This window comes from Thermaerobacillus caldiproteolyticus, assembly GCF_013761245.1.
GTDB lineage: Bacteria > Bacillota > Bacilli > Bacillales > Anoxybacillaceae > Thermaerobacillus > Thermaerobacillus caldiproteolyticus.
Map to the genome: position 1 here is coordinate 114,299 of NZ_JACDUT010000007.1, position 57,671 is coordinate 171,969.

Sequence of the window (57,671 nt, forward strand, 5' to 3'; positions counted from 1 at the left end):
TAACATCCAAAAATCAGAAGCAGGTTTTCAAGTAGAAACAGAAAACCAATCTTTTGAAGCCAAACACGTCATCTTAGCAACCGGCGTAGCGACCGATCTCGCTGAAAAAATTGGCGTGAAAACAAAACAAGGTACAGAACCGCGCATTAAAGCGGTCATCGACGTCGATGCCGCTGGACGCACTAATATCGAAGGAATCTGGGCAGCCGGTACAGTCGCTGGCGTAAGTGTACATACGATTATCACAGCCGGCGATGGCGCGAAAGTAGCGATTAACGTTATCAGCGAGCTCAACGGCGAACGGTATGTCGACCATGACGTGTTAAAATCGTAAACAATCAAAAAGAGGCTGTCCCTAAGAGTAGGTCTTTAGGGCAGCCTTAAAAACGGACATCTTTTCAGTTAAGAACGTTCTCATGTTTAGTACTTTGAAGACTTCATATTTAAAAGGTCAGATTTTTTCCATAACGGTCCATTATTAAGTAAAACAGAACTTGGCACAAATAAAAAAGACACCGTTTGAACAGTATTTGGACGGTGATTTGATCTATAATAAATCCAGCTAAGACAAAGCAGTGATAGAAACGTTTTATATATGTCAAAACATCGATCTGTGTTGATATACGGGATTTAAAAAATGCCCGAGACTACTCATTGGACGATTTTTTGTTCTTTACCAATACCTGGGATACGTATTTTTGACGCTTTCATCATTTAGCAAATCTTATGCTTTCCCGTAAATGACTATTTCGCCACGATCAATAACACATGCATGATCGGCAATTTGAAGAGCTGCTCGAACGTTTTGTTCAATGAAAAGAATGGTCGTTCCAAATTGATCACACATTTGTTTTAATAATTTCATCATATCTTTCACAATGAACAGAGCAAGTCCTAAAGATAATTCATCCATCATCATTCATTTTTGGTTTTCCAATGGCTAACATCTGCTGTTCTCCACCACTTAGCAATCCTCCTGGCCTGTTAAGCATTGTTTTTAACTTGGGAAGCAACTCTATACTTTCTTACAATCTTTATCAATACTTTTTGTATCGATGATACGCACCTAGCAATATACTATCCTTTACAGACAAATCATCAAAAATTGGCTGGCGCTCAGGAACAAGGCAAATTCCTTTTTTAACAATCTGTTCAACATTTCCATATGGAATAGACTCATTTTCAATATGATTTCTCCTTCTTTAGGAGTATATCCACCTGCTATGCAGCACCATTCGGTCCAACAATAGCAAAGATTTCCCCTTTTAATACATGCAAATCACCGTGATACGTATGGAGGTTATGAATTTTTAATATCTATACAGCCTCCTCTTCCCCTAAGTAAGCTTTAATGACATCTAGATTATTTGCAATTTCTTTAGGACTGCCTTCCGCGTTTTTTATAACAATTTTATCAGCGATAGACATAACGGTTTCCATATCATGTTTGACAAATAAAAAGGTGATGCTGTTGTTTTGCATCTCCAATAAAACATCCATTAGTTTTTTAGATTCTTGCGGGTTTCGTCCTGCCATAGGTTCTATATAAACCCACGACCCGCTGGAGTACTTTTTCTGGCATGTGTTATAATCTTTCAAATCCTCGAGATCACTGTGCTAGAAATTGAAGATTCGTCAGTCAAAGCCAAAGCGGCTAGTATTTTTGAAAAAAATCGGTATCTGTCGAAAAGTGCTTCCCATTTTCTTGGCCATGTTAAGGATCAGAATTCATTAGTTACATTAAGTAAAGACAAAAGAAAATGCTGATATAGAACCTCTAAAACAGGCAGTGTAACTCAAGTTTTTTATAGGAGATTGGGTTACTTCAAAGAAGAATTCATAATTACCATTGTAAAATCCTCCAAAAACAAGATGATTTTATCCGTAATTATGTCGCCCATCGTAATACAAAACTGATCACAAATTCCGATCACTTCACACTTCAGGTTTTCAACATATTGAAAGATCAAGGCAGACTTACACTGTTTACGTTTTTTAAGTTTTGTTATTAATTTGATATATTTATTTAATTATAATTATTATAAAAAAGTATTGACTTTTTATTGATAAATGTTATTATTTAAGTTAATTAATCCTATAAAAATGTGGCGAGGTGGTTTTGTTATGACAAAGAAACTTACTACTAGTTGGGGTGCTCCAGTTGGTGATAACCAAAACTCGATAACAGCCGGTTCCCCTGGTCCCACTTTAATTCAAGATGTTCACCTTCTTGAAAAATTGGCACACTTCAACAGAGAGCGTATTCCAGAACGCGTCGTACACGCAAAAGGAGCAGGCGCACACGGATATTTTGAAGTAACCAATGACATGTCCAAATATACAAAAGCAAAAGTTTTCAATGGTGTTGGTAAGCGTACACCGGTATTTGTCCGCTTCTCTACGGTAGCCGGTGAATTGGGGTCTGCCGATACAGTTCGTGACCCGCGTGGATTTGCAGTGAAATTCTATACAGAAGAAGGAAACTACGACATCGTTGGGAACAATACGCCGATTTTCTTCATTCGCGATGCCATTAAATTCCCTGATTTTATCCATACACAAAAAAGAGATCCAAGGACTCACTTAAAAAATCCAACGGCCGTATGGGATTTCTGGTCTTTATCCCCTGAATCGCTACACCAAGTAACCTATTTATTCGGCGACCGTGGCATCCCTGCTACTTATCGGCATATGAACGGCTACGGAAGCCATACATTCAAATGGGTTAACGCTGAAGGCGAAGCTGTATGGGTAAAATATCACTTTAAAACAGATCAAGGCGTGAAAAACATGGACCCAGAGCTCGCGGCAAAAATTGCTGGTGAAAATCCAGACTATCATACAGAAGATTTATTTAATGCAATTGAAAACGGCGATTATCCATCATGGACACTCTACGTACAAATCATGCCTTTAGAAGATGCTTATACGTATCGTTTCGATCCGTTTGATGTGACAAAAGTATGGTCACATAAAGACTATCCATTAATTGAAGTAGGTCGCATGGTATTGAATCGAAACCCAGAAAACTATTTTGCTGAAGTAGAACAAGCAACATTCTCCCCTGGAACCCTAGTGCCTGGTATTGAGCCATCTCCAGATAAAATGCTGCAAGCGCGTCTATTTGCCTACGCAGATGCGCATCGCTATCGTGTTGGCGTAAACCATAACCTACTACCAATCAACCGTCCAAGAGTAGAAGTGAATAACTATCAACGTGACGGCTTTATGCGTTTTGACAATAACGGTGGAGGTTCTGTATACTACGAACCAAACAGCTTCGGCGGACCAACAGAAGTTCCTGAACATAAAACAACGCCATTCCCAGTATCTGGTGTAGCGGAAAGCGTACCATATGATCGGGATGACCACTATACTCAAGCAGGTGACTTATATCGTCTTATGAGTGAAGAAGAGCGAGAGCGTTTAATTAAAAATATCGTTGAGTCTATGAAACAAGTAACAAAAGAAGAAATCAAACTTCGTCAAATTCGTCATTTCTATAAAGCAGATCCGGAGTATGGAAGACGTGTAGCAGAAGGACTTGGTCTAACAGTTCCGTCGGAAGATTTAACAACCAATTCTTAAAAAATGAGCAATGAGAAGGTATCCGTTTTTTATAACGGATACCTTTTTTAAACACTCTCCTAAAGACAAGATGATTTCTTTGGAATCAGCAGGATTGTTGGACGGTAACCGAAGGTACATTTCTGGCATCTGTACGTAGTTTCTACACGTTCAGGATGTGATGCCATCTTAGCTGGAACCAGTGCTGCTATTTTATCGTAAACAGTACTGGGACAACAAAAGTATGACAAAACGAACGAACATGGAAGATACAAATCCAAATTTAGCGAAAGCAAACGGTCAAATTCGGGGCAAAACATGTAAACGTCCAAATCTTTCCTCAGAAAAACATCCCCTTTCCCATTAGCTAGTAAAAGGATGAATAATTACAAAAGAAAAAGCTATGCTCCTCCTTTTAGGAACACAGCTTCTTTTGGAGTTATGAAATTAATGGTGATGTCCCGCAGGGTGATGAGGTTGTCCGTTCTCTGAAGCGTTTTCTTCGATTTGCTGCAATTGTTCATTGAATACGTTTCCTACCGCAAATCGCTTTTTAGGCATTACCCATTCATCGCCCATTTTTACATGAGCCTGTACATAGTAAATCCCGTCTTTATCAAATGTTTTCTTTATGCTATATACCCCATTTTTCCCATGATGGGCATTAATAGTTTGACTATGTTCTCTATCATTGCCATTCCATATTTCTAAGCGGACTTCTTCCGCATTTTCAACTGGCTTATCTCCTTGTTTGACTTGGACTTTTAATGCACTCTCTTGATTATATAGAAATTTCTTTTGGTACTTGAATATCAACTGTTATTCGCTCGTTTAGCTTTGGCATCGTTTGTGCGTTCGCTGTACATCCCGCCAAAAGCCCTGCTAATAACATAATCAATAAGCCTAGTCCTCTTCTCCCCATTAAAATTCCTCCTTACATTGTCAACCATTCATTCAAAGGTTTAATTCGAGGAATTACTAATTTATCTAATAACAGGACGGCAATAATCGAGATGCCGACTAACGGCATGATGCATCCCATGACGAACATCATCACCGTAACCGCTCTCATCACTTTCTTGTCTTGTGCCTTTGCAGGAGCACCTAGTTTACCTTGCGGCTTGCGTTTACGCCACATAACAAAAGAGCTAACTGCAATCAAAATTAAGCCGAGACATGCAATAAGATTTATCATTTGATTCACTAATCCGAATAAACGGCCTTCATGCAGCGCAATTCCAATTGTGATTGCTTTAGCCATGATGCCATAATCACTAAAGCGAACATCGCTTAGGACTTGTCCTGTATATTGATCAACATGCAACGTAGCATTATCTTTTGGGCTCGTCTTTGACGTTGCGATCGTAAACACGCCTGTTGGTCCTTGTGGCATCGATATCGTAAATGGCTTTATAATGTGTTCCTTCTCAGCAATCTTGTCAACGTCATCAATAGACAACGGAACATAACCGTTAATTTTCGAGGCTGGGACTGGTAAATTTTCTGCCGCCCAAGGCACATCTTGTGCAACCTCTTTCGTAACTGTGACAGATTCTGGCTTTGGTCCAAAGCTAAAGGAAAAAGGAGGATATCCTGTCTTCGTGGATGTCGCTAACCAGTTAATCCCTTCACCCATTACTCCTGTCCATGGAAGGCCGGTGAGAATCAAAAGCAAAATGCCTCCGGTTAGCCAAAATCCTAAGACAGCATGCATGTCACGCCAAAATGGCCGTCCTTTTTTTCGAAGGCGCGGAAAAAATGTTCCCCAAATGGAACTCTTATTTCTTGGCCACCAAATATACAATCCAGTTAATAATAAAATCAAGGCCCAGCAAGCGGCAAGCTCTACAATCCGATTGGCTACGGTTCCCCCAATAAGCAATTCACTGTGGATTTTTTTGAAAATCTCCATTATATCTTCGCTTGCATTTAATTTCCCGACAATTTTCCCCGTATACGGATTGACATAAACGGTGAACATATTGCCGTTCTCGATCATTCCCACTTGGACAGTGCGGTTACGGTCTTTTTCTAACGTTACCGAAATCATCGCTGCCTTTGGATACTTTTTCTGAACGTTCGCCGCCATTTTCGAAAGCGGAAGCGGTTTCTCTTTGGTTTCTTGTACATAATATAAATTTTTATATAATATGGATTCTATTTGCGGTTTAAACAAATACACTGCACCGCTAAAGGCAAGAATAATGAGAAAAGGCGCAAAAATAATGCCCGCATAAAAATGCCAGCGCCATATTGTTTGATAGAAGGACAGTCCTGTTTTCTTTTTTCGTTCTTGCTCCCCATTTGGCACGTAATGCCTAACTACATTTTCCATGTTTTCCCCCTCACTTGATTCAAACTAAGTAACGAACAAGGACAGTATATCTAGGAAATGTGATGAAAGATTGAGAGAAATCAAAAATGTGTTTGAAACCCTTTCATTTTCTTAAATTGTTCCATGCGGCAATGAGAAGCATAGAAGACAATTATTTTTTCATGATCATTCACCATAACAGTTCTATTCTCACAGACTTTTGTTCCATTTTTACAGAAATAGTTATAAAGCGCTTCTTTATTTCAGAGAATGAGGTGTTGTAAAAAATGAAATTTTTTATGTCAGTGGTAACAAGTAATCTGAATTAATGGCATACGATAAATAAAACTTACTTTACATATCGGTTTTTATTTATTAAAGTTCATCATATTTATTAAGGGGGATCTTTGATGAATATTTATTTAGTTATTTTAAACATTGCAGTGTTGCTTCTGTTCACAGGGATATTAGCTTATATGCAAAAGAAGCGTATCTCGTTTTCAAAACAGGTGTTTGCTGCCCTTGGAATCGGGATTGTATTTGGGCTCGTGCTGCAATGGGCGTACAGGGCAAATTCAGCCATTGTTCAGCAATCAGCACAATGGTTTGATATCATCGGAACCGGCTATGTAAAACTATTACAAATGATTGTAATGCCGTTAGTATTCATTTCAATTGTTACATCGTTTACAAAATTAACCATTTCAAATAACTTAGGAAAAATCGCTACGCTCATTATTGGATTATTGCTAGGAACAACGGCAATTGCCGCTTCCATCGGCATTGCGGCAGCACTCGGTTTTCAATTAGAGACCGTTCAAATTCATTCCGGCAGCGCAGAAACAGCCCGTGGGCAGGAAATCGAACAAAAATATACACAAATTCAAGATCAAACCTTTCCACAAAAAATCGTTGAATTACTCCCAGCGAATCCATTTTTAGATTTGACAGGGCAGCGCAGCGCGTCTACGATTGCCGTTGTTATTTTTGCCGCGTTCATCGGCATTGCCTATTTAGGAGTAAGAAGAAAACAGCCTGAACAGGCGGAGATGTTCAAAAAAATAGTAGATGCTATTTACGCGATTATTATGCGCATAGTTACACTAGTGCTCCGCTTAACACCTTACGGAATTTTGGCCATCATGTCCCGGACCATTGCGACAAGTGATCTCGGTGCGATTGTCAAACTTGGAAAATTCGTCATCGCTTCGTATGTTGCTCTTATTATCATGTTCATTGTTCATTTAATTATTTTGGCAATCGCCGGATTAAATCCGATTACTTACGTAAAAAAAGCATTGCCGGTATTATCCTTTGCGTTTACATCCCGTTCAAGCGCAGGCACGCTGCCATTGAACATCAAGGCACAAACGACTGCTCTCGGTGTTCCTGAAGGAATTGCCAACTTTTCCGGCTCCTTCGGACTATCCATCGGACAAAATGGCTGCGCAGGCATATATCCGGCTATGCTTGCAGTCATGATCGCTCCCACAGTAGGAATAAATCCAATGTCACCGTCCTTTATTTTGACACTCATTCTCATCGTCACCATCAGCTCGTTTGGTGTGGCAAGCGTCGGTGGGGGCGCTACGTTCGCGTCAATCTTAGTACTATCCACGATGAACTTGCCAGTCGCGTTGGCAGGGTTGCTCATCTCTGTAGAGCCGCTGATTGACATGGGAAGAACTGCCTTGAACGTAAGCGGAAGCATGACAGCTGGTGTCATCACTAGTCGTGCCATTGGGGAACTAGATTCGAGTATCTATAATGGCAAAATACAAAAATTAGAAGCGTAATCCTCATCTCTTTACACTTGCTTCTCCATTTCCAGAGAGGGGCAAATAAAGATAAAAAAGTTGCTCTTTCAGCCTAGCCCGCTGTAGAAGCAACTTTTTTGCTATAAATTTTTCTGTTTTCTTCCCACAAAATTATCCTGTTTCTCCATTGTTATTTTATATACAGCAGCCACACGTTCCTTTCCCTCGCTTCACCTCCGACTAAAAGCGGACAGAGCTGTCGGCTTCTTCCATTGTCTTCTGTATCCCTTGGCCCTATCCCGTCCAATGCCGGTTGCCATTGGACAGATGGAACACTGGCGAGAAGATCGTTCCATTGCTTCTTAAAATATTGCAGCGTTTGGGTAATAATCGGTGCTTTTACCACTTGGCGGTACACCGCTTGAAAGACAGACATCATTTTATCATAGCAGAGAACATGTTTCGTTTGCGAGACCAACTTCGAAACATCTGCTGCGGTTTCTGCCGCTTTTGCTCCTTTCACCGCCACTTTTCCGGCAATGCCTGCCCCTTTGGCTGGAGGAATGACGGTCAACAATAACATTCCTCCCGCAAGCAGGCGGTCTCCTGCCGAAATCCGTTCTCCGGTGATCGGGTCATATTCTCCAAGCAATCGCTGCAAGTCATACCAGCCAAGAAGCTCTAAACCGAATTCTTTCATGTTGTCGGCAAGCGTTTGGTCTGCCTGTCTGATTGCCGCTGCCGTCCGATACAACAGTTCCTCCGCTTCATTCAGCTTTTCTTCATATCACTGGAGCCAATGAAGGAGTTCGTCTGTAAGCTCATGGATGACAGCAGAGCCGATGCCGGGAATCTTCATGGCTAGAGAGGGAAGTTCCCAGGAAAGAGAGGTTCGTGCACGCTGGCAGGCGTCTTCTGCATCGGGGACATGCTTCGCTACCGTTTCCAATTCTTCCGGCTTGACTCGAATCGTAGTCATTATAGCTCCTCTATCCTTTCGCTGTATTCGGGCGATTTCCCTGCTGATTTCATGAAGAAGCTCGTCTGCGGTCGCATCAATACATGCTTCAATTTGCCGCAAGTCCCCGTATACCCATTCATACGCTTCCCTCGCCTCTCCCTGCCAATGCAGAACATACTCGTCATTTGCGCGATAAAATGCGCGAGTACCATGTTGAAATTCCTCGATCGCCTCTTCGACCTGCCCCTGATAGGACTGCAGGCAATGAATCATCGCCTCGTAGGCCCTGCGTTTCAATTCTTTTTCGATCGACTCCAATAAAGACGACACCTTGATTTCCTCCCCCCCATTTACACACTATTCAAATGGTAACATAAGTAAAATAAGGATAAATCACGATATGTTCCTGTTTTTCCAGATGACAAACAGGATTTTTTTCTTATTCATCCATTCTTCCATACTAAACATATAGAACATTCCTTTGCAGATAGCGGGTTTATTAAACAAACTTTTTCATGCATGGAACGATTACCGTAAAGATGACGATAAGAAATCCTAAAATGAAAAAGCCAAACAGCCATGGCAAAAGCGATGATGATGTTCGTTCCGTCTTATCCCATTGTTGACGAGACGGAACCGATTGTGTTTGCTGAATATATGCTAACAAGAAAAAATAGCTGCATAAACAAGGGCTTTTCTCTCTGTTTAACGTGTTCGTTTTCTTGCATAATAATGGGTATTTTTCAATGAGTAGCTTGTCTCAATTTCACTTTACTTTATAAAACCTTTATTTAAACAACAATTCGTTTTAAATAAAGAAAACCTTGAAGGCATATAGCCTATCAAGGTCTTTGTTTTAAATCAAGTTACCTCCATCTCCAATTTATTTCCCCGTCTTCATACACAGCCGGCAAATAAATTCCTCTTTTATTTTGATGATCATCCACAATAAACCAATTATCATCTTTCAACCATTCTTCATTATATTCACTTTCTTTAAAATCGTTTTCTTCACTCGTAAGAGCCTTAAAAAACTCTTTAAATTTTACTATATTTTGATTAGGTATAAGTTTACCATACATCCACATGCCTTCAGTGTTGATATCTTGTATTTCACCTAGACATTCATCTTGGAAATATAAAAACATAATATACTCACTCCTTAGGAGAAATTTTTATGAATTTGCTAGGTATTTCTCCTCTTATCAAATATTCATTGTCTCTTGTGGTCCAAGTTAACACTCTATTTTTCCAAAAATCAGAAACAGAACTATCTCTCTCAATTAATTTCCGAATCTGCTTTGGAGATAAAATGGCCACATTTTTAACTTCTCCTGATCTAATCGCTTTTCTCAAAGCAGAACTATCTAATTCATTGTTAGAAAAGTATATGACGAACTTCACATTCATCAATGAGGCTGAATCTTCAAGTCAACGGTATATAATCCGGAAATTCTATCATAAAATGCCTCAAAAGAGAGTTCATATCTCCTTTGAGGCTTCATATTCCTCATATCGCCAGCTTCTTTTATCCTTGACTAATACCAGCAATCCCCTTGAACCAAGTTGTTCAAGGGGATTGTTTATTGGTCAATGCATCAAAGGTCTGCTTTACTCACTATAACAAAATTACTCTACCGTAACACTAGGAGGGGATATTGATAGGATTTCAATCACATCATTCGGTGTTAAAAATACATAGTGTTCTACCTCTTCTGACTCGTATATACCACAACTTTCTTTATGAAACCAATTCAAGTATTCTGAGTTTTTTACTTTAAATAAAGACCAATCGCTATAAAAAGCTGTACCATAATGCTGATCTAAATAATTTAGCATTTCTAATAATGAACCTTCATCAGTATTTCTATACGATAATACTCCCTCTTCAAATTTCACTACCACTTTTCTTTCGCCATTTTCATCGCTAAATTCTAAAATCACACCATCTTTGCCATCTAAAAACATATCATTATAAATGGTTGAAGGTATATCTTCTAGCGGTACCCATCTTTCCCATTGTTCCATAAAACTTTCCTCCATGGTTGTTTTCTAGTAACGAAACTTTATTTTCTTCTTGCCGTCTTGAATTTCAAGTGTAGGACGGCCATCACTGCTTTTGGTTCTAACAATAACCTTTCTCCCATCCTGTAAAACACCGACTTTGAGGTCAGGAGTATTCTTCATAATTTTAGGGTTGAGTGAGTGAAAGTCATTTACTGCCTGATTAAATCCACCTGATAACTCATACTGAGTAGTTCTTCCTTTTGTTTCCCTTCCAGGCTTAGCATCTTTAATTAAATCTTCAACTGTTTTACCTGTACCCTTACCTACCTCATCTCCTGTTCTGCCGACAATATTCATCGTCGTTCCTTTTGCTTCCCTCTCAGCCCCGCTCATCCACATGCGGGGCGCGGGGCCGACTCCTGCCAAGGCTGGCTGCGGCCCCCGCAGGACAGAGCCAACATTTTCAAGAAAGTTCTTCCATTGCTTTTTGAACGACCGGATTGTTTCGGTGATTGGTCCTTTGATGACTTGGTGATAGATCGTTTGGAAGAACGATTTGACTTTATCATAATGGAGGACGTTTTTCGTTTGCGAGATCAATTTCGAAACATCTGCTGCTGTTTCTGCCGCTTTCGCTCCTTTCACCGCCGCTTTTCCGGCAATGCCTGCCCCTTTGGCTGGAGGAATGACGGTCAACAATAACATTCCTCCCGCAAACAGGCGATCTCCAAATGAAAGACGTTCCCCTGTCACCGGGTCATATTCCCCAAACACCCGCTGCAAGTCATACCAGCCACTAAGTTCCAGACCAAATTCTTTCATGTTATCGGCAAGCGTTTGGTCTGCCTGTCTGATTGCCGCTGCCGTCCGACACAGCAGTTCCTCCGCTTTATTCAGCTTTTCTTCATATCGCTGGAGCCAATGAAGGAGTTCGTCTGTAAGCTCATGGATGACAGCAGAGCCGATGCCGGGAATCTTCATGGCTAGAGAGGGAAGTTCCCAGGAAAGAGAGGTTCGTGCACGCTGGCAGGCGTCTTCTGCATCGGGGACATGCTTCGCTACCGTTTCCAATTCTTCCGGCTTGACTCGAATCGTCGTCATTGCAGCTCCTCTATCTTTCGACGAATTTGGGCGATTTCCCTGCTGATTTCATGAAGAAGCTCGTCTGCGGTCGTATAAATACGTGTCTCGATTTGCCGCAAGTCCCCGTATACCCATTCATACGCTTCCCTCGCCTCTCCCTGCCAATGCGGAACATACTCGTCATTTGCGCGATAAAATGAACGAGCGCCATGTTGAAATTCCTCCATCGCTTCTTTGACCTGCCCCTGATAAGATTGCAAACAATCGATCATCATCTCATAGGCCCAACGTCTCAATTCTTTTTCAGCCGATTCCAATAAAGACTCCACCTTGATCCCTCCCCCATATACACGCTATTTAAATGGCAACACAAGGATAAATCATGATATATTCCTATTTTTCCAGATGACAAATAGAGACTTTTTTCTTATCTATGATTCTGCGATGTGAAACATGCCGCAAATAATCCGTTTACGAAACAAATTTTTTCATACGCGGAACGATTACCGTGAAGATGACGATAAGAAATCCTAAAATGAAAAAGCCAAACAGCCATGGCAGAAACGATGATGATGTCCGTTCCGCCTCATCCATTGGTTGACGAGACGGAATCGATTGCTCTTCAACGAAAGAAAACAATCCTAGTTTCTCCGCTTTAGCAGCAATCGTATTCGTTTCTTTTTCTTCCGATAAAAACAACTGTGCTTTTGTTTGTTCGAAGAAAGAAGAGGCCGGTCCTTGAAATGTCAGCGATGTTTGCGTTTCCGGTAAATCTCCCTTTTCATCGAGCAGCGACTCTTCATGAAGGTAATCGGTGCGTAATTCGATGTCCTGCCGTTGATATTGATTTGGTTCAATTTCCGGCCACTCGTCCGACTCCGCGTAAACCGTCACTCCCATCGTAGCCAATACAGAGCAGAGGAAGAGGAAAAAGAACATCACAAGACGTCCTCTACCCTTCATATGTTTCCGCCTCCTTCTGCAGAGCTTCTAGACGCTGCTTCAAAAACGGAACTGCGGACATGAGCAATGTGACAACTCCTAACGTAATGACAGCTGGATAAAATGCTTGCTGGTCTCCATATTGAATCGACATATATGTTTCTGATATCGGATGGTCAAAGCTAAAGTTTGGCAATACTAAGTCAAGTAATGGAGTAATGAAAAACAGGATTAAGCCGACTCCGAGCACCCAGCCGGTAAACGGTCCGACGAAAAAGGCCAAGCGAACAATGGCGGAACAGAAAAATAATAAGACAATGGTAAAAATGCTCCACTTGAGCGCCTGTATGTCTTGCATCGGATAAATTCGCAATCCATATGTGCTGATGATGAAACCAACAAGCAGGTTCATCATGATCAGCAACGCCAGCTGCATCATAAACGGAACGGAAGAATAATAATGCAGGAAGAACCCAATGAGCATGCCGCACAGCAAAATAATGATAAGCATCACGACAGGCGGCGTGTACGTTGTTTTCTCCTTCGGAATATCTCCGCTTACTTGCACCGGATTGGTTAAGTAATCATACACATATCCGTTTGTTTGTTTGTCTACCATCGTATTGTTTAACAGATGATATACATCATTTTTAATTTGTTTGGTTGTATTGACATTGGTTGCCCATTTGCTGTTTAACTCATCTGCCCGATCTTGGACCGATGCCACTTTTTCATGCATCTCATTTGTGTAATCGATAATCCGGTCTTGCCCTTCGGCAATGGAGGTGACTAAATCAGAAATTTGTGCGATGTCTTGCAGCGTATTTTGCTGGATGGTAATAACAAATTCACCATCGTTGGCTCCTACCGTCGATTGTATGGTTCCTTCTTCATCCATGGTTTGCTGGAGCTGTGCTGTTACTTCATTCGCGGCGTCATTTAGTGATTGCAATTGTCCCATCAGCTCTGCTTGCACTTTTTCCACATTTTCATCATATTGCCGTATATATTCAAGCGTTGCTTCAACAAAAGAATGAACGTTATTTTCGGCCGTTTCTGCACCTTGCAAAGAAGCGGCTGAGTCGCCCTGCAACTGCTGAATTCCGCTATGAATCTTCGATAAAGTTTGAAAAATCTCCGCTTTTTCCTTCCAATTTACAATCAGCTGCTCCACAAGTGCTTCGTCAAAATTCCCCGTTCGCTTTAACGTATCCTCAAAAATTGCTAACCAAGCAAAATAGGCGAGAAGACCATTCATGTTTCTGCTTTGAATAGCCGGCTGAAAGTACGCTGACAATTGTTGCTTTCGCTCTTCAGATAACGACGGAGACTGAAGAATAGCTTGTTCTTTTGCGATAATTTGCTGAACCACTGTTTCTTCCGATTGCCCATTGCTGTCACTCGCCTGCACGGCTAATTGTTTTGCCAATTGCGTATATTTTTCCTGCCATTGCTGCTGGAGGGATAACTGCTTTTGCCATGCTTCTTTTGCCTTTTGTATTTCCATTTCCAGCTGCTTCATGTCATTATCAATATCCCCCCAGCTTCCCGATGTACCTTGCCCTTCCTGCGTCTCTTGTGGCTGTTTCGGCTTTACTGTTTGCAGCTCGGTCTTTAAAGACGCCAGCTGCTGCTCAACCCCATCCAGCCATTGCCCATTTTCTGTTGTCTGTGGCAGCTCTCCCGGCACCGGCTGTTCATTCGGTGCTGACAGAGTGGTGGCAGATTGCAACTGCTGCCGTAGCGGAATGAGTTTTTGCTGCACTTCGTCCAATATCTTTGTACCTATTTGTTGTTGATATTGACGGATGAGATCTTTTTGTGACTCCAACAGTCGTTCATCAACGTTTGAATTTTCCAGCTGGTCATGGAGATTCGTCAATGCCGTATGGTTGTTCGCCACTGTATTGCGCAGTGTAGACACAGATTGCAGCAATGTTTGGCCATTTAATTCTAACTCCGGTTTGACATTCCATGGCCGTTCTACGATGGAACGTATTCCTCCGCTCACCATCGTTTCATACTGATGAATTCCTTCTTGGATAAGGTCATGCTGTTGTTGCTGATATTCTTTATACGCCTGAATATCCTCGATAAACGAAGCAATTTCCGCTTCTGCCTGCTCCAAACCTTTTAACGTATCGTTGGAGGAGCTTTCGGCGTTTTTCGAAGACGAAAGCAGCTGTTCAAGCATCTTTTTTTGACTCTCGATCTCTTTTGTTAATTTGGCAGAGCTAGGGGTGTAAAAATCGTACATCGTCTTTTGAAAAGCGATTTCTTTTTCCAAAATAGCACTAAATTTTTTGCGAATATCTTCTACCGCTTGGCCGACATAGCTCCAATACAGCGTAGACATCTTTTGATTGATCGTATTTTTAGCTGCTTCTAACTCTCTCTGTACCCGCTCCCGGTTTTTCGCCTCAAGATTCGGCTGGATTTTATATTGGACAGTTGCCTTAAGCGGCTTTTTTTCATTAAAGGTCAAAATGTTTCTGGAAAAATCGGATGGCAAATAAACGACAGCGTCATATTGGCCGTCCGCCAGCCCTTTTTCCGCTTGGCTGCGATTGACGACAGACCATTGATAACTAGAGTGATCATCAAGAGCTGGTACAATTTCTTTGCCGAAGTCGTATGTTTTCTTATCATAATCGGCTCCCACATCTTCGTTGACTACCGCGATTCGGTTTGTTGTCCTCTCTGTTACCTTCATCGGGTTATGGCCAATGAACGTAAAGAACAGCACAGGAAGAGCAACAATAAACACAATCTTCGCAATCAACTTGACGATTTTCCATTTTTCCGTCATATGATTCACCTGATTTCCTTTATTCTACTTTTGGGATTTGTATTTTCTGTTCTTTGCCATTGACGACAAAATAGCCAAACCCTGGGTCCACTTCTGATTCGTGTCGCGTAAATGGCAGTGCAAACAAGCTTTGCTCTGATTTTTTCATGACGAGGATCGCTTGCCGAATTTGTTTCAGTTCAGTTGTCAGCGCATCAAAGCCCTTCATAAATTCATTTGCATTTCCTGCGACAATGACACTAAACCCCAGATGGCTGTACCGCTTCATCATCATCGCGATTTGCTCGTGAATTTTACCATCGGCTGACTGCTGAAGCCTAGAAAGACTATCTGCAATGAAAACAACAGGTGAAAAAGCTTGTACATGAACATCCGCTTTCCCAATTGCTGCTAAATACTCTTCCTCTCTCGTTTGCAATATTTCATTTGCCTCATCAAGCCAATGGTGCATTTGCTCTTTTGTTTCTATATAGGTGACGTTTTCTTTATTAGCGTATAAAGCAAGGCCGCGATCAACTCCATCAAACAACCCGATACCTGCCGTCGGCTGGACGAGCAATGATTCCAATATCACTTTGATCGCATTCGTCTTCCCTTTGCGCGACTGCCCTACTACAAGACAATGCGGATTGGTTTGTATATGAAGGGAAACCGGACGAACCGTCTCTTCATCAAGACCAATCGGAATCAAGCCAGGATGTGGCTGAACTATATACGTTTTCGCAAAGAGCGCAAATGGTAATTGTGTTGGAAGCATTGGAATCGGTTGCGGCTTGCGCATGCCTTTATATTTTTCTTTCAACCTTGCTATCTCTTCCTTCACGTTTTCAAGCACTGCTATATCATCTTCCCCATCAGCCGGAAGATAAATTTGCGTTAAAACCGCTTGATCTTTTTTCACCAGCGCTCTTCCCGGAATCGGCTCGACCTCGTACGGAGTTCGTCCAATGATAGAAAATCGTTCCGAACTGTCAAGGAAATAATGAACGATTTTTGTTTTTAAATTGTTCATGAGCGGCGGGCGAACTCCGCTAACTCTTGTTGCCGTTATCATCAAAAATATTCCAAGCGATTGCCCGTCTCGAGCATATTGAATGAGCTGTGTTTCAAAATCGGGCATTTCTTCTTTGACAAGATCAAAGTTGTCAATCGTGATAAAGATAATCGGAAGTTGTTCTTCAGAAAGCGTGTTATACAATTTAATCGTGCTTACTTCTTTTTCCATAAAACGCTGTTTTCGCTGTTCGATTTCTTCTTTCATTAACTTTATAATTTTCTCAATTTTCTTTTCATCATCAAGTCGAAAGTAATCAGCCGTATGCGGCAATTGCCGCAGCGGCAGCAACGCGCTGTTTCCGAAATCGAAAATGTAATAATGAAGCTGTTCTGGACTATAGACGGACGCAAAGCTCATTAATAATGTCATCGCCGTTGTCGATTTCCCATATCCCGCAGAACCAAAAATGCCGATATTTCCGTCTTCCATCCATTGATATAAGTAGTCCGATTGCCGCTGCAGCTCCGGTTCATCTTTTAGACCAATCGGAAAATAAACGGTGTCTCGTTCTAGCAAAGCAGGGCGATGCAAGCGAGAAGATAGCGGCGGCAACCATGGACTCGGCAGCTTTTCGATCCCGAGTTGCTGCTGCGTTTTGATAATTTCTTGAACAACCATTTCGATTTCTGTTTTTTGTTTTTTCTTGTTTTTCTTCATTTTCGCGTCAATATTTGAAACCGGGACAAGTCCTAAGTCTGTGACAATATAAATCTCATCTTCTGATTCAAAGCCCTCTTCCATATATGGCGCACCGCTCCATGCGGATTGAAACAATTCGTATACTTCATTATTTCCGACTTGAAGATACGCCCGTCCCGTGACAGTAATTGTTGCCGCATCTCCGTTTTTCAAAATTTCCTTACTGTCGTTTGCATCTTGCATTTTTAAACTAATGCGGAAGCGGGCATTGCTCCAAATTTGCTCATCAATTACCCCTCGCGGCTTTTGCGTCGCTAAAATAAGATGAACTCCTAAGCTGCGGCCAATTCGCGCCGCACTCACTAATTCGCGAATAAAATCCGGTTCCTCGCTTTTCAATTCTGCAAACTCATCCGCGATTAAAAAAAGATGCGGAAGAGGCTCTTTTGCCTTCCCTTTTTTATATAACTCCATATAATCATTGATATGGTTTACTTCATATCGATCAAACAGGCGCTGCCGTTTTTTCAGTTCACTGTTAATGGATGCCAACGCGCGTGCGCTGAAGTTTTTGCTGCCATGAATATTCGTAATGGTGCCTAATAAATGCGGAATGTTTTTAAACGGTTGCGCCATTCCGCCTCCCTTATAGTCAATGAGCAAAAACGCGACTTCATGAGGGTGAAAATGCACCGCCAATGACAAAATGTACGTTTGCAGAAGTTCACTTTTCCCCGACCCTGTCGTCCCCGCGACAAGCCCGTGCGGGCCATGCGCTTTTTCATGCAAGTTCAGTTCTACGATGTCTTTTTTGCCTTTTAGTCCAATTGGAACGGCCAACGAGCGCGAAGGTTGATGAATCATCCAATTTTCCTTCATATTTATCTCTTCCGCTTTCTTCACTTGAAGTAACTTGAGAAACGTGACTTTTTCTGGAATAGAATTATGCATTCCCCTTTGATGATCTAAAGAGCGCAATAAACGTGCGAACCGCTCGTTCCCTTCCCGAGTATGTTCATCGAGCGTAAACGGAATATGCGCTGCTTTCCGGTGCTGGATTAAAATTTCTCCATCCCGCTCGTTGATATATTGCACGAGCGTATGAATGTTTTCTGTTAAACTTTCTTTCGTATCCGAAGCAAAAATCACGGAAATACCGACTTCTTCGTTTTTTTCCTCTAAATATTCCAAAATGACATGTTCCGCAATTAAAGAGCGGTTGGCGACGATAAACACGAAATGCGGAGAAAACCGTTTCTTCTCTTTTTCTTCGTCCAAGTCGCGCTCCCTCAACATTTCGTAAATGGATGACAACAATTGGTCACGTGTCTGTTCGTTATAAATAAATCCTTTCGCGAAAGAATTTGGCAGTTGAAAATGCGGGAGCCATTTCATCCACTCCCAATGTTTGTAGTCTTTTTCATGAAAAATAGCGACAAACCGCACATCATGATAGCTATGGAAAAAAGCCATTTGGCCAACAAACTGCTGAATTTCGTGATTGACGATGGAATCTTTCCCGACCATTCCGATTGCTCCGCGCGACAATTCAATCGTCAGCGGAACGTTTTTTACGGTTTTATACGCTTGCACCATCTGTTGTGACTGTTCCAACAAATCGTCAATTTCTCGGTTTGCCAAATCGTTCATGTTTACAGACACTTCATATGTGGACGGAACATTTGCTTTTCCGATGCGAAGATGGAGAAAATCTTCGCTTTCCATCGTCCGTTCCCAAATGCGGTCACTGATTTGCAAAGTTAACGATTTCATTTTTTCAAATGACGGAAAATGATAATAAAGTACGCTTTTTTGCTTCTCCGACAACTCTTGAAGTTCTTTCCGCTTTTGTTCAAGATAATTCATGTAAATGTGACGACGCTTTTCTTGCCGCGTTTTCCGATTCTTTTTTTCCTTAAAATATTGCACGGTCGATGTCACTAATGTCGTAGCGAACATCACGATGGAAATAAGAATAAAAATCCCTCGCGGCTGAATTAGTGCGACGACTCCCATGACAAGAAGCATCATCAGCGGCGGCAAAATCATAAGCCAAAAACCGCGTTGGTCTCCTTCTCCGTCTTGGCTTGGAAACGAAATCGTTATCTTTTCATTCGGTAATTCGTAAATCATTCTCGGTGTCCGATGATATAAAGGATATTTCTTTTTCATTTCCGAAGCGGGTGGCAGTGTTTTGGTCAATGAAGATACCACTTCTTGATCGCTTGCCACCGATAACAAATCGTCCTCCAAAAAACTAAGCGTAATATACGGACACAATATCATATCGCCATTTTGTAAACGGGTAACCTCATTTACCTTCTTTCCGTTAAGAAAAACGGCTCCTTGTTTGTCAGGAACGAGAAACCAGTCTCCTTTCTTTCTGATGAACGATACGTTTGCGCTTCCCGCTTGAATAGCCGCTCCGTGTTGCGGCGCAATGACAAGTTCGGTTTGATTTCCAACATAATATATATGTTCACTGATCGGCTTATCGAGCCATACGATTACCACGGTTTGTCCGTCTTCTTCTATGGTAAAGGGGATATGCGGTTTCAGTTCCCCCATCATTTCATTTCCTCGCACTACCGTCAAAGCGGACGCTTCCTTTTGCTTTCTTAATTCCACATATCCTTTATGAAAAGAAAAGGACGGAATGGTTACATGATGCTCTAGCTTATTTCCAATAAAAATGGAAGCCGTCTGTTCTTGTAAAGGGAACTGTTGACAAGTATCTTCATAAAAAATCCATAATTGGCTCATACAATCCTCTCCTACGATGCTCACTACTCTACTTCTTTCTCGGTTTACTTTTTATTGTCCGAAGCGTTTGGAACGTCGCTCGGTGCATTTGGCTGCTGCTTTTCCCCCGCAGAAGGCGGTTCAGTCACTTGCGGCGTCTGTTGCTGAACAGGCTGGGTTTGTTGTTCGGTTTGTTCGGCTTGCTTTTGCTCTTCTTGCTCTTTCTGATATTCTTCTATTTCTCTTTCAATCGATTCTAATTTTTTCTGTCTTTCTTCTCCTGTCAAACTATCATCTGCCTTTATCTCTTCACGATATTTTAACAATCCGTACATGATCAGCTCTCTATCTTCCATCGCTCTCGCAAGGTCAATGGCTTCTTCGTTTCTTCCCCTTCCGATATAAATCCAATACAGCAAATATTGTGGATCGGTTTTCAACGTAATGTTATTTTGCACGTTCTGACGTTGTTCCTCTGTTAACGACTCCGTCATAACATATGAAGAAGCTAATTCGTACTGCACCACATACGGCATTTTTTCCGGCGGATAATTTTCTAATGTCGTAATCACTTCACTATACTTGTCATTTAAAAACAATTCCGCGCTTTTTACATACGCTTCCTGTTTTGGCTGTAAAAAAAAGAACGAATAAAAAGTATAAATCATAGCAGGAATCAACAGAAGAAGCGACGAAAAGAATATATAACGTTGAACATTCCATTTCCGTTTCGGAATATGTATCATTGTTCGCTCTTTTACTTCTTCCTCATCAATACATCTTTCCAGAACAGACAGCACTGCTTCGAGATGTTCTGCCTGCAAAATTTTCTCAGCTACAGCAGAAAACTTTAATGTTTCGTGAAACTTCATGTATTCTTCAAAACGATATTGTCCGTCAATCAGCACAAGTACGGTCGCTTTCACCTCTTGAAGTAGCTGTTCCGCATCCGCCTCATACGGCGGCAGGCTTTCTTTTATCCCAACGTGGAGAAAAAACGGTTCCAAATCATGGTCAAAAAGGATATTTTCGGGACATATAATAAGAATAAAGCGGCTAAGACGATGATTTTTCACCTTTTTGACGAGTTGGTGCGCCGCTGATAACCGCGAAAACATGGATTTCTTCCGTACATCTCGAAATCTGATGAACGATGAAGGCGGGGTTACCGTAATTTTCACTTCATCTTCAGATACAGCAATTTCTCTTAACAAAAATGAATCTATTTCTTTCAATAGCTCTAATTCTAACGGATGCTGCACCTTCAATTTCGCTCTCTGAAAGACAATCGTATCATGCTTGTCTTGTGTAAGGACGGCATCGATTTTTGTTTCCAAATACGTCTTTTTTTCTTCCATATAAAATAGAACTCCTTTTCTCTTTCTCCATGGCTACAATATAACGATGCGGTCTCCGTTCGTAATTCCGCTATCTTTTAATGTCAGGTAACCTGGGCATACAACTGCTTTGTTTTCCACCCTTACCCAATAACCTTCTCTCGGTTGTACCGATATATTTTTCAACTGCCAAACAATATCTACGACCTTTTTGACGGAGTAAAAATCCGATAAGCGGAGATCAAACACATCTCCTGTATACTGCTGTAAATCAACAGTAATCTGGATATACATGATTACGCCCTCCAATACAGAAAAAAGCGCCATAATCTTTCATAGATTTGTAGCGCTTCTTTCCGAACATGTAACTCTTTATCCACGAATTTGGCTTGCAATTTGTTGGTCGGTACTTTCGAGAATAGTAGCTGAATTGTGCAATTGTTGGGAAATTTCATTCAATAAAACAGCCATTTTTTCAAATGACGGACGCAATTCATGATACTGTTGAACAAACGCTTGGCTAGAAGCACCTTCCCATATTTCCTGCAAATGGCTGCTCATGTTATCCAAACGGGATATTAATTCTGTCACATTAGAACTCTCGTTATTATATTGCCTTGCCACTGCGCGTAATTCTTCTGGCGTTAAACGAATAACTCCTGACATATTTCCTCCCCCTTTATCCATAATTTCCCTTTTTATTTTAATAGAGATGCCAAGCAGCAGTCAACAATATATAACCATTTCTTTTAAAATAAGGAAATAGTACCGTTTTTTTACTTGTTTACTTTACGCTTTTGTGCCATTATCCTCATTATAAGAAATACTTTCTTACTATTTATGGGATCAAAAGAAAATGGAGGATAGGAGAATAGTCGGTGCTGATTTTCATTAGCCCTCTAGCTCACCTTTTCTTTTCCCGAATGATGATATCATAATACAGAGTGATATTTTGTCCTCTCATGTCATTAATCATGTTTGTGTATCGCTGAGCGGCGGTATTCATGGAGTTTTTATACATATCATTGTATGATTGATTGGTTTTTTGATACTGCTCAATCGCTTCATTGGTTTTGTCGATGATTTGCCCCCTGCCATATTTCATTTCATGATGAATCAAATGAACCAATTCCGCATCCAATTCACTCATTCGATTCAACTGCTGAATAAAAGCATTCGCTTTATACATGAAATCCTGTTCTACATCAAAATAATAGAACATATTCAATTGTCCCATACAGAATATCCCTCTTTATCAATATCGTAAATCAAATATCTTGGCCACATTTTGGTCCTGCTCAAAAAACTCTTCAAATGATTTTTTGATAGTTGCAATGAGTTCTTTTCCTTTAGAAATTTCCTGTTCATAATACGAAAACATTGTTTCAAAGATATGCGGAATCATCGGATCCATCGGCGGAATCGACTCATGAACCTCAATGCGGCGTAACACATATACTCGTTCGGCATCATAGGTAAAATGGCCCAATAAACGCTGATAGGCCCACGGATTTTGTTCCATGTCCTCGATTTTGTTCATCAGTTTTCGTTTTTGTATTTCAAAATCTTCTACATATTCATAGGAATATTGCTGTTTCATCTCATGTAATGTCGCTTCTTTTTCTTCCAAGATTTGCAGTCCCTTCTGATATACTCTTACGGCGGAGGAAAGATTCATCCGGATTTCGTGTGCCCCCATTTTTTTGATTAAAATCAAATTCCCATACTCATCATACGTTCTGCCTTTGGAACGGGCGAGGGCCATGATGACTTCGTTCAAGGTGTGAGCGTTTACGCTCGTGGTGATGGCATTTTGAAAATTCACCGTATTTTCTTGAATGATTTGAAGGCGTTTTAAGATGTTCAATACCTTATCCCGAATCTGGAATAACATCTCAATACTAGCTTTCCATTGAAGAATGTCATCAGCTACATTTGGGGTAAGGAATGGAATGATCATTCTCCAGTTCAATATTTTACTGAGCAGTTGTTGAATCGAGGCGACATCCTTTTCAATTCCTTTGACTTCGGTCAAAACCGTTTTCTTTTCTTCTGGAGTAACATAGCCCAACTCCACGAATACGCTGAATATCGGATCCAAATTTTTATACAAAATCGTCACGTTCTCCATGAGCTCCGGAATTTTTACTTTCATATCGCCGAGCATATGATTCGCTTTCGAGACAATATCTCCTGCATTCCACAAATAGTCCATAGTATCATAGCCCTGAAGCGACTCAATAAAGGCGATATCAACCCCCGTCATCGCCTGAACGACCCCATCAAATCCTTTTTCATTGTAAACATCTGAATATTGCGATAAATACATTTGAATTGCTTTTACATCTTTATCGGATATTTTCGCAATCAAATCTTTGATACTAGTAAAATCTTTGTTCGTATCAATGACCCGGCGGCTTCCGATATCGATGAACCCCCGCACGTCACTCACCGCATACAACATATCCTCTTGAGATGTAAGATGATGAATCGAATGCTCGTCGATTTGCTTTTTATAGTATTCTTCCGCAAAGGATTTAAGTTCGGATGGGGGGATGGAGTATATTATGTTGTAATCAGTTGAAATATTAATACCAAATTCTCCCTCTAATTTACTACGAAAATCAAGATCTATATAAGCCAGTTGATACACATTGGGTGGAGCATCGTTAATGACATATACTTGGTCGAATCGATGTTTTGTGAGCTGAATCATTTCGGCATGGTTCCCGCCCTGCGAATGGCCCAGTCCGATTTTTTTCAGTTCGATTGTTTGACCGTTCCGCTTTAACTCTTCGGTAATTTTTTTCGTCATAATATCGTCAAATCGTAATGCATCATTATATTGAATTTTACTTTGTCCGACGAAAATTCCAAAAGCATTGTACACCCAATCAAGCGGTTTCCACGTATTGGTCTCCCGCTTTTCACTTCCCCGTGCGATGGTATACATTTGATTGATTCCTTTTTCTTCATCATAAAAATGAATAATCGTCCCGTCAAAGCCGGAATCGTTGACGTTTACATTTTTAAAGTCTTCCGAATGATAAACATGGATTTGGGCAGGGGGATTACTTCCTGTTTCTTCAATGTAGATGCGCCTGATTTCTTCTACGGTCAAATGTTTGTATTCCAAGCTCATCACTCTTGCCCGCAAGAGATCTGTATCCAAAACCAACTTCTGAGACATGGCCCTTCCACCTCCATATCCCTCAATCGTGAAATTCAATCGATTTCATCAACATTTTCGCAAGTTCTTCCTCTTTGTTCACATCGATATGGCATCCCCTGGCTGCATCCTCACATTTAACCTTGTATATAAATTGTACTGCTTGGGGACTGTGATTAGATTTTATATAGGCAAAAAATTTGTAATCAATATTTTTTTTGTTATCAACCGAAATATCGTTTTCATTTTTCGCAAAATAAATGGTACTACGGTCAGCCTCTATCTTCGTGTATTTCCCGTTATAGTTGGCATAACCAGATAACAAATTAAGATTTGCATCAATTTCATTTGTTATGTTTCTTTTTTCGTAAGTCAAGTCCACAGAGTATGTTATATTTTCTTGTTCTCTCACCCCTGCAATAAGAGAGGACTCAAAATACTTGCCATGCTTTTCATAAAACCCATTGTTTACTTTCGCGTCTTTCGGAAACAACATCGTAAAACCGCCAGTTCTTGACCGAAATAAGTAGTAGCCTTTCTTCACTTCTTTCGGAGACACCATAAACTTTCGGGTGAACTCGTCTTGAAAAGGTATCGTGTCCGGCAATTTCTCCGGATGAGCCTTCGAATCCATCTCACATCCTCCGATCAATATCAAAGTCAATAGTAATAAGTTCCTCCAGCGCTTTCGCAAATGACGGTCTCCTTTCCCAATTATCTCCATTCTCTCTATACGTATCATATGATCACTGTTTAAGCAACAAAAAATGTAATTATATCCAAATTTGGATAAAAAGAACTATAAGGTCACTACAATTTCGGGCGAGATTGTAAGCGACTTATAACTTTAGACTTATTAATGAATCAGAGAAATGAGAAAAGCAAATGGGGACTCCTTTGAGGGGTTTTTTGAAAGGGGGACCTGACATACACTTGGTCAAATCGATGTTTTGTGAGTTGGATCATTTCAGAGTGGTTCCCACCTTGCGAATGACCCAATCCGATTTTTTTCAGTTCGATTGTAGCTCCCTTTTGTTTTAATTCTTCGGTAATTTTTTGCGCCACAATCTCTTCAAACCGGAATGCATCATCATATTGATTTTTACTTTGTCCGACGAAAATTCCCAAAGCATTGTAAGCCCAATCAAGCGGTTTCCATGTATCTTTTTCTTGTATTTCGCTTCCACGTGCAATGGTATACATTTGATTGATTCCTTTTTCTTCATCATAAAAATGAATAATCGTACCGTCAAAGCCGGAATCGTTGACGTTTACACTTTTAAAGTCTTCCGAATGATAAACATGGATTTGGGTAGGGGGATTACTTCCTGTTTCTTCAATGTAGATGCGCTTGATTTCTTCTACGGTCAAATGTTTGTATTCCAAATTCATCACTCTTGCCCGCAAGAGATCTGTATCCAAAACCAGTTCCTGAGACATGGCCCTTCCACCTCCTTATCCCTTAATCGTGAAATTCGATGGATTTCATCAACATTTTCGCCAGTTCTTCCTCTTTGGCCACATCGATATGACACCCCTGGGCCGCGTCCTCGCAACTGACCCCGTATATGAACCGTACTGCTTGAGGACTGTGATTGGATTTAACATAGGAAAAAAATTTATAATCAGTATTTTTTTGTTATCAACCGATATATCGTTTTCATTTTTCGCAAAATAAATGGTATTGCGATTAGCCTCTATCTTCGTGTATTTCCCGTTATAGTTGGCATAATCAGATAACAAAGAAAGATTGACATCAATAACATTCGTTATATTTCGGTTTTCATATACCATATCAATATAGTATATAATGTTCTCCTCCTCTCTCACTCCTGCAATAACAGAAGATTCATAATACTTGTCATGTTTCTCATACAACCCTCTGTTTATTTTTGCGTCTTTCGGAAACCACATTGTAAAACCTCCGGTTCTCGACCGGAACAAATAATATCCTTCCTTTACTTCTTTTGGCGAAACCATAGATTCACGAGTAAACTTGTCTTGAAACGCCACCGTGTTCGGCAATTTCTCCGGTTGAGCTTTCGAATCCATCTCACACCCCCCAATCAATATCAACGTCAATAGCAACAAGTTCCTCCATCTCTTAAACAAAGGATGCTCTCCTTTCCCAATTATCTCCATTCTCTCTATACGTATCATATGACGACGGAAGGTTCAATAAAAAATGTAATTGTATCCATATTTAAGTAAAATGAACTATGAGATCAGCACGATTTTGGAGAGGAATGTAGACGACTTATGACTTTAGACCTTATTGATGAATTGGAAAAATAACGCGGAGATTGGTTCTGTATGTTTGTTGAGGAGTGGTACACGATTCATCTAGGCGGAAGGTCGCTGCTTATCTCTTTTGATTTCCTCTGCAGCGAAGATAAAAAATCAAAACTTACTTTATTTAATAGATGGTGTTGCAAAACTAGAGTGAAAACTTAAAATTATGCATAATCATACACAATTGTACATGCAGTAAATAACGATGAACCCCATACCAGCGTGGCTGTTCTAATCCATCATTCTTTAACTGATTGAATGTCTATTCAATCGTGTTACGGAAATGAAGCAACCTTTTTCCAAATTCTGTTTTAAAAAGCGGAGACACCACGCGACCATAAGCATCTTTTCGTTCCACACTATTTCGGCGGTAATAGGTAAAACGAAAAAGATTTCTGCTTGTTCCGCTATTTGACGGACTTTTTCGCTGTCATAGGCGGCATCTCCAAGGGCAAACTCAAATGTCTCATTCCTTTAAAGATGGAAATAATTCGAGTGCAACGGCCGCATCGATTCGATTCGACGTTGTGAAGACATAAGATAAGATGATTCCTTCAGTCGTTGCACAAAGATGCAACTTATAACTTTTGAACCAGTTGTATGGAGTAGAAATTCCCCATCTAGCTTCAGAATCATAGAGACGGCTTTGGAGTTATCGATGATGACAACTTTCGGATACCGAATTCTTTGAGAAGTTAGGCATTAAAAGCCGAAAATCCTTGTTTTCGAAATAACTTATCCACACGTGAAAACGTAGAAAGATGTAGGATATCTTTGAGTCCATAAATTCGCTGGAAGTAGCCGAGACGATTCAGTGTGTCCACTACCCGACGTAAAGATTAATAAATAATGATTTTTCAAAATTGATAGTCACCCTGCCACATAAGGTGCTTCTGATAACCAAAGGTTGACCAATGTATTGAAATAAAACTTTTAAAAGCGGATTCATTTCGCTAGACAGTGCATATTCGATAACAAAATTGGAAATCGATAATGTCCACCCCTTGGAGATTGGTTTTTTGGTCACTATATTTTATTTCCAATACGGTGAATTTTTTGCGTACATTTATGTATGGATTATGTGTTTTGTAACACGTTCTACTTTAATTGGAATGGACGAACGCGGTAGAAAAATGCATATTACTATTTTTTAAGATATGAAATGTCATCAAATGATTAGGAATGCTTCGTTATAAGATATTCAGAAATCTTTTGCTAAAGTGGATCCCTTGAAAAACAGCATCTATCGTAAAATACGAAAAAAGGCTGACCCAAAACGTGTCTGACCTCACACGAAATCCATAATATATATTGTTCTCATCTAACGTTTTGTACTATATTATGGTGAGATCTGACTTTGTTTTAAGGTCGGCCTTTTATTAGTTAACCTGTTGCTCCATATTCTTTTGTCAAACTTTAAATTTGCTGATAAGCGATTGCAGTTCCGCTGCCATTTTCGATAGCGAAGTAGCAGATGAAGCGATCTCTTCCATCGATGCCAATTGCTCTTCCGTCGCAGCTGATACCTCTTGCGTGCCTGATGAGGTCGTTTCTGCGACTTGCGTAATGAATTGCATCGATTGCACCATCTGCTCCGTTCCGGCTGCCATTTGTTGAACGGCAGACGAAACTTCTTGGATTTGCGAAGTAACTTCATTGATGGCAAGTTGAATTTGTCCGAATGATTCTCCCGCTCTATTTACTACTCCAATGCCGGCCGCGACTTCTTTTGTGGCTGTTTCCATCGATTGCACGGCTTTGTTCGTTTCTTCTTGAATGGCCGATATTAGTTGAGAAATTTGTTGCGCTGATTGAGCTGATTGCTCTGCCAGCTTCCGCACTTCATCCGCGACGACCGCAAAGCCGCGTCCCTGTTCTCCCGCTCTCGCTGCTTCAATCGCCGCGTTCAATGCCAACAGATTTGTTTGCTCAGCAATTCCTGTAATGACTTCAATAATTTGTCCAATTTCTTTTGAGCGTTCTCCTAACCCTTTAATCGCACCCGCCAAGCCGTTAACCGTTTCATTAATTGAATTCATCTGCTCAACTGCCGTATTAATCGCCTGTCCTCCTTCGGACGCCTTTTCTGAAGCCTCTATAGCAATCGCGGAAACAGATTGCGCATTATTGGCAACCTGCTGAACGCCGATTGACATTTCATTGACAGTTTGCGAAGTCTCCTCCACGCTTCGCACTTGCTTCTCCACTCCGCTTGCGACTTCCTGCATTGTAGAGGCGATTTGCTCGCTCGCTTTCGTTGTCTGTTCCGCGCTCGCCGTTAATTCCTCAGAAGAAGCAGCTACTTGTTCGGCATTGATGCTTACTTGCTCAATCAGTTCGCGCAAGCTTTTGGCCATTTGATTAAACGAATGAGCTAAATCGCCGATTTCGTCTTTGTTTGTAATGTTAATATCATCCGCGGTAAGATCTCCTGCGGCAATTTTTTCAGCAGCTCCCGCAAGCTTGATGACCGGTTGGGAAATAATGCGGCTTATATACCATGCAAAGCTAATTCCCACTATAATAGCTGCAATTCCTAGAAATAAGGTTAAATTTTTAATCGAAGCCACTTTTGCTGAAGTAGCTTTACTTCCTTCCTCTAAGTGCTTTTGCTGATAATCGCTCAGCTCTTTTGCTTTTTCTTCAAACTGTTTGACGGTCTGGTTAACTTGTTCGGCTACTTGATTTGTATATACTTCCATTTTGTTTTCTTTTTTCAATTGAAACGCATAGCTACCCAACTGATAATATTTATCTTCCAATTGATTGAGTTCTTTCAGAATCTCCTTGGGTTTTGGCTGAGTAATTTGCTTCTCTAAGTCTCTGCTTAGCTGCTGGTACTCTTCATGCGTCGTTATAAAGTTTTGCTCTGCTGCATCGTCACCTGTAAGCAAATAGCCACGAGCATTCACTTGCTCTTGTTTAAGTCTTATGATTAAGTCTTTAATAATCATAACTTTTTTGACACGATCATCGATTAAACTGGAGTAAGTGTTATCGACATTTGTAATTTGGTAGCTACCAATGACTACTATTATGGCTAAAATGGATAATACAACAGAAAATCCAACAAAAAGCTTTTTCCCTACTGTAATCCTCATAGCTTGTTCCCTCCATCAATAAGATGTTCTTTCAACAAAAGTTCTTCTTCCAGACGCCTTAATATTTTCGATCGATTCTTCCTCTACTTGTAGTATCCAGACTTTAAAACCTATCCTTCTTCAATGTTTAGCAGCCATGTCAGTGAATGTTTTCTTTGTAGCTCATCCATCATATGAAGCCTTTCAAATTGTAGGCCCCTTCTTCTTCCCGTGTAGATTTGGGTCGCACTTTTTAGGTATCCCTCCTGCGCTGTCAAATCAGCATCTTTCCTATTCTAAAATTTGGAAAATGCCTGCGATTCCGCACTACTAGTTGATCTTCAAAAGATTCGCCATTTTGAACTTTCTTGCCTCATTGAGCAATCCGCACATCGCTCTTCATTCCAAAATGCTCACGAAGCTACCTGTATGACCAGCCTTCCTCCAATGTCAAACGAACGACTTCACGTTTCAGATCTATTGTTCAAAGGATCACTTTTGAATGTAAATAAAAAAACTACCTCTTCAAAAGCTAAAGAGGCAGCCAAAAACACCTTCCATCAAAAACGTTCCAGGAAGGTGTTTTACATATCCTTTGAAGGAAAGTTTGCTTCCTAACAAAGAGCAACTGGCTGGCATGTCTATTCAAGAATGAATAGATGTAGCCCCTTTAGTTTTGCGCCCTACCCTTTCGGATAGTTTGCCAAATATTCATTTTTGTTAAGCATTGATCAACTAGTTTTATATAAAATAAACCCGAGGATTATCCTACTATACTTTTTAAGATAAGTAAATACTATACTTTTTAAGATAAATAAACCTTTAAAAACACAGATGATGTTGCAAAACTAAAATACAAACTCAAAGTTATGCATAAGCATGCAAAGTTGCACATGCAATAAATACCGATTCAATCCATACCATCGTGGTTACTCACACCCATCGCTCTTCAATTAATTAAATACTCGTTCGATGGAGCTTCGAAGACCGAATAGCCACTTTCCAAATCTGGTTTTCAAAAGGATAGGAATGACTCGACCACAAGCATCTTTTCGTTCCTTATTCTTTCAACGATTAATGGGAGGAACAAAAATATTCCGACTTGTTTTACCGCTTTAGGAATCTTTTCACTGTCGTACGCGGTATCACTAAGTGCAAACTCGATGTTCCATCCCCGCAAGACGAAAGTCATTCCGGTTCCACTGCTGTGTCATTTCGGTTGGCGGTAGTCAAGACATGAGATAAAATGATCCCTTCAGTAAGTGGTACACAGGTGCAGTTTATATCCTTTGAACCAGTGATATCGTGCCGACATATCCCACTTTGCTTGCGAATCGTAGAGACTGTTTCGTAGGACGGTACTATCGATGATAACCTCTTTAGGAGTCGAATACCCAAAAGTCGTTTAAGAGCCGTGATGAAAGGAAGAACATCCCTTGGAACCATTTACTGGCTCATGAAAACGTGGACAGATGAGGAACCTCCTGAAGTCCGCAAATACGACGAAAATAGCCAAACTGACGGAGAATGTGCACCAACTGTCGCAAGGAATCAATAGAAACGTATGCTTTCAAAAAGAAAAACATTTGACACGGGTGGTCGTTCGGTCACATAAGATGTTTCTTTCAAGAAAAGAAAGTTGGTCGATGTATCGAAATAATGCCTCTAAAAGAGGAGCTATTTCTACAGTTAAAGCATGTTCGAACACAGAATTAGAAATTATGATAGTGTTCACCCCTTAGCAATTTTGTTTGATCACTATATATGATTTCTAAGGTGGTGAATTTTTTGCTTCCTTTATGTATTATGCGTTTTGCGACACATTTGGAAGAAGAGGAGCTATATTATGAAAAAAAGCCGGCATCCTGCCGGCTTTTGGATTATTTATATACTTTTACTTTTACTGTTTTGACACCCCATTGGATAGCTTTTGCTTTTGTAGGCATGAATACGTCAATTGTGTTGCCTCTGATTCCGCCTCCTTTATCAGCTGCAACCGCATAGCCATAGCCGTCCACATAAACCTTTGAACCTAGCGGAATTACCTTTGGATCAACGGCAATTGCTTTAATCGAAGGGTTTTTCTTTAAATTTAAGCCTGTAGCCGTTATTCCGCTGCAGCCTTTGCAGTTAATTGTATAAGCATATGCTTTAACAGTGATTGTTTTGTACGCTGCTGCTTGGGCTGTCACCTTTTTTACGGTAGTTTTAGCAGCCGCTTTCGTTGCCGTTCCTGAAATCTTTAAAACCTGCTTTGGTTTGATCACATCGCTTTTAAGGTTATTCCAGCTCTTTAGCTGGCTCACAGTCACCTTATACTTTTTAGCTATGCCCCAAAGAGTGTCGCCACTTTTTACCTGATATGTACCAGCCGCCGATGCAGCTCCTGAAAATCCGAAGACTAAAAAGACTGATGAAGTAATATATAATAGTAATTTTTTCAAAGTACTACTCCCCCTTGCTTAATTTCGTAACAATAGAATAGCAATAAAATATAACAATTATGTTTCATAGAATTAGTAATTATGTTACAAAATGAAGACAAATCTAACAAACTATCAAGAACCAAGACGGGAATCAATTCACTTTCCCTCTCTTTCAATGGACAAATTCATTGAAGAAGGATTAGTAATGAGGAAACGTTTATTCACTAAGAGAAGTTTAGTAGAAAACAAGGTATTTATCAGTTTTATATTGAAATATAATGATCAGTGAATGATTGAGTAAGAAAGTATGGTGAAAGAAACAAGTTTTCGTCGTGCTTTTGGAGGCATATGAAATAGGTGAAAACAATAGAAAACTGTTAGTTATAAAAAAGAATTGCGGACGTATATCAGCCGTTTTGACCTGCCAGATGGAAATCCGATAAAAACCAGAATTCCTAAACAAATAAGAATAACTCTAAGAATAAATTTCTCTTTAAGTTTTTAATAATTTTGTACAAAAATACACTCTGGTAAATACCAGAGTGCATTGCTTAATACCCGTGGTACTAGCCGAACTTTATTGTTCGGCTAGTACCACAGTTTTTTTCTATTATGGAGTTAATTTTAAATCTGCCCAATGCGGGTGTTCCTCAAGTCTGCGTTCCATATCACGGAACGCTTTAAGTGAACGACTTAGCTTACTGTAAGCGTCGCCGCCTTCACTCCAACCTTGGTAACCAACCATTCCATTATAACCGATCTTTTTTAACTGCCCAAGTAACGCAAAATTATCTAACTCTCCGACGTCCAATGGCTCGATTGTCGCCACTCCGCCAAAACCGTGCGGATTGCGGCGACTACCAGAAATGTTCACTTGTTTCAAGTAAGGAGCCACCGCTTGAAGCGTAGCTGATAGGTTTGTTCCATCGACTGCATACCAATGGTAGCCACAAAAAACAATGCCGAGATTAGGATGATTGAGCCGCTTACAAAGTCTTACTGCATCTTCATGGCGTTCAACCCAGAATGAGAGGTGAGTGTAAAGTAAGATGTTAATGTTTCTTTGCTCTGCAATCTTCAGTGCCTTTTCCAGCCACTTTACGGCGATATCGTCCCCTTTAGGGTCTGAAGGTCGGATATGATGTCCGACCGATTGAATCGCCAGCTCGACCGTTGAGCAACCTTCCATGATCTCCAGCATTTTTAAAATGCCCGTATTTCTTGGATGGTCCTCACCTAATGAAAGGTCTAACACCACGTACACACCAGCGATATCCAGCCCATATTTCTCCTTAACATTTTTGAGCTTTTCTACATCTCTCCACCGCTCTCCGTGCCAGACAGATAAATGGGTCGCATCATACCCGATCTCTTTTAACATTTCACACCGCGCTTCAAAGCTATAAATGCCCATTGAGTTATAAAAAGCAAAGTCCATTGCATAAAACGGGTAACCCATTATTTCTAATTTCCTCCTTCCATCGAAAGGTTCATTACAGCGATTTCAACGCTTCAGCAATCTCTGTATCCCCTGACATTAAATCAAATGCTTTTTTATACGTATTTGGTTCATCAAGTGATTGAACGATGGTTCTTGCTACATCTTCCCGTGGGATGCTTCCGCCATTTAAGTTCTCTGCTGCAGTAACCAATCCTGTGCCTTTTTCATTACGAAGATAACCCGGACGAATAATGGTATAATTCAAACCGCTATTCATTAACATACGGTCAGCATAATGTTTGGCGACATAATAAGGCTTAAGGTTTTCCGGCCAGTTCTCACGGTTGTGGGCTTGGAATGAGCTCACCATGACAAATCGTTTCATTCCGATTTTTTCTGCCGCTTCCATCGCTTTTACAGCACCATCTAAATCGACAAGCAATGTTTTATCCGGGCCTGTGTGTCCACCTGAACCAGCGGAGAATACAATCGCGTCACAACCTTTGGCTGCTTCGGCAATTTCATCGACAGTACCTTCAAGATCAGCGAGTACCGCTTCAATTCCTTTTTGCTGAAAAGCCTCCAATTGCTCTTGTTTTCTCACCATCGCACGAACGGTGTGCTGTTTATGCGCATGAAGCATGTTTACTACTTGTTGACCTACTTGTCCATTGGCGCCAATGACCAAAACTTTCATTTATATCCTCCCTTTCTTCATATTGATTGAAGCTGGTCTCTCATCATGATAAAGCTGGAAAATGTGGAAGCACATATTCACCTAATTCTTCGATCACTTCTTCTACTGGGCGTTGTCCATATTTTAAGTTGATAATGACATGATTCACACCTGCATCTTGTAAAGCTGCTAGAAATTCGATAACAAAATTTCGTCCCGTACGGAATCCAAGATGAATTGGTATTGGTACATGGTTTGGGTCTTCCGTTAAATCAATATAGAGCGATTGAGTAAATGGCTTAAATTCCTCTGTTAACGAACGCCAATTGTCGATTAATGCTTTTTGAAATTTGAGTCCACGTGGATAGTAAATCCAACCATCACTATGTTCAGCAATCCATTCTGGAGACTGTCCACTGTGACCTGTCACCATTAATGGTATGTCCGACAATTTTGGTTTTGGTAACATATCTCCACTTGTCATATGCACTCGTGCAGAATCAATCGATGGAAAATGCTCACTCCATACTTTTCTCATGACAGACACTGATTCCCGGAATAATTCGCTCCGATCTTCCGGGTTCACAGAGAATGCCGGGAACTCGATTGGACGGTCACCTGTTGCGACACCGAGAATAAGTCTTTCACCAGATAGTCTGTCTACAGAAGCTGCCGCTTTTGCGACATGAAGAGGGTGGCGCAACGTTAAAATAATACTTCCCGTTCCTAAGGCAATCTTTTTTGTATGGGCAGCGACATACCCTAAATACGCAAACGGATCATACATTTGCCCGACATCACCGAAATTTGGATCGCGTAACGGTACATCTCTGACAAATAATGAAGCGAAGTTGAGTTCTTCTGCTCGCTTTGCTAACTTCATTTGCTTTTCTATATTCATCTCAGGGACGTCACCCATATACGATTCAATTGGAAAGAACAGCCCTAAAGTCAGTTTGTTTTCTTGATACATGCGTGAATACCCTTTATGATTTTTAAATTTTTCCATTGTTACCACTCCTTAAGAAAAGGTGAGCCATACATAAAGGAATGACTCCCGCTTAAAATAATTCGTTATGCCACAATTGAAAGCTGAAAACCTCTGTTAGATCCAGCCGATACATATAGTCCTGTTGAACACTGATATGAACAATATTTATATTTTGTAAAAAAACAATATATATAGAAAAAACCTTGAATTTCCATAACTATTCCTTTTACGATGCGACAGCGGCAATGACTGCCTCATCTTTTATCACGTTGTCAATAATGGCACTGCCAAGACAAACCTCATTGTCATAAAATACCGCTACTTGTCCGGGAGTCACAGCTTTAACTGGTTTTTCAAATTCTACAAAGACCGATCCATCCGGACGAATATGAACACGTACCTTTTGATCTTCTTGACGGTAGCGGAATTTAGCTGTACATACAAACGTACCCGGTCGAGCATCCCCATTTATCAAGTTAAGGTTAGATGCAATAAGACCGGTCGAGAACAATGCCGGATGATTTTTTCCTTGAGCGACAAGTAAAACATTATTTTCTAAATCTTTATCGACGACATACCAAGGTTCACCTGTTCCTTTGCCACCGATGCCAAGTCCTTTTCGTTGTCCAATTGTGTAATACATTAATCCATCATGAGTACCTAGCACTTCCCCATTAAGTGAACGAATGTCTCCGGGCTGTGCAGGTAGAAAATTCTTTAAAAAGCTTTTGAAATTTCTTTCTCCAATAAAGCAGATTCCAGTACTATCTTTTTTATTGGCGGTAATAAGGTTCAATTCTTGAGCGATTTTTCGCACCTCATCCTTCGTTAATTCTCCTAGTGGAAACAGAACTTTAGACAAATGGTCCGCCGTTAATTGGCTAAGAAAATAAGTTTGATCTTTATTGGAGTCTTTTCCACGTAGTAAGGCGATTTGTCCATTTTCTCTGTTGATTCTTGCGTAATGACCAGTCGCGATATAATCAGCATCTAGTGAAAGGGCGTAATCAACGAACGCTTTAAATTTAATTTCGGTATTACATAATACATCTGGATTAGGTGTTCGCCCTCGCTTCAGTTCATCCATGAAGTACGTAAATACACGATCCCAATATTCTTTTTCAAAGTTCACACTATAGTAAGGAATCCCAAGTTGATTGGCTACTCTCTTAACATCTTCATAATCTTCCGTTGCCGTACATACACCATCATCATTCGTATCATCCCAGTTTTTCATAAATACACCGATGACGTCGTATCCTTCTTTTTTAAGAAGGTAAGCAGCCACAGAGGAATCTACTCCGCCAGACATTCCGACAACAACTCGTTTTTTCTTCAACCTTATTCACCTCTCTTTAACTGAAATATTTTTTATTACAGTTATATTCAAAAAAATTTATGGTGCACAACTAACACAAAGGATTAGTTGTGCTTGTAAAACTAACTATTATTGATTTCATCAATGATATCTTTGATCGTGACACTTTTTAAATAGTTTAAAAAGTGTTCTTCCGCATTGTGACAAACGCGAATGAGTATATCTGATAGGTGTTTACCTATTGGGCAATTCTCATTGGAATCGGGACATTTCGGTACAAGCGTTTCCTCACTAGTGACTTTAAATATTTTGTCTAACGTAATATGTTCAGGCTGAGCGTTTAAAGAGAATCCGCCTTTTGCCCCTTCTTTGGAAGTAATAATATTTTCTTTCCTTAATATGCTCAAAATTTTCCTTAACCTTACTGGGTGGACAGAAACACTTTGAGCGATGTCTTCACTGGTCACTCGTTGGTTTTGCTTTTTGGCTAAATAAGCAACGCAGTGAACGGCAATCGAAAAATCGCTATTCATAATGAACCTTCCTCCTAAATGTAATAATAATGATTACAGTTTGTGTTGTCAACTCGTAAATAACTTCTTTTGGTCTGCCGTGAATAAAGTTTATGACATTTTGTCAAAGAACCTCCTGACCTTAGAATTAGCTCTAAAATGTAGATTTATATATGAGTGAATCCTGTCTCGATGCGACGATATAAAGTTAGTTAGAAAGAAGGCGAACAATGTTACAAGATTTTGCCGTTTACAAAAACCGGGTTTTTGCAAGATCATAGAATAATTTACCAAATGGTTGGTATTAAAAAGATAGTTGTATACATATTAGTTTATAATGTAAGCGTACATATACGTAACGTTTAGGAAAATATATTGTGAAAATCACAATTGGATGATAAATATATGATTTCACATTTACCAGAAAGTCATTTCAATCATAAAAAAGAGGGTGTCCCCAAAGTAGAAATGGGACACCCTCTTTATTCACTACATGTTGAAGTATATATTTGCCGTAAGTTTTTTAAATATCAACTTGTCAAAGTGACAAATTTATGGTTTAAGCCAATATGCTTTACATCCCATTTTTTATGTATGGTGGAGACGGTGGGAGTCGAACCCACGTCCAGAGATATCGCCACTTAAGCATCTACGAGCGTAGTCGGTATATTTTATCTTCGCTGCATCTTCCGCCTACCGACAGGCCTCCGAGCAGCTAGTCTGATTCGTCTCTTCCCTCGTCCTCAGACGGCGGACTTGGGCGTAGCCCACTTGTTATGAACCCCTGACCCACCACATGGGCGATGGCGGGAGGAGCTAGCTGCGGTTATTAGGCAGCTAAAGCGTAATTTTCTTTGCCAGTTATCTTTAGGTGACGTTTTTACGAGGACGATCCCCTCGGCTCGCAGCTTAAGCTCGATCTACCCCTGTCGAATCCGTAACGTCCCCGTGTTGGAGAAACGTTCATGAGACAAGCTTAAGCCTAGATGAACTGGCATTGACACTAATTATTATAGCACAGCAGCTTTATTTTTCAATTGTAAAGTTTTGGTGTTATATTTTTTGCCGTTCACGGAAGGCGCGTTCAACTTCACGTTGTGCTTCTTTCCGTTTCATATCTTCGCGTTTGTCGTATTTCTTCTTCCCTTTGCCGACTCCTAACAACAACTTCGCAAAACCATTCTTAATATATAATTTTAACGGAACAAGAGTATAGCCTTGTTCTTTCGTATAGCCAATCAGTTTATTGATTTCGCGGCGGTGAAGAAGAAGCTTTCTTGTCCGCAATGGATCATGGTTATAGCGGTTTCCTTGTTCATACGGACTAATATGCATATTGTGAACAAATACTTCGCCTTTTTCGACTTTGGCAAATGAATCTTTTAAGTTCACCTTTCCGGCACGAATTGATTTAATTTCTGTTCCTTGTAAAACGATTCCTGCTTCATACGTTTCTTCGATGAAATAATCGTGATGCGCTTTTTTATTTTGAGCAATAAGTTTCCCTTCACCTTTTGGCATCGCGCTCTTCCTCCCCTTGTAAAGACAAATGATATTTTAACAAAAATCCTTAAAAAACTCAATGAAGGAGAAAGCCTCTCAATGCAAGAGGCTTTCGTTATCGTTTCTTCTTCTTTTTCTTCTTTTTCGCTTTCAAATGCGGAACGTCTTCGTAAAATTTTTTGTTCTTCGATTTTTTCCGTTCTTTTTTCCCCTCAATCACAAGTGGAGTTCGTTTTGCTTCTTTGGGGCGACGACCTTTCATGCCGACGATTTCAAAATCAACAATACGTTCATCTTTGTTGACATTAATGACACGAACAGTGATTTCGTCGCCGATGCGGTATACTTTTCCTGTTCGTTCGCCGATCATGGCGTAATGGCGCTCGTCATAGCGGTAGTAGTCATCTGTTAAGTAGCTGACATGGACAAGACCTTCAATCGTATTCGGCAGCTCGACAAATAAACCGAAATTCGTCACTGAGCTAATGATTCCGTCAAACTCCATGCCGATTTTGTCTTCCATAAATTCTGTTTTCTTCAAGTCATCCGTTTCACGCTCTGCCTCAACAGCACGGCGTTCCATATTTGAAGCATGTTCAGCAATATCAGGAAGCTTTTCCGCCCATTTTTGTTGTGTCTGTTCGTCTAATTGTCCGTTAATTAAATACGTGCGAATGAGACGGTGGACAATTAAATCCGGGTAACGGCGGATCGGTGACGTAAAATGTGTATAAAAGTCGGTGGATAGTCCATAGTGACCGAGACTCTCTGCATCGTAACGCGCTTGTTTCATCGAGCGAAGCATGACGGTCGATACAACCATTTCTTCCGGTTCGCCGCGTACGGCTTCTAAAATTTCTTGCAGTGCACGCGGATGGATTTGATTTCCTGTTCCTTTAACGATATAGCCGAAATTCGTAATAAATTCAAGGAAACGCTGCAATTTTTCCGGTTTTGGATCTTCATGAACTCGGTAAATAAACGGGACGTTCAGCCAATGGAAGTGCTCTGCGACCGTTTCATTCGCAAGCAGCATAAATTCCTCAATAAGGCGTTCAGCCACCGAACGTTCACGCAACACAACGTCGTACGGTTTTCCATCTTCGTCAACTAATACTTTTGCTTCTTTAAAATCAAAATCGATCGCGCCGCGTTTCATCCGCTTATTGCGTAAAATTTCCGCAAGTTCGGCCATCAGTTCAAACATTGGTACAAGCTGTTCGTATTTTTTGCGCAATTCTTCGTCTTTATCGACAAGAATTTTGTTAACATCCGAATACGTCATGCGTTCAGTTGTACGAATGACACTTTGAAAAATTTCATGGCTGACGACTTCGCCATGTTCATTAACTTCCATTTCGCATGAAAGCGTCAACCGATCCACTTTCGGGTTGAGTGAACAAATGCCGTTCGATAGACGGTGAGGAATCATTGGAATAACGCGGTCGACTAAATAGACGCTTGTACCTCGTTCATATGCTTCTCGGTCAATCGGCGAGCCTTCTTTTACATAATGGCTCACATCGGCGATATGAACCCCTAATTTATAGTGACCGTTGTCTAGCTTCGTCACAGTGACGGCATCGTCTAAGTCTTTTGCGTCTTCTCCGTCGATGGTGACAATCATTTGGTCGCGCAAATCGCGGCGGCCTTGTAAATCTTCTTCCGAAATCGTATCCGGAATGCTGTTAGCATGAGCAAGGACATCCTCCGGAAATTGAAGCGGCAGACCATGTTTATGAATGATCGATAAAATATCGACACCAGGGTCGTTTTTATGGCCGAGGATTTTGATGACTTCCCCTTCGGCACTGATCCGTCCTTCTGGGTATGTCGTTAATCTTACGACAACTTTATGTCCTTCTACCGCGCCATTTGCCGCATGCTTCGGAATAAAAATGTCATTGACGATTTTTTTGTCGTCAGGAATGACAAAACCAAAATGTCTGCTTTCCGTGTATGTGCCCACGACTTCCGTCACGCCGCGTTCTAAAATACGAACAATCGTTCCTTCCTTGCGTGCACCGGACGCTTGTGAGCTCACGCGCACTAACACCGTATCTCCATGCATCGCGTTTTTCAACTCGGAAGGCGGGATAAAAATATCATCAAGTGTCGGGTCTTCGGGAACAACGAACGCAAATCCTTTAGCGTGACCAGTGACTTTTCCGCGCACTAAATTCATTTTTTCCGGCACGCCGTAACGATTGCTCCTCGTGCGTACGACAAGCCCTTGTTCTTCCATCGCAACAAGCGCTTTAACGAATTCTTTAAATTCAGCTGCGTCTGTGATACCGAATACTTCTTCCAATTCTTGAACCGTTAGCGGCTTGTACGCTTCATCTCTCATAAAAGCTAAAATTCGATCGACTAGCGATTGTTCCATCCTGTTCCCTCCTTTCGGGGATTACCAATCTAATGACTCTAAAAACTCATAAATATCTTCGTGAAGCTGATCTTTCTCCTTATCTAATGTAATGACATGCCCTGATTGTTCGTACCATTTGATTTTTTTCACCGGTGATTCAACACCGTTATAAATAATATTTGCACTATCAGTATTAATCATGTCATCATGGCGCGCTTGAACGACAAATGTCGGCGCATAGATTAAATCGATATGGTCGCGGACTTCGGCAATGAGCTGTTGCAGTGCTTTTAACGTTTTCATCGGCGTCTGTTTAAACTCTTCCATTTCTTTTTCAATTTGCTCAGGGGTTTTTCCTTCACGTTTTTTATATTCGCGCGCATATTGTAAAACTCCCTGGTACATCGTTTCCTCACTTTTAATATACATTGGTGCACACATCGGAACGATCCCTACTACAGGTACAGTGTAACCTAATTTGAGGGAAAATACGCCACCAAGCGATAATCCAACAACAGCAATTTTTTCGTAGCCCTTATTTTTTAAAAATTCATAGGCGTTCATCACATCTTGCCACCAATCATTAGGACCGGTATGTACAAGTTCTTCCGGCGGAACACCATGTCCTTTATAAATCGGCGCATGGCATGTATATCCTTTTGATTCAAGAAAGCGCCCTAACATTCGCACGTCTGATGAGTTTCCAGTAAATCCATGGAGCAATAAAACCGCTCGTTCTCCTGCTTCAAATGTAAACGGCTTAGGTGAAACTAATTTCATGATGTATAACCCCTTTCTTTTTCATGAAACAGAAAAGGCAGCCCCTTTTATCGATGGACCGCCCCCTTTTTAAGGTTAAAATTGCAAATACGTCACGGCAATGGATAAAGCAAAAAATAAAATGGCTAACACAATCGTAATGCGCTGTAATACCGCATCTAATCCACGTGCTTTTTGCTTTCCGAACAATTGCTCAGCACCGCCTGTAATTGCACCGGAAAGTCCTGCACTTTTTCCTGATTGCAATAACACGACAGCAATCATCGCAATTGATACAATCACTAATAACGTCACAAGCAGAGTATGCATGTTCCACTCCACCTCCTAAAAAAACGCACATTGCAATAATTTTAATGTATCATAAATTGGCTCATTACACAATAGCGTTTCCCTTCAGGAAATACGAAAGCAGATGTCTTGAAAGCAAGATATCCAACGCTGTATTCCCTTCCACAATGTTTTCCTTGTTTTTTTGTGCTTTTGCATTTCAAGCGGCACAGAGATTGGTGTGTGTCATCTGCACAGTAATGATCGCATCGGTCCATTGACAAACGCTACCACTTCTTCCGATTTCGGTTCTGAACCAAGCACGTAGCAAACCGCTTTTAAAGCTTCTCCTTTCTGTTGCTCAACCAAATCCATCCAGAATTCCCCATCGTAAAACCGTCAATTTCATGAAAGGACGCTCCTTTAAAAATTACCGACAGCGGCGGACATCCCAAGGAGGGGAAGGTTACTGACACTCTTCACTCGAGTGCGCACGGACTACCGACCGGGACTGTGTTTTTACACTGTCTATGTTTATTATATGTTTTTTTATTGGCAATAAGAAAGTATTTCCACACCATCCGAGTCATAATTGCGCGCGCTTTCGAGTTTTTTATTTTGTTAAAAAGGCCTAACCGATTGTCCGGTTAGGCCTTTTTGTAGATGGCAGTATTATTTTTTCAAATTGTAGAATGATTTGATGCCATTATAAATAGCTGTATCGCCAAGTTGATCTTCGATGCGAAGCAATTGATTGTATTTAGCAACGCGGTCTGTGCGAGAAGGTGCACCTGTTTTGATTTGACCAGCGTTTGTTGCAACAGCAATATCAGCGATCGTGCTGTCTTCTGTTTCACCAGAACGGTGAGAGATCACCGCTGTATAGCCAGCACGTTTTGCCATTTCAATCGCGTCAAATGTTTCCGTAAGCGTACCGATTTGGTTGACTTTGATTAGAATCGAGTTGCCAACGCCTTTTTCAATACCTTCCGCAAGTTTTTTCGTATTTGTTACGAATAAGTCGTCACCAACAAGCTGAACTTTTTTACCAAGACGTTCTGTTAATAGTTTGTGTCCATCCCAGTCGTTTTCATCAAGACCATCTTCAATAGAGATGATTGGATATTTAGAGACAAGCTCTTCATACCATGCAACCATTTCTTCAGACGTTTTCACAACGCCTTCGCCTTCTAAATGATATTTGCCATCTTCTTTGTTGTAAAGCTCAGAAGATGCTACGTCCATTGCAAGCATGACTTCTTCGCCTGGCTTGTAACCCGCTTTTTCAATCGCTTCGATGATGGTTTGCAATGCTTCTTCGTTTGATTTTAAGTTTGGCGCGAATCCACCTTCGTCACCAACCGCTGTGTTGTAACCTTTTGCTTTTAATACTGCTTTTAAGCTATGGAAAATTTCCGCACCCATGCGAAGCGCTTCACGGAACGTTGAAGCACCAACAGGCATGATCATAAATTCTTGAATGTCGACGTTGTTGTCAGCGTGTGCGCCGCCGTTTAAGATGTTCATCATTGGAACTGGAAGTGTTTTGGCGTTAAATCCACCGAGATATTGGTATAAAGGTACTTCTAAGTAATCAGCTGCAGCGCGAGCAACGGCCATCGAAACGCCTAAAATCGCGTTTGCGCCTAATTTTCCTTTGTTTTCTGTTCCGTCAAGCTCAATTAATGTTTTATCGATACCCACTTGGTCAGTTACATCAAAGCCGATAATGGCTGGAGCGATGATTTCGTTCACGTTTTCAACCGCTTTTAATACTCCCTTGCCAAGATAGCGGCTTTTGTCACCATCGCGCAATTCTACCGCTTCGTATTCACCTGTGGAAGCACCGCTTGGTACTAACGCGCGGCCAAAGGCACCAGACTCCGTATATACTTCGACTTCTACTGTTGGATTTCCACGAGAATCTAATACTTCACGTGCATATACATCGACGATAATTGGCATAATGAATCTCTCCTTTTCTTTTTTATTTAACAATTAACGTTTTTCCTGTCATCTCTTTTGGCTGTTCTAAACCAAGAAGATCGAGCATCGTTGGCGCTAAATCACCTAAGATTCCATCTTTACGAAGCTCGATTCCTTTCTTTGTCACGATAACAGGAACCGGGTTAGTCGTATGAGCAGTTTGTGGATTTCCATCTGGAGTAATGACTTCATCAGCGTTTCCATGGTCTGCGGTAATAATCGCAATACCGCCTTTAGCAAGGATCGCATCCACAACTTTTCCAAGACACTCGTCTACCGCTTCAACCGCTTTAATCGTTGGCTCCAATTTACCGGAATGGCCAACCATATCTGGGTTTGCGTAGTTTAAAATAATCGCATCATACTTATCAGCTTCAATTTCTTTTAATAGCGCATCCGTTACTTCGTAAGCGCTCATTTCCGGTTTTAAGTCGTATGTCGCTACTTTCGGCGAGTTAATTAAAATGCGGTCTTCACCCGGAAATTTTTCTTCGCGTCCGCCGCTCATAAAGAATGTGACGTGCGGATATTTTTCCGTTTCAGCAATACGAAGTTGCTTTAAGCCGTTTTGCGATAACACTTCACCAAGAGTGTTATCGAGATTTGTTGGTTTAAACGCTACATACCCTTTTACTGTTTCACTGAAATGCGTTAAGCATACAAAGAACAAGTTTTTTGGATGCTTCGGTCCACGGTCAAACGAACGGAAATCATCGTTTGTAAATGTATTTGAAATTTGAATCGCCCGGTCTGGACGGAAGTTGTAGAAAATCACAGCGTCTTCATCTTTAATGGTTGCTACTGGAGAACCATCTTCTCGCACGATGACAGACGGAAGAACGAATTCGTCAAAAATGCCGTTTTTATAAGAGTCTTCAATGCATTCAAGCGGATCTTGATACGTTGGTCCTTCTGCATAAACCATCGCACGATAGGCTTTTTCGACGCGCTCCCAACGCTTATCACGGTCCATGGAATAATAGCGGCCGGACAATGTCGCGATTTCCCCAACACCGTACTCCTTGATTTTCTCTTGCAATTCTTTAATATATTTCGGTGCAGTTTGCGGTCCGACATCACGACCATCTAGGAAGCCGTGAATGTAAACGTTTTTCACACCTTCTTTTGCAGCTAATTTTAGCAACGCATAAAGATGGTTAATATGACTATGCACACCGCCGTCAGAAAGAAGACCAAAAATGTGTAAATTTGTGCCCTTTTCTTTCACATGATTCATCGCCGCTAAAAACGTTTCATTACGTTCAAACTCGCCTTCGCGAATGGCGATATTCACACGTGTAAGGCTTTGGTAAACGATGCGACCTGCCCCGATATTTAAATGACCGACCTCAGAGTTTCCCATTTGGCCTTCCGGTAGACCAACTGCTTCTCCGCAAGCCGTTAATGTCGCATGAGGATATTCATTCCAGTAACGGTCAAAATTCGGTTTTTTCGCTTGCGCTACAGCATTTCCATACGTTTCTTCACGAAGGGCAAAACCATCTAAAATAATTAATGCAACAGGTTGTTTACTCATGGCGTCCTGCCTCCACTAGTTGTAAAAACGATTTTGGATCTAGGCTAGCGCCGCCCACTAAGGCGCCGTCAATGTGTTTTTGCGCCAAAAATTCTTTAATGTTGTCTGGCTTGACGCTGCCTCCATACTGGATACGCACAGCATCCGCCACTTCCTGCGAGAATTTTTTCGCAATCACAGAGCGAATATGCCCGCACACTTCGTTAGCATCTTCCGCAGTTGAAGATTTGCCCGTACCGATGGCCCAAATCGGCTCATACGCGATTACTACTTGTTTTGCATCCGCTTCGGTCAAGCCTTCAAGCGCCTTTTCAACTTGAGAACCAACTACTTCATTTGTTTTTCCGCTTTCTCGTTCCTCTAACGTTTCACCGCAGCAAACAATTGGAATTAAGCCGTGTTTAAATGCAGAAATGGTTTTTTTGTTTACCGTTTCGTCCGTCTCTGCAAACATTTCGCGGCGTTCAGAGTGCCCGATAATGACATAAGTAACACCGATATCTTTTAATGCCACTGGGCTGATTTCTCCCGTATACGCACCGCTTTCTTGGAAATGCATATTTTGCGCCCCAATTTTTAAATCAGAGCCTTGTGTGTTTTGTACTAAACGTTCTAAAAATAACGCTGGTGCGCATATAACGGAATCCACTTTATCAGCAGAAGGAACAAGCCCTTTTACTTCCTCGACAAAGCTCACGGCTTCCGCCAGCGTTTTATGCATTTTCCAGTTTCCTGCAATAATTCGTTTTCGCATCTGTTGATCCCTTCCTTTCTATAGGGGATTGAGTCATTTATTTATCATTTAAAGCGACAACCCCAGGAAGTTGCTTTCCTTCCATAAACTCAAGCGAAGCTCCTCCGCCAGTTGAAATGTGATCCATTCGATCAGCAAGACCAAACTTTTCAACTGCAGCCGCTGAATCACCGCCGCCGATGACGGAATATGTATCTTTCGCATCCGCTAACGCTTGAGCGACAGCTTTTGTTCCTTCAGCAAACGCATCCATTTCGAATACGCCCATTGGTCCGTTCCAAACAACGAGTTTTGACTTCATAATAATATCGCGATAAAGCTCACGCGTTTTCGGACCAATATCCAATGCTTCCCAATCGCTTGGAATTGCATCAATATCAACGACTTTTTTATTCGCATCGTTTGAGAAGTCATCAGCTACAACAACGTCCACAGGCATGTAGAAGTTTACGCCCTTTTCTTTTGCCTTCTCCATAAACGATTTTGCAAGCTCAATTTTGTCTTCCTCAAGCAAAGACTTACCAATTTCATGGCCTAGTGCTTTCACGAATGTGTAAGCAAGACCGCCGCCAATAATTAAGTTATCGACTTTATCTAATAAGTTTTCAATAACGCCAATTTTGTCTTTTACTTTCGCTCCACCGATGATTGCAGTGAATGGACGATCTGGGTTAGAAAGAGCTTTTCCTAATACTTCAATTTCTTTTTCCATTAAAAAGCCCGCAACCGCTGGTAAATAGTGAGCAATTCCTTCTGTAGAAGCATGAGCGCGGTGAGCTGCACCAAATGCATCGTTTACATAAATATCCGCTAACTCTGCAAATGCTTTAGCCAATTCTGGGTCATTTTTCTCTTCACCAGGATAGAAACGAACGTTTTCAAGAAGCAATACGTCGCCTTCGTTCATTTCTGCAATCGCTGCTTTGACCGCATCGCCATACGCTTCATCCGTTTTCACAACATTTTTGCCAAGAAGCTCACTTAAGCGCTCAGCAACAGCATTGAGACGCATTTCTTCAACGACTTTTCCTTTCGGACGACCAAGATGGCTCGCTAAAATGACTTTTGCCCCTTGTTCGACTAAATATTGAATCGTTGGTAAAGCTGCGCGAATGCGCGTGTCATCTGTGACTTTGCCATCTTGCATCGGCACGTTGAAGTCAACGCGGCAAAACACACGTTTCCCTTTGACATCAACGTCACGGACAGTTTTTTTGTTCATGGCAAAACGCCTCCTTTTTAGACAATATCGTCTTCGCCATACGAAAGGGAGTGGGGATGACCCCCGCTCCCCTCTCCATTTCTCTATTATAGACTTGATTGAGCGACTAAGACAATGATTATAAACCTTTTGATGCGATATATGCAGCAAGGTCAACAACGCGGTGAGAGTAACCTGTTTCGTTATCGTACCAAGAAATAACTTTCACCATTTTTCCTTCCATGACCATTGTAGAAAGTGCATCGATTGTAGAAGAAGCTGTGTTGCCATTGTAGTCACGAGATACTAATGGCTCTTCGTTATATGCTAAAATGCCTTTTAATTCGCCTTCTGCTGCTGCTTTTAATGCTGCGTTTACTTCTTCGACTGTAACTTCTTTTTCTAGCTCTGCAACAAGGTCAACAACAGATACGTTTGGAGTTGGTACGCGCATTGCCATACCGTTTAATTTTCCTTTTAACTCAGGTAATACAAGAGCTACTGCTTTTGCCGCACCTGTTGTTGTTGGAATGATAGACTCAGCCGCTGCACGAGCACGACGTAAATCTTTGTGAGGTAAATCAAGAATTTGTTGGTCGTTTGTGTATGAGTGAACGGTTGTCATCATACCGCGAACGATACCAAATTTTTCATGTAATACTTTTGCAAATGGTGCTAAGCAGTTTGTTGTACAAGAAGCGTTTGAAATCACATGATGGTTTGCTGGGTCGTATTTATCTTGGTTTACGCCCATAACGATTGTGATGTCTTCATTTTTAGCTGGTGCAGAGATAATTACTTTTTTCGCACCTGCTTCTAAATGTTTCGCAGCATCTTCACGGTTTGTGAAGCGACCAGTTGATTCAACAACGATTTCAACGCCTAATTCGCCCCAAGCTAATTGAGCTGGGTCACGCTCTGCTTTTACAACGATTTCTTTTCCGTTGACGACAAGATTATTGCCGTTTACAGACACTTCGGCATCTAATGTGCCATGAACAGAGTCATATTTTAAAAGATGTGCTAATGTTTTTGCGTCTGTTAAGTCGTTGACAGCAACAACTTCGACGTTAGGATTTTTTAACGCAGCGCGGAAAACGTTACGACCGATACGACCGAAACCGTTAATACCAATTTTCACTGCCATGTTTAGTTCCTCCTTTAATGATAAAAATGTTATATTTTCAGGGATGTTACTCCCTTATTAACGCTCGGGCTGCTCCTTCATCGGTAATTAAAATGGAATGAGGAGCTTGTTTCATATACGCCTTAATCGCTTTTGCCTTTGAAGCACCGCCAGCAACAGCAATGACATGTTGGACATGCTCTAGGTCCTCAAGCTGAATGCCAACTGTTTTGACTTTATGCACAACTTCGCCTTCTTGGTTAAAGTAATAACCAAATGCTTCGGCCACAGCATAACGTGCTTTGATTTTTTCCATATCCTCTTCAGGAGTTTTTCGACGTTCTGCCATTGTTATAGCATCCCCGATTCCATGAATAACCATACTCGATGATTTAATGAGCTGAAGCACTTCTTTTACCGTCGGCTCTTCAATGAGTGACTGATACGCTTCATTGCTGAGATGATCAGGAACATGAAGAAGCCGATAATTTCCCATCGTTTTTTCTGCCATTTTGGCACAAATGGTGTTCGCCTGGTTTTTTACATCTTCTCCTAAGCCGCCTCGTGCTGGAACGAATAAAACATCGCTTTGTTTGGAATCGGGAGTCATCATCTCCGCTACAGCAGCGAGCGTCGTTCCCCCTGTAACAGCGACAATGTTTTTGTCTGTCAATCTTTCTTTCATACAGGCCACACAAGCTCTTCCCATTTCTTTTTTCACCCAAGGAGAAAGGTCACTATCACCAGCGACTACAATGACATCTTCAATATGAAGTGTGTGCTTTAATTTTTTTTCTAAATCTTTTAAACCTAAAACTTCTCTCATGACGTCTTCAAGAATATGCAACAATTCGTTTCCTTCCGACGTCACGCTCATGCCAGCGGAACTCATGATCAACAGGTTTTGCTCTTTTAAAAACTGCACTTCGGAGCGAAGCACGCGCTCACTGATCCCCAAACTATTGGATAACACTCTTCTACCGATCGGTTGCATAAGACGAATGTATTGCAAAATACGGTACCGTTTTTGCATAACATCAAGAAGGTCAGGTAATAATTTCTTCTGGGCCTCAATTAAAGACTGCATGTATTCCCTTCTCCTTGCACAGAATATACATGGACCTAAAATGTCCCGCTATGACTTATTATGTCCCGCTTGTGTGAAAAAAATTACTCCTGCTACGTTTTTATTGTAACAGGAGTAACATAAATCTTCAACTATTCAACTCCCGAAGTAAACGCTTTCTTAAAATTTCTTTTTGAATCATCCCATAGTCGATTTCCTCTCCATCAATTTCGACGACCGGAATCATTAACTGATATTTTTCTAATAATGCATCGTCGCTGTAAACATCAATTTCATTGATTTGAAAATCGTACTCTTTTTGCAACTCTTGCAAGACTGCTTTCGCTTTTTCGCATAAAGGACAATCGACTTTTGAGTAAAGATTGACTACCATGATTTCACTTCCTAATACTGTTTTCGTTTGGCTGATGATGGGATATAGAGCTGCTCGCGATATTTCGCGACCGTTCGTCGTGAAATCGCAATACCATGCTGTTCATGCAACATATCAGCAATCTTTTGGTCGGATAAAGGTTCTCGCTTGTTTTCGGCTTCAATGAGCTGCTTAATCAACGCTTTTGTTTTGGTAGCAGAGGCCTCTTCGTCAGCGCTTACAGAAGAAAGCGAACTCGTAAAAAAGTACCGGAGCTCTACCGTGCCAAACGGTGTTTGTACATATTTATTTTTCACAGCACGGCTTACCGTCGATTCATGAATGTTAAGAGCATCCGCAATTTCACGCATAGTCAAAGGCTTTAAAGCGGTTAAGCCTTTTTCGAAACATTGTTTTTGCCTTTCCAAAATTTCTGTCATAACGCTCACTAACGTTTGCTTACGCTGTTCTAAGCTTTTCGTCAGCCAAAGAAATTGACGATATTTTTCTTTGATGAATAATTCAACTTGTTCATCTTGCCGACAAGCGAGTTTCTTTTCATATTCACGGTTCCATATTAATTCTGGGAGAATCTCGTCATTAAATAGAAGGCGCAAGCCTTCTTCAGAGCGTTCGATGACGAAATCCGGCACAATAAAATGCGGTTCAATTTTTGTATAATGGCTGCCTGGGCGAGGTTCAAGGGTGCGAATTAAATCCCAGACTTGCTGCAAATCGGTAATGTCCACATGCAATTGTTTAGATAATGCTTTCCAAGCTTTCTCCACGAACAGTGAAAAATGCTGTGACACAATTTGCTCCGCTAATAAATTCCGCTCCGGTAAACGTTGTAATTGGAGGTATAAACACTCTTGCAAACTGCGTGCCCCCACACCGGCAGGCTCAAGCGATTGTAACAACTGAACCGCTTCTTCTACTTCATCTTCAGAGACGGCTAAATGAGCGGCAACATCCTTCATATCCGTACGCAAATAGCCGGCATCATCAAGTGAATTAATTAAATAACGAAGAATGTGTCTAGTTTTTGGGGACAGCGACATCGAATGAAGCTGAGACAATAAATAAGAAGTTAGCGTTTCAGAACGAACGCTTATATTTTCAATCACGTTTCGCTTTTCTTGATGAGACAAAGATTTATATGATTGCCCCGGTTTATGATCGTTAATTTCAAGAAACGGATTATCCAGCGACTGTTCGTACAGAAACGATCGCAATTCCAGAGTGGAATACTGCAATAGCTCAATCGCTTGTGTTAATTCTTTTGTCAATGAAAGCCTTAGCCGTTGTTCTTGGAGTAATTCCGCTCTCATAGTCGCACGCCTCCTTCTCCATTTATTGTACATCAACCTGCACCAGGCGTATATGGTAATGAATTGTAAGAAAACGATCTATATTAGTACTGCTTTGAACGTTCCCAACTATCTATAAAATATATATATTCGTACACTTTCCAAAAAAGAAAGACCTATCACTCACGGTGATAGGTCTTTCTCAGGTTATACGCCCTCGGCAGGATTCGAACCCACGCTAAGAGAACCGGAATCTCTCGTGCTATCCACTACACTACGAGGGCATGGTGTTGCGAGGACATGGCGTTTAGTTGCACATTCAATTATAGTGAAGATTATTCTCTTTTGCAAGAGGAAAATGTGTTTAAAAAATAGAAAAGCGGATATGATGAAAAAAGGGATGAAGATGAGTCATAACGAATAATAATGAAGTAAGGGCAGGAGGTTTTGTTTGACCTTCATTGACCAATTATGTATCATAAAAATACATACGATTTTAACCGATTGGTAAAGGAGGAAGTTCCATGAATTTAATTCCTACAGTTATTGAGCAAACAAGTCGCGGTGAACGCGCATATGACATTTACTCCCGTTTGTTAAAAGACCGCATTATTATTCTCGGTAGCCAAATTGATGACCATGTGGCCAACTCGATCGTTTCGCAGCTTTTATTTTTAGCCGCAGAAGATCCAGAAAAGGATATCTCTCTTTACATTAACAGCCCAGGTGGTTCGATTACAGCAGGAATGGCGATTTATGACACAATGCAATTTATTAAGCCTGATGTATCAACGATTTGCATTGGAATGGCTGCATCCATGGGTGCATTTTTGCTTGCAGCAGGAGCAAAAGGAAAACGATTCGCTTTACCAAATAGCGAAATCATGATTCACCAACCTCTTGGAGGCGTGCAAGGTCAAGCGACAGAAATCGAAATTGCTGCTAAACGCATTCTTTTCTTACGCGATAAATTAAATCGTATCCTTTCCGAGAACACAGGACAACCAATTGAAGTCATCGAACGAGACACCGACCGTGATAACTTTATGACAGCGGAAAAAGCAAAAGAATATGGATTAATTGACCGTGTCTTAACAAGAGTCGATGAAAAATAATCGACGTTTTTATTAACGAATGAGGCTGTTCTCTTTTTATGTGGGAACAGCCTCGTTTTTATCGATTTATTATCCTTCGTTTTGTACGTACTTAGCTAACGCTTCAAGCGCTTCTTTTTCATCCGGACCGTCAGCAATGAGTGTAATGACAGCCCCTGAACTGATCGCCAAGCTCATTAATCCCATAATACTTTTTGCGTTGACTTTTTTTCCGTCTTTCTCTAAATAAATATCCGACGAAAACCGGTTTGCTTCTTGTACGAATAACGCGGCTGGACGTGCCTGTAATCCCGTTTTTAGCAACACTTCCACTTGTTTTTCCACCATATTCCTGTCTCCCCTTCACTCTAAAGTGATTTATGAAAATCAATTGGTTGACCAGCCCGTAGTTTTTCGGCAATCTCATCAATTTTCCTTAATCGATGATTGATTCCTGATTTGCTTATCTTTCCTCCGGATACCATTTCACCTAGTTCTTTTAACGTAACATCTTGATAATTAATTCTTAATTCAGCAATTTCCCGCAATTTTTCTGGAAGCGCGCTTAGACCGATCGTTTCATCAATGTAGCGAATGTTTTCGATTTGCCGAAGAGCTGCACCAATTGTTTTATTTAAATTCGCTGTTTCACAGTTAACAAGGCGGTTTACTGAGTTTCTCATATCACGAACAATCCGGACATCTTCAAATCGAAGCAGCGCTTGATGAGCGCCAATAATATTTAAGAACTCAGCAATTTTTTCCGCCTCTTTTAAATACGTAATAAACCCTTTTTTTCGTTCTAACGTTTTGGCATTGAGAAAAAAGTGACTGTTCATTAATTCACATAATGAATCGCTATGTTCCTTATATAGCGAAAAAATTTCAAGATGATACGATGAGGTTTCCGGGTTATTGACCGAGCCTCCCGCTAGAAACGCGCCACGCAAATACGCGCGTTTACAGCATTTCTTTTTGACGAGCTCGGGAGAAATGACGCGAATAAGAGAAAAATCTTCCTCTAATATTTTCAAATCCTCTAACAGCTCACGAGCACCTTCTACTACTCGAACGATATACACATTATTTTTCTTTAACCGCATTTTTTTGCGGACTAATAACTCTACTGTAACGGAATATCCTTTTTTCATTAGCGTGTAAATTCTTCGGGCAATCGCCGCGTTTTCCGTTTGCACATCAACGGTTACTCTTCGATTCGAAAAAGAGAGCGAACCATTCATGCGCAAAAGCGCGGATAATTCTGCTTTCAAACAGCAAGGTTTCACTTCAAGGCTCGTTAATTCTTTTTTCGTTTCCGACGCAAACGACATCGTTGCCACCTCCGTATTCATTGTTTGCAAAGAGGAAGAAGGAGGTGCTAAAAGGATTCGATAGAGCTGGAAGGATTATGTTGGTAACAGTGAAACAAGCAATGACGCAACTTTTTTTGTGTCATGACGAATGACTTGATCTTCGTAGCTAACGATATGGTCACGAATGACCGTCAGCCCTAATTCCGTTAATTTTTCACTATCATCCTTGACCGGTTCTGCTAACTCTTCGGCGTAACGCTGTTGAATCTCCTCTGGAATATGTCCGCTGTTCACAACAATCATATCTAAAAAAGCGCAACCCATATGAGCATATAGCGCTTTCACATGATCGCTTGCAGTATAATGTAATGTTTCACCAGCTTGGGTCATGACATTGCATATATAAATTTTTTTCGCTTTTGCTCGACAAACTTCTCGACCGATTTTTGGAACTAATAAATTAGGTAAAATACTTGTATATAAACTACCTGGGCCAATCACAATTAAATCAGCAGCACGAATTTCATCGATCGTTTCGGAAAGCGGTTCAATGTTCTCCGGCGTTAAAAATACTTTTTTAATTTTTTTTCCCGAATAAGGAATTTTCGACTCCCCAGAAACAATCGTTCCGTCTTCCATTTCAGCATGAAGGATAACGCTCTTATTGGCAGCTGGCAACACTTTGCCGCGCACATTGAGCACCTTGCTCATCTCCCGAATCGCCCGAACGAAATCCCCTGTGATCGATGTCATTGCTGCTAAAATTAAATTTCCCAACGAATGTCCGGATAGTCCATTACCATTTGCAAAACGATGCTGAAATAACTCGACAATGAGCGGTTCCACATCTGAAAGCGCCGCTAGTACGTTTCGAATATCTCCCGGTGGTGGCATATCGAGTTCATCCCTCAGTCTTCCCGAACTGCCTCCATCATCTGCAACTGTGACAATTGCTGTGATGTCAACGGCATATTGTTTTAACCCACGTAACAATACCGGCAGTCCCGTTCCTCCACCAATGATGACAATCTTAGGATGTCTTTTTTTACTCATTTATATTTTTCCTTTCTCCTCTCCATGTCACGGTGCGAAACATGGGTTTTGTAGTCTTTCGCAAAATGGTTGGCAATATATTCAGCAAGGGCAACAGACCGATGCTGTCCTCCAGTGCAACCGATTGCGATGACAAGCTGGCTTTTTCCTTCCCGCTTATAATGAGGAAGCATAAAAGTCAATAAATCAATCACTTTTTCCAAAAACTTTTGTGTTTCATTCCATTTTAATACGTAAGTAGAAACTTCTTCATCCAGTCCCGTTTTCGGTCTCATATGTTCAATGTAATGCGGGTTCGGCAAAAAACGCACATCAAATACTAAATCTGCATCAATTGGAAGACCATATTTAAAACCGAACGAAACCACGTTTACCGTAAACGTTTGATGCGCATGGGACGAAAATTGCTGTAAAATTTTCTCCCGTAATTCTCTTGGTTTTAAATCTGATGTATCGTAAATGATTTGCGCTCTTCCCTTTAGCTCCTCAAGCAATTGTCGCTCAAGACGGATTCCTTCAAGCGGTAATCCGTTTGGCGCAAGCGGATGCGTGCGGCGCGTTTCTTTATAGCGCGCAACGAGCGTCGAATCTTTTGCATCAAGGAATAAAATTTGTGGCGTTACCCATGACTGTTCCGCTAAATCATCTAATGCGGTAAACAAGCTTTCGAAAAAGTCGCGGCTACGCAAGTCCATGACCAGTGCTACTTTATTCATTTTATTCCCCGACTCTTTCATTAACTCCAAAAATTTTGGAAGCAATGTTGGTGGTAAGTTATCGACGCAAAAAAAGCCTAAATCCTCAAAACTTTGAATTGCTACCGTCTTTCCTGCTCCTGACATTCCCGTAATAATGACCATTTGAATGTTACTTGTGGAACCTGTGCTCATCTCTATCTCCCCTCCTCTCTCTTAACTTGGGTCTAAGCGGTAAGAAAGCAGTTGAAAATCTTCGGTATACGTAAACGTTCCGTATATAATGCCAGAGCCTTTCAATACATAATCTAAAATATGATAATCTCCTGGTGCCATGGGAAGCTCATGAACCGTCTCAATCGGATGCCATTCTAAATTTCCTTCTTCACAATAAGGTACATGTTCCCCTTCAAACTGGTGGGCAAAAAATGTAAACATCATCCATTCTGATACCACTTGTTCTTGTTCTTTGATAAGAATAGTAAAAACCCCTTTTAGCTCCGGGTTTTTTAAATAGATTCCTGTTTCTTCACGATATTCTCGTATACAAGCTTCGCGAATGGATTCTCCTTGCTCCATTTTCCCTCCCGGAGCGACCCACCAGCCGCGCCTTGGTTTTTGCAGCAATAACACTTTTCCATCTTTGACAAGCACACAATTTGTCACGCGTTGCAACACGCTCACCTCAACATCATTCAATACAAATTCCAAAACTCCTATTTGTTTTATTATACTATTTCTGACAAAGAGCTACAATCAAGAAAAGCGGAGATGACAGCCGAACATCGAACATCGTGTCCCTCCTGCCGAAGCAGAACTGAATCGCCGCAAAGAGGGGCATCAAAGCTAGACATCAAGAAAAGCAGAAGCGCCCCAATTTCGCCTAAAAACTGTCCGCGTCCTGTGGGCAAGACGAAATGTTGTCATCCTAAGCTTCCTCGAGACTAAATCATAAAAAAGAAGCACGGGAAAGGGTACCCGTGCTTAACAAAAAGATCTATATAAAAGGGGGTCAATTACTTATCTTTAGAATACAGAAAAATTATTTCATACGTGTTACAATCGAGTTAAACATGTATTACGATTTCATTACTTTACGTTTAATCTTTCTTTTAGTTCCTCTACATAGTGTTGCGCGCTTTGCGCTGCAATACTTCCATCGCCTGTTGCTGTCACAATTTGACGCAATGATTTTTCACGAACATCTCCGGCAGCAAAAATGCCCGGCACTTTTGTTTCCATATGCTCATTTGTTTCAATATATCCATTTTCGTTTGTAATGCCAAGACTCTCAAACGGTTTGGAAAGAGGAACCATACCAATATAAATAAATACACCATCGCAAGGAAATTCGCGCTCTTCCCCTGTTATTGTACTAACGAGTGTGACGCTCCCTACTTTTCCATCTTTATTATTAATTTGTTTCACTGTATGATTCCAAATAAAATCAATTTTTTCATTAGCAAACGCACGGTCTTGTAAAATTTTTTGCGCCCGCAACTTATCGCGGCGATGCACAATTGTTACTTTATTCGCAAAACGAGTTAAATACACGCCTTCTTCGACTGCAGAGTCGCCGCCACCGACAACGACAAGGTTTTTCCCTTTAAAAAACGCCCCGTCACATACGGCACAGTATGAGACACCGCGACCGCCTAATTCCGCTTCGCCTGGAACTCCTAACTTTTTATACTCTGCTCCTGTAGCGATAATAACAGCACGCGCTTTATATTGTTTGTCGCCGACGACAACGGTTTTATATTCTTCTCCATCAATAACTTCTTTTACATCACCGTAAGCGTATTCGGCTCCGAACTTTTTCGCATGTTCAAACATTTTTGTTGCCAATTCCGGACCTAAAATATGCTCATAGCCCGGGTAGTTTTCAACATCTTCTGTGTTTGCCATTTGCCCGCCTGGCACGCCGCGTTCAATCATTAACGTCGATAAATTGGCGCGAGATGTATAGACAGCGGCAGTCATCCCAGCTGGTCCGGCTCCCGCGATAATGACATCATAAATTTTTTCTTCCGCCACGATATTCCACTCCTTTTTGATCCTACTTGTCTGTTTATTATTTCCTTATCCTTATCGTATATAATTGGCATACAAACGTCTATTAATT

49 protein-coding genes, 1 tRNA gene, 1 other RNA gene, 7 pseudogenes and 1 riboswitch (1 of these 59 cut by a window edge) are annotated in these 57,671 nt (G+C 40.9%); of the genes and pseudogenes, 4 read left to right on the forward strand and 54 right to left on the reverse strand.

The annotated features are described in order from the left end of the window. On the forward strand, positions 1 to 334 hold the 3' portion of the coding sequence (locus tag HNR31_RS11980) for an FAD-dependent oxidoreductase (RefSeq protein ID WP_181556471.1). 230 nt of this gene lie to the left of the window's left edge; 334 of the gene's 564 nt are visible here — the last part of the coding sequence; its start codon lies off the left edge, out of view; the stop codon is at positions 332 to 334. A gap of 390 nt (positions 335 to 724) precedes the next feature. Here the strand turns inward: HNR31_RS11980 and HNR31_RS18785 are convergent, their stop codons facing one another. Together HNR31_RS18785 and HNR31_RS11990 are read right to left on the reverse strand one after the other, a co-directional pair. Next, positions 725 to 913: a P-loop NTPase family protein gene (locus HNR31_RS18785; protein WP_258561065.1), complete on the reverse strand. Its 189-nt coding sequence runs from the start codon at positions 911 to 913 to the stop codon at positions 725 to 727. Positions 914 to 1,317: 404 nt separating this feature from the next. Continuing rightward, positions 1,318 to 1,542, reverse strand: a pseudogene (locus HNR31_RS11990) (ABC transporter ATP-binding protein C-terminal domain-containing protein); the annotation flags it as partial. A 582-nt stretch (positions 1,543 to 2,124) separates the two neighbouring features. Between HNR31_RS11990 and katA the strand changes: the two are divergent. After that, positions 2,125 to 3,588, forward strand: coding sequence for a catalase KatA (gene katA, locus HNR31_RS11995; RefSeq protein ID WP_181556473.1), 1,464 nt, complete (start codon positions 2,125 to 2,127; stop codon positions 3,586 to 3,588). Between the two features lie 426 nt (positions 3,589 to 4,014). Here katA and HNR31_RS12000 read toward each other — a convergent pair whose 3' ends face one another. The 3 genes from HNR31_RS12000 to HNR31_RS12010 are packed head-to-tail and all read right to left on the reverse strand — an operon-like array spanning position 4,015 to position 5,902. Further along, complete coding sequence (locus tag HNR31_RS12000) at positions 4,015 to 4,383, reverse strand: FixH family protein (protein WP_181556474.1); 369 nt, start codon at positions 4,381 to 4,383, stop codon at positions 4,015 to 4,017. Further along, complete coding sequence (locus tag HNR31_RS12005; protein ID WP_181556475.1) at positions 4,349 to 4,489, reverse strand: hypothetical protein; 141 nt, start codon at positions 4,487 to 4,489, stop codon at positions 4,349 to 4,351. Before HNR31_RS12005 ends, HNR31_RS12000 begins: the two co-directional genes overlap by 35 nt. Before the next feature lie 12 nt (positions 4,490 to 4,501). Beyond that, positions 4,502 to 5,902, reverse strand: a complete 1,401-nt coding sequence (locus HNR31_RS12010; RefSeq protein WP_181556476.1) for a PepSY-associated TM helix domain-containing protein — start codon at positions 5,900 to 5,902, stop codon at positions 4,502 to 4,504. Between the two features lie 389 nt (positions 5,903 to 6,291). Here HNR31_RS12010 and HNR31_RS12015 point away from each other — a divergent pair, with 389 nt between their 5' ends. Next, positions 6,292 to 7,677, forward strand: coding sequence for an L-cystine transporter (locus HNR31_RS12015; protein ID WP_181556477.1), 1,386 nt, complete (start codon positions 6,292 to 6,294; stop codon positions 7,675 to 7,677). A 250-nt stretch (positions 7,678 to 7,927) separates the two neighbouring features. Here HNR31_RS12015 and HNR31_RS12020 read toward each other — a convergent pair. From HNR31_RS12020 to HNR31_RS12220, 43 genes and pseudogenes are all read right to left on the reverse strand, one after another. Beyond that, positions 7,928 to 8,617: pseudogene (locus HNR31_RS12020) on the reverse strand (pre-toxin TG domain-containing protein); the annotation flags it as partial. A gap of 15 nt (positions 8,618 to 8,632) precedes the next feature. Continuing rightward, positions 8,633 to 8,929, reverse strand: a pseudogene (locus HNR31_RS12025) (DUF5082 domain-containing protein); the annotation flags it as partial. 169 nt (positions 8,930 to 9,098) lie between these two features. Continuing rightward, positions 9,099 to 9,266: a YueC family protein gene (locus HNR31_RS12030; RefSeq protein WP_258561066.1), complete on the reverse strand. Its 168-nt coding sequence runs from the start codon at positions 9,264 to 9,266 to the stop codon at positions 9,099 to 9,101. Positions 9,267 to 9,465: 199 nt separating this feature from the next. Then, complete coding sequence (locus tag HNR31_RS12035) at positions 9,466 to 9,747, reverse strand: hypothetical protein (RefSeq protein WP_181556478.1); 282 nt, start codon at positions 9,745 to 9,747, stop codon at positions 9,466 to 9,468. A gap of 481 nt (positions 9,748 to 10,228) precedes the next feature. Next, positions 10,229 to 10,627 carry a hypothetical protein gene (locus HNR31_RS12040; RefSeq protein WP_181556479.1) on the reverse strand — a complete coding sequence of 133 codons (399 nt, stop codon included), beginning with the start codon at positions 10,625 to 10,627 and terminating at the stop codon, positions 10,229 to 10,231. Between the two features lie 24 nt (positions 10,628 to 10,651). After that, a complete protein-coding gene (locus HNR31_RS12045) occupies positions 10,652 to 11,707 on the reverse strand; it encodes a pre-toxin TG domain-containing protein (protein WP_181556480.1) in 1,056 nt (351 codons plus the stop codon). Beyond that, positions 11,704 to 12,018, reverse strand: a complete 315-nt coding sequence (locus HNR31_RS12050) for a DUF5082 domain-containing protein (protein ID WP_181556481.1) — start codon at positions 12,016 to 12,018, stop codon at positions 11,704 to 11,706. Before HNR31_RS12050 ends, HNR31_RS12045 begins: the two co-directional genes overlap by 4 nt. Positions 12,019 to 12,160: 142 nt before the next feature. Continuing rightward, positions 12,161 to 12,652, reverse strand: a complete 492-nt coding sequence (gene essA / locus HNR31_RS12055) for a type VII secretion protein EssA (protein WP_181556482.1) — start codon at positions 12,650 to 12,652, stop codon at positions 12,161 to 12,163. Beyond that, complete coding sequence (gene esaA, locus HNR31_RS12060; protein ID WP_181556573.1) at positions 12,642 to 15,440, reverse strand: type VII secretion protein EsaA; 2,799 nt, start codon at positions 15,438 to 15,440, stop codon at positions 12,642 to 12,644. The genes essA and esaA overlap by 11 nt, the downstream gene beginning before the upstream one ends. Positions 15,441 to 15,459: 19 nt before the next feature. Next, a complete protein-coding gene (gene essC / locus HNR31_RS12065; protein ID WP_181556483.1) occupies positions 15,460 to 19,899 on the reverse strand; it encodes a type VII secretion protein EssC in 4,440 nt (1,479 codons plus the stop codon). A 44-nt stretch (positions 19,900 to 19,943) separates the two neighbouring features. Next, positions 19,944 to 21,236, reverse strand: coding sequence for a type VII secretion protein EssB (gene essB, locus HNR31_RS12070; protein WP_181556484.1), 1,293 nt, complete (start codon positions 21,234 to 21,236; stop codon positions 19,944 to 19,946). A 33-nt stretch (positions 21,237 to 21,269) separates the two neighbouring features. Next, positions 21,270 to 21,509, reverse strand: coding sequence for an EsaB/YukD family protein (locus HNR31_RS12075; protein WP_181556485.1), 240 nt, complete (start codon positions 21,507 to 21,509; stop codon positions 21,270 to 21,272). A 78-nt stretch (positions 21,510 to 21,587) separates the two neighbouring features. After that, positions 21,588 to 21,881 carry a WXG100 family type VII secretion target gene (locus HNR31_RS12080; RefSeq protein WP_181556486.1) on the reverse strand — a complete coding sequence of 98 codons (294 nt, stop codon included), beginning with the start codon at positions 21,879 to 21,881 and terminating at the stop codon, positions 21,588 to 21,590. A 238-nt stretch (positions 21,882 to 22,119) separates the two neighbouring features. Then, positions 22,120 to 22,452, reverse strand: a complete 333-nt coding sequence (locus tag HNR31_RS12085) for a hypothetical protein (protein WP_181556487.1) — start codon at positions 22,450 to 22,452, stop codon at positions 22,120 to 22,122. A gap of 18 nt (positions 22,453 to 22,470) precedes the next feature. After that, positions 22,471 to 24,405: a DUF6792 domain-containing protein gene (locus HNR31_RS12090; RefSeq protein ID WP_181556488.1), complete on the reverse strand. Its 1,935-nt coding sequence runs from the start codon at positions 24,403 to 24,405 to the stop codon at positions 22,471 to 22,473. 22 nt (positions 24,406 to 24,427) lie between these two features. Continuing rightward, positions 24,428 to 25,018 carry a hypothetical protein gene (locus HNR31_RS12095; protein WP_181556489.1) on the reverse strand — a complete coding sequence of 197 codons (591 nt, stop codon included), beginning with the start codon at positions 25,016 to 25,018 and terminating at the stop codon, positions 24,428 to 24,430. 230 nt (positions 25,019 to 25,248) lie between these two features. After that, on the reverse strand, positions 25,249 to 25,824 hold the full coding sequence (locus HNR31_RS18790) for a DUF6792 domain-containing protein (protein WP_258561067.1): 576 nt from the start codon (positions 25,822 to 25,824) through the stop codon (positions 25,249 to 25,251). 48 nt (positions 25,825 to 25,872) lie between these two features. Beyond that, positions 25,873 to 26,436 carry a hypothetical protein gene (locus HNR31_RS12105; RefSeq protein WP_258561068.1) on the reverse strand — a complete coding sequence of 188 codons (564 nt, stop codon included), beginning with the start codon at positions 26,434 to 26,436 and terminating at the stop codon, positions 25,873 to 25,875. A 385-nt stretch (positions 26,437 to 26,821) separates the two neighbouring features. Further along, positions 26,822 to 27,625, reverse strand: a pseudogene (locus HNR31_RS19450) (transposase). A gap of 460 nt (positions 27,626 to 28,085) precedes the next feature. Continuing rightward, the gene (locus HNR31_RS12110) at positions 28,086 to 29,777 is read right to left on the reverse strand and encodes a methyl-accepting chemotaxis protein (protein ID WP_181556490.1); all 1,692 of its coding nucleotides are present in this window, start codon (positions 29,775 to 29,777) and stop codon (positions 28,086 to 28,088) included. Positions 29,778 to 29,794: 17 nt separating this feature from the next. Further along, positions 29,795 to 30,237: pseudogene (locus HNR31_RS19320) on the reverse strand (IS3-like element ISBth8 family transposase); the annotation flags it as partial. Between the two features lie 139 nt (positions 30,238 to 30,376). Continuing rightward, positions 30,377 to 30,471, reverse strand: a riboswitch (cyclic di-GMP riboswitch). A gap of 133 nt (positions 30,472 to 30,604) precedes the next feature. Beyond that, positions 30,605 to 31,479, reverse strand: a pseudogene (locus HNR31_RS19455) (transposase). Positions 31,480 to 31,636: 157 nt separating this feature from the next. Further along, positions 31,637 to 32,200 (reverse strand): 3D domain-containing protein, encoded by a 564-nt coding sequence (locus HNR31_RS12120; RefSeq protein ID WP_181556491.1) that lies wholly within the window; start codon positions 32,198 to 32,200, stop codon positions 31,637 to 31,639. A gap of 592 nt (positions 32,201 to 32,792) precedes the next feature. Further along, positions 32,793 to 33,641, reverse strand: coding sequence for a sugar phosphate isomerase/epimerase family protein (locus HNR31_RS12125; RefSeq protein ID WP_181556492.1), 849 nt, complete (start codon positions 33,639 to 33,641; stop codon positions 32,793 to 32,795). A gap of 34 nt (positions 33,642 to 33,675) precedes the next feature. After that, positions 33,676 to 34,320, reverse strand: coding sequence for an SDR family oxidoreductase (locus tag HNR31_RS12130; protein ID WP_181556493.1), 645 nt, complete (start codon positions 34,318 to 34,320; stop codon positions 33,676 to 33,678). Between the two features lie 43 nt (positions 34,321 to 34,363). Then, positions 34,364 to 35,308 carry an LLM class oxidoreductase gene (locus tag HNR31_RS12135; protein ID WP_181556494.1) on the reverse strand — a complete coding sequence of 315 codons (945 nt, stop codon included), beginning with the start codon at positions 35,306 to 35,308 and terminating at the stop codon, positions 34,364 to 34,366. Positions 35,309 to 35,516: 208 nt separating this feature from the next. Next, complete coding sequence (mnmA, locus tag HNR31_RS12140; protein ID WP_181556495.1) at positions 35,517 to 36,629, reverse strand: tRNA 2-thiouridine(34) synthase MnmA; 1,113 nt, start codon at positions 36,627 to 36,629, stop codon at positions 35,517 to 35,519. Positions 36,630 to 36,730: 101 nt separating this feature from the next. Next, positions 36,731 to 37,141 carry an RrF2 family transcriptional regulator gene (locus tag HNR31_RS12145; protein WP_181556496.1) on the reverse strand — a complete coding sequence of 137 codons (411 nt, stop codon included), beginning with the start codon at positions 37,139 to 37,141 and terminating at the stop codon, positions 36,731 to 36,733. A gap of 574 nt (positions 37,142 to 37,715) precedes the next feature. Then, positions 37,716 to 38,068, reverse strand: a transfer-messenger RNA (tmRNA) gene (ssrA, locus tag HNR31_RS12150). Positions 38,069 to 38,173: 105 nt separating this feature from the next. Then, positions 38,174 to 38,641 carry an SsrA-binding protein SmpB gene (smpB, locus tag HNR31_RS12155; RefSeq protein WP_181556497.1) on the reverse strand — a complete coding sequence of 156 codons (468 nt, stop codon included), beginning with the start codon at positions 38,639 to 38,641 and terminating at the stop codon, positions 38,174 to 38,176. A 97-nt stretch (positions 38,642 to 38,738) separates the two neighbouring features. Next, the gene (gene rnr, locus HNR31_RS12160; protein ID WP_181556498.1) at positions 38,739 to 41,009 is read right to left on the reverse strand and encodes a ribonuclease R; all 2,271 of its coding nucleotides are present in this window, start codon (positions 41,007 to 41,009) and stop codon (positions 38,739 to 38,741) included. A 21-nt stretch (positions 41,010 to 41,030) separates the two neighbouring features. Next, positions 41,031 to 41,771 (reverse strand): alpha/beta hydrolase, encoded by a 741-nt coding sequence (locus HNR31_RS12165; protein ID WP_181556499.1) that lies wholly within the window; start codon positions 41,769 to 41,771, stop codon positions 41,031 to 41,033. Between the two features lie 75 nt (positions 41,772 to 41,846). Then, positions 41,847 to 42,080, reverse strand: a complete 234-nt coding sequence (gene secG, locus HNR31_RS12170; RefSeq protein WP_181556500.1) for a preprotein translocase subunit SecG — start codon at positions 42,078 to 42,080, stop codon at positions 41,847 to 41,849. A gap of 204 nt (positions 42,081 to 42,284) precedes the next feature. After that, positions 42,285 to 42,422: pseudogene (locus HNR31_RS12175) on the reverse strand (DUF2992 family protein); the annotation flags it as partial. 288 nt (positions 42,423 to 42,710) lie between these two features. Further along, positions 42,711 to 44,003 (reverse strand): phosphopyruvate hydratase, encoded by a 1,293-nt coding sequence (gene eno, locus HNR31_RS12180; protein ID WP_181556502.1) that lies wholly within the window; start codon positions 44,001 to 44,003, stop codon positions 42,711 to 42,713. A gap of 22 nt (positions 44,004 to 44,025) precedes the next feature. Then, positions 44,026 to 45,561, reverse strand: coding sequence for a 2,3-bisphosphoglycerate-independent phosphoglycerate mutase (gene gpmI / locus HNR31_RS12185; protein WP_181556503.1), 1,536 nt, complete (start codon positions 45,559 to 45,561; stop codon positions 44,026 to 44,028). After that, positions 45,554 to 46,315: a triose-phosphate isomerase gene (gene tpiA / locus HNR31_RS12190; RefSeq protein ID WP_181556504.1), complete on the reverse strand. Its 762-nt coding sequence runs from the start codon at positions 46,313 to 46,315 to the stop codon at positions 45,554 to 45,556. Before tpiA ends, gpmI begins: the two co-directional genes overlap by 8 nt. A gap of 37 nt (positions 46,316 to 46,352) precedes the next feature. Next, the gene (locus HNR31_RS12195; protein WP_181556505.1) at positions 46,353 to 47,537 is read right to left on the reverse strand and encodes a phosphoglycerate kinase; all 1,185 of its coding nucleotides are present in this window, start codon (positions 47,535 to 47,537) and stop codon (positions 46,353 to 46,355) included. 118 nt (positions 47,538 to 47,655) lie between these two features. Next, entirely contained in the window at positions 47,656 to 48,663 is a 1,008-nt protein-coding gene (gap, locus tag HNR31_RS12200; protein WP_181556506.1) for a type I glyceraldehyde-3-phosphate dehydrogenase, read from the reverse strand. A 46-nt stretch (positions 48,664 to 48,709) separates the two neighbouring features. Next, positions 48,710 to 49,729 (reverse strand): sugar-binding transcriptional regulator, encoded by a 1,020-nt coding sequence (locus HNR31_RS12205; protein ID WP_181556507.1) that lies wholly within the window; start codon positions 49,727 to 49,729, stop codon positions 48,710 to 48,712. 127 nt (positions 49,730 to 49,856) lie between these two features. Then, positions 49,857 to 50,102: a glutaredoxin family protein gene (locus HNR31_RS12210; RefSeq protein ID WP_181556508.1), complete on the reverse strand. Its 246-nt coding sequence runs from the start codon at positions 50,100 to 50,102 to the stop codon at positions 49,857 to 49,859. A gap of 11 nt (positions 50,103 to 50,113) precedes the next feature. Next, positions 50,114 to 51,412, reverse strand: coding sequence for an RNA polymerase factor sigma-54 (gene rpoN, locus HNR31_RS12215; protein WP_181556509.1), 1,299 nt, complete (start codon positions 51,410 to 51,412; stop codon positions 50,114 to 50,116). A 191-nt stretch (positions 51,413 to 51,603) separates the two neighbouring features. After that, positions 51,604 to 51,675, reverse strand: a tRNA-Arg gene (locus HNR31_RS12220). Positions 51,676 to 51,915: 240 nt separating this feature from the next. On the opposite strand from HNR31_RS12220, the gene clpP reads away from it, so the two are divergent. After that, positions 51,916 to 52,506, forward strand: a complete 591-nt coding sequence (clpP, locus tag HNR31_RS12225) for an ATP-dependent Clp endopeptidase proteolytic subunit ClpP (RefSeq protein WP_181556510.1) — start codon at positions 51,916 to 51,918, stop codon at positions 52,504 to 52,506. A gap of 69 nt (positions 52,507 to 52,575) precedes the next feature. Here clpP and HNR31_RS12230 read toward each other — a convergent pair whose 3' ends face one another. The 6 genes from HNR31_RS12230 to trxB all read right to left on the reverse strand — a co-directional run bounded on the left by HNR31_RS12230 (position 52,576) and on the right by trxB (position 57,583). Beyond that, positions 52,576 to 52,833, reverse strand: coding sequence for an HPr family phosphocarrier protein (locus HNR31_RS12230; RefSeq protein WP_181556511.1), 258 nt, complete (start codon positions 52,831 to 52,833; stop codon positions 52,576 to 52,578). 20 nt (positions 52,834 to 52,853) lie between these two features. Continuing rightward, positions 52,854 to 53,816 carry a DNA-binding protein WhiA gene (gene whiA, locus HNR31_RS12235; RefSeq protein ID WP_181556512.1) on the reverse strand — a complete coding sequence of 321 codons (963 nt, stop codon included), beginning with the start codon at positions 53,814 to 53,816 and terminating at the stop codon, positions 52,854 to 52,856. 75 nt (positions 53,817 to 53,891) lie between these two features. Beyond that, positions 53,892 to 54,851, reverse strand: a complete 960-nt coding sequence (locus tag HNR31_RS12240) for a gluconeogenesis factor YvcK family protein (RefSeq protein ID WP_181556513.1) — start codon at positions 54,849 to 54,851, stop codon at positions 53,892 to 53,894. Next, positions 54,848 to 55,741 carry an RNase adapter RapZ gene (gene rapZ, locus HNR31_RS12245; protein ID WP_181556514.1) on the reverse strand — a complete coding sequence of 298 codons (894 nt, stop codon included), beginning with the start codon at positions 55,739 to 55,741 and terminating at the stop codon, positions 54,848 to 54,850. Before rapZ ends, HNR31_RS12240 begins: the two co-directional genes overlap by 4 nt. Before the next feature lie 21 nt (positions 55,742 to 55,762). Continuing rightward, positions 55,763 to 56,221 carry an NUDIX hydrolase gene (locus HNR31_RS12250; RefSeq protein ID WP_181556574.1) on the reverse strand — a complete coding sequence of 153 codons (459 nt, stop codon included), beginning with the start codon at positions 56,219 to 56,221 and terminating at the stop codon, positions 55,763 to 55,765. 414 nt (positions 56,222 to 56,635) lie between these two features. Then, positions 56,636 to 57,583, reverse strand: a complete 948-nt coding sequence (gene trxB, locus HNR31_RS12255) for a thioredoxin-disulfide reductase (RefSeq protein WP_181556515.1) — start codon at positions 57,581 to 57,583, stop codon at positions 56,636 to 56,638. Positions 57,584 to 57,671: the final 88 nt, after the last annotated feature.

Coding starts and splice junctions, on each gene's coding strand:
- gpmI (WP_181556503.1), bottom strand. CDS start 45,561: ATGAGTAAACAACCTGTTGCATTAATTATTTTAGATGGTTTTGCCCTT.
- HNR31_RS12035 (WP_181556478.1), bottom strand. CDS start 9,747: ATGTTTTTATATTTCCAAGATGAATGTCTAGGTGAAATACAAGATATC.
- essC (WP_181556483.1), bottom strand. CDS start 19,899: ATGAGCCAATTATGGATTTTTTATGAAGATACTTGTCAACAGTTCCCT.
- HNR31_RS12210 (WP_181556508.1), bottom strand. CDS start 50,102: ATGGTAGTCAATCTTTACTCAAAAGTCGATTGTCCTTTATGCGAAAAA.
- HNR31_RS18790 (WP_258561067.1), bottom strand. CDS start 25,824: ATGTCTCAGGAACTGGTTTTGGATACAGATCTCTTGCGGGCAAGAGTG.
- rapZ (WP_181556514.1), bottom strand. CDS start 55,741: ATGAGCACAGGTTCCACAAGTAACATTCAAATGGTCATTATTACGGGA.
- HNR31_RS12165 (WP_181556499.1), bottom strand. CDS start 41,771: ATGAAATTAGTTTCACCTAAGCCGTTTACATTTGAAGCAGGAGAACGA.
- HNR31_RS18785 (WP_258561065.1), bottom strand. CDS start 913: ATGGATGAATTATCTTTAGGACTTGCTCTGTTCATTGTGAAAGATATG.
- clpP (WP_181556510.1), top strand. CDS start 51,916: ATGAATTTAATTCCTACAGTTATTGAGCAAACAAGTCGCGGTGAACGC.
- gap (WP_181556506.1), bottom strand. CDS start 48,663: ATGGCAGTGAAAATTGGTATTAACGGTTTCGGTCGTATCGGTCGTAAC.
- HNR31_RS12230 (WP_181556511.1), bottom strand. CDS start 52,833: ATGGTGGAAAAACAAGTGGAAGTGTTGCTAAAAACGGGATTACAGGCA.
- HNR31_RS12145 (WP_181556496.1), bottom strand. CDS start 37,141: ATGAATAGCGATTTTTCGATTGCCGTTCACTGCGTTGCTTATTTAGCC.
- tpiA (WP_181556504.1), bottom strand. CDS start 46,315: ATGCGAAAACGAATTATTGCAGGAAACTGGAAAATGCATAAAACGCTG.
- rpoN (WP_181556509.1), bottom strand. CDS start 51,412: ATGAGAGCGGAATTACTCCAAGAACAACGGCTAAGGCTTTCATTGACA.
- secG (WP_181556500.1), bottom strand. CDS start 42,080: ATGCATACTCTGCTTGTGACGTTATTAGTGATTGTATCAATTGCGATG.
- HNR31_RS12090 (WP_181556488.1), bottom strand. CDS start 24,405: ATGTCTCAGAAGTTGGTTTTGGATACAGATCTCTTGCGGGCAAGAGTG.
- HNR31_RS12240 (WP_181556513.1), bottom strand. CDS start 54,851: ATGAGTAAAAAAAGACATCCTAAGATTGTCATCATTGGTGGAGGAACG.
- HNR31_RS12075 (WP_181556485.1), bottom strand. CDS start 21,509: ATGTATATCCAGATTACTGTTGATTTACAGCAGTATACAGGAGATGTG.
- smpB (WP_181556497.1), bottom strand. CDS start 38,641: ATGCCAAAAGGTGAAGGGAAACTTATTGCTCAAAATAAAAAAGCGCAT.
- whiA (WP_181556512.1), bottom strand. CDS start 53,816: ATGTCGTTTGCGTCGGAAACGAAAAAAGAATTAACGAGCCTTGAAGTG.
- HNR31_RS12085 (WP_181556487.1), bottom strand. CDS start 22,452: ATGGGACAATTGAATATGTTCTATTATTTTGATGTAGAACAGGATTTC.
- HNR31_RS12045 (WP_181556480.1), bottom strand. CDS start 11,707: ATGACGACGATTCGAGTCAAGCCGGAAGAATTGGAAACGGTAGCGAAG.
- HNR31_RS12095 (WP_181556489.1), bottom strand. CDS start 25,018: ATGGATTCGAAGGCTCATCCGGAGAAATTGCCGGACACGATACCTTTT.
- HNR31_RS12125 (WP_181556492.1), bottom strand. CDS start 33,641: ATGGGTTACCCGTTTTATGCAATGGACTTTGCTTTTTATAACTCAATG.
- HNR31_RS12010 (WP_181556476.1), bottom strand. CDS start 5,902: ATGGAAAATGTAGTTAGGCATTACGTGCCAAATGGGGAGCAAGAACGA.
- HNR31_RS12195 (WP_181556505.1), bottom strand. CDS start 47,537: ATGAACAAAAAAACTGTCCGTGACGTTGATGTCAAAGGGAAACGTGTG.
- katA (WP_181556473.1), top strand. CDS start 2,125: ATGACAAAGAAACTTACTACTAGTTGGGGTGCTCCAGTTGGTGATAAC.
- essA (WP_181556482.1), bottom strand. CDS start 12,652: ATGAAGGGTAGAGGACGTCTTGTGATGTTCTTTTTCCTCTTCCTCTGC.
- HNR31_RS12080 (WP_181556486.1), bottom strand. CDS start 21,881: ATGTCAGGAGTTATTCGTTTAACGCCAGAAGAATTACGCGCAGTGGCA.
- eno (WP_181556502.1), bottom strand. CDS start 44,003: ATGCCAATTATCGTCGATGTATATGCACGTGAAGTATTAGATTCTCGT.
- HNR31_RS12135 (WP_181556494.1), bottom strand. CDS start 35,308: ATGGAAAAATTTAAAAATCATAAAGGGTATTCACGCATGTATCAAGAA.
- HNR31_RS12040 (WP_181556479.1), bottom strand. CDS start 10,627: ATGGAACAATGGGAAAGATGGGTACCGCTAGAAGATATACCTTCAACC.
- HNR31_RS12105 (WP_258561068.1), bottom strand. CDS start 26,436: ATGGATTCGAAAGCTCAACCGGAGAAATTGCCGAACACGGTGGCGTTT.
- HNR31_RS12005 (WP_181556475.1), bottom strand. CDS start 4,489: ATGGGGAGAAGAGGACTAGGCTTATTGATTATGTTATTAGCAGGGCTT.
- rnr (WP_181556498.1), bottom strand. CDS start 41,009: ATGGAACAATCGCTAGTCGATCGAATTTTAGCTTTTATGAGAGATGAA.
- HNR31_RS12110 (WP_181556490.1), bottom strand. CDS start 29,777: ATGAGGATTACAGTAGGGAAAAAGCTTTTTGTTGGATTTTCTGTTGTA.
- esaA (WP_181556573.1), bottom strand. CDS start 15,440: ATGACGGAAAAATGGAAAATCGTCAAGTTGATTGCGAAGATTGTGTTT.
- essB (WP_181556484.1), bottom strand. CDS start 21,236: ATGGAAGAAAAAAAGACGTATTTGGAAACAAAAATCGATGCCGTCCTT.
- HNR31_RS12130 (WP_181556493.1), bottom strand. CDS start 34,320: ATGAAAGTTTTGGTCATTGGCGCCAATGGACAAGTAGGTCAACAAGTA.
- HNR31_RS12015 (WP_181556477.1), top strand. CDS start 6,292: ATGAATATTTATTTAGTTATTTTAAACATTGCAGTGTTGCTTCTGTTC.
- HNR31_RS12205 (WP_181556507.1), bottom strand. CDS start 49,729: ATGCAGTCTTTAATTGAGGCCCAGAAGAAATTATTACCTGACCTTCTT.